The following is a 51,839-nucleotide window of genomic DNA, read 5'->3' as shown; positions in this document are numbered from 1 at the left end:
CCGTACGGGATCCCGTACGGCGGCCGCCCTCGTTCGCGTCAGGCCCCGTGCGCGGCCGCGGTCGCCAGCCGGTGCAGCCCCTGGATCGCCAGCGGGTAGCCCTCGACGCCGAACCCGACGACGATCCCCGCGGCGGCGGGCGACAGGTACGAGTGGTGCCGGAACGCCTCCCGCGCGTGCACGTTCGAGATGTGCAGCTCGATCATCCGCAGCCCCGCCCCCTTCACGGCGTCGTGCAACGCGACCGACGTGTGCGTGTACGCCCCCGCGTTCAGCACGGCCCCGATCAGCCGCCCCGCCGCCTGCTCCCGCCCCGCCCACTGCACCCAGTCGACCAGCTCCCCCTCGTGGTTCGACTGCCGGCAGTCCGCGCTCAGCCCCAGCTCCGCGGCGGTCTCCCGGCACATGTTCTCTACGTCTGCGAGCGTGTGCGCCCCATAGACCTCAGGCTCCCGCGTCCCGAGCAGGTTGAGATTGGGCCCGTTGAGCACGAGCACGACGGGCGAGGGTGACGACGACGTGAGTGACATACCCCCAGTATCGACCGCGGCACACCTTCTCTCCCGACCCGCCCCTTCCCGAAACCGGGGCTCTGCCCCTTCGCCCGCGGCCCGTTCCCGCGGCCGGAGGCCGCCCGGGGGTCCGGGGCGCAGCCCCGGTTCGGGGAAGGGGCGGGTAAGGGGAGAACACCGCCGATCGTCGGTACCCACCGTTCGCAATTGCTGAACGGTGCAGGCGTGTCCGTACGCCGGGAGCGATACCGTGCCGCCATGAGCGCACGCACCGAGTGGGACATCAAGAAGCTGCACATCCTGCGGACGCTCAGCGAGCGGGGGACGGTGACGGCGACGGCGGAGGCGTTGCTGATGACGCCGTCGGCGGTGTCGCAGCAGCTCAGCAACCTGGCCAAGCAGCTCGGCGTGCCGCTCCTGGAGGCGCACGGGCGCCGGGTGCGGCTCACCGACGCCGCGCACCTGGTGCTGCGCCACGCGGACGCCGTCTTCGCGCAGCTGGAGCGCGCGGAGGCGGAGCTGGACGCGTACGCGCACGGGGAGGCGGGCGAGGTGCGGGTCGGCGCGTTCTCGACCGCCGTCCCCGCCCTGGTCGTCCCCGCGGTCCGCGCGCTGCGGGGCCCGCACCCGGGCGTCGAGGTGCGGATCCGCGAGGCGGAGGCGGGCGAGGCGTACGCCCTGCTCGCCGCGGGCGACGTCGACCTCGCGCTGTCCCTCGCCGCGCACGCCCCGACCGCCCGCGACCCCCGCTTCGGCGTCGTCCCCCTGCTCGCCGACCCGCTCGACGTCGCCCTCCCGACCGCCCACCCCCTCGCCGACGCCCCCGGCCTGCGCCTCGCGGACCTGGCGCGCGAACGCTGGATCTACGGCAACAGCGGCCCCTGGTCGGAGATCACCGCGGCCGCCTGCGAGGCCGCCGGCTTCGTGCCGGAGCAGGCGCACAGCGCCGCCGGCTGGTCGGCGATCATGGCCATGGTCGAGGCGGGGATGGGCGTCGCCCTCGTCCCCCGGATGGCCGCCGCCGAGCGCCGGGCCGGGGTCGTGATGCGGGTGCTCAGCGCGGACCAGCCCCGGCGGCACGTGATCGCCGCCGTGCGCCGGGGCGCGGAGGACCGCGGCGCGGTGGCGCGCGTCCTGGAGGCGCTGCGGGACGTGGCACGCGGCCGAGCAAATGTTCAGCTGAACTGAACGACACGTGCGCAAAGTTTCGATGGACGCGGCCCGTCCGCGGCTGCCAAGGTCGGGACATGACCTCCGAGACCACGCCCCCGCAGCCCACCGACGCCCCCGACCCGCACGCCCACGACGCCGCACCCTACGGCGGCGGCGACCCGTACGCCGACTACCGCCGCTTCGGCGCGTTCGGCTTCACCGAGCTGGTCGACCTCGCCGACCGCCGGCTCGGCGGCGGCGTGATCGCCGCGAACGACGAGTTCTTCGCCGAGCGCGAGAACCTCCTCGTCCGCGAGCGCGCCGTGTTCGACCCCGAGCACTTCGGTCACAAGGGCAAGATCATGGACGGCTGGGAGACCCGCCGCCGCCGCGGCGCGTCCGGCGACGAGCCGTTCCCCACCCCCGAGGACCACGACTGGGCCGTCGTCCGGCTCGGCGCGCCCGGCGTGATCCGCGGGATCGTCGTCGACACCGCCCACTTCCGCGGGAACTACCCGCAGCAGGTGTCCCTCCAGGCCGCCTCCGTCGACGGCTTCGCGCCGGACGGCGACACGAAGTGGGTGGAGCTGGTCGCCCCCACCCAGATGCGCGGGCACGCCGCGAACGGCATCGCCGTCGACGACGACCGCCGCTGGACGCACGTCCGCCTCTGCCAGCACCCCGACGGCGGTGTGGCGCGGCTGCGGGTGCACGGCGAGGTGCTGCCCGACCCCGACTGGTTCGCGCTGCTCGGCGTCGTCGACCTGGTCGCGGCCGTGAACGGCGGCAGCTGCGAGGACGCCTCGGACCGCTTCTACTCCTCGCCGACGCAGGTCATCCTGCCCGGCACCTCCCGGAAGATGGACGACGGCTGGGAGAACCGCCGCCGCCGGGTCCGCGGCACGAACGACTGGGTGCGGTTCAGGCTGGCCGCGCAGGGCGAGATCCGCGCGGTGGAGATCGACACCGCCTACCTCAAGGGCAACGCGGCCGGCTGGATCGCGCTCAGCGGGCGCGACGGTGAGAGCGGCGAGTGGTTCGAGATCATCCCGCGCACCCGTCTGGAGCCCGACACCCTGCACCGCTTCCCGCTCGCCGGCCGGGCCGTCGCCACCGAGGTGCGGCTCGACACCTTCCCCGACGGCGGCGTCGCGCGCATGCGCCTGCACGGCTCGCTGACGGCGGCCGGCGACGCGGACCTCCGCGCCCGGTACGAGGCCGCCCGCCCCTGACGCCCCCCAACTCGACGCCTCCACACGCCGGTCGGACCGCATCACGGTCCGGCCGGCGTTTTGCCGTGCCCGTGCGCGAACCGTTGACAAACCACGGACCCCCCATGACTCTGTCACCGCAGTGTCCGCAAAAAATCAACAAGGCAACTCAAAAACTGCAATCAACGCGTGCAAGTTCTGGTTTGCCCTCCCCGCTCCGTCTGTTGCTCAGCCCCCCATGGAACAGAGGACCCCCTCATGAGATGGAAGCACCTCGGCTGGCGGATGATCACCGGCCTGATCATCGCCGGCCTGGTCACCGTCGGGCTGCTGCCCGTCACCGCCGCGGCGGCCGGCGGGCCCAACCTGGCCCTCGGCAGACCCGCCACGGCCAGCGGCTCCAACGGCCCCTACGGCGCCGGGAACATCACCGACGGCAGCCAGGCGTCGTACTGGGAGAGCCCCAACAACAGCTTCCCGCAGTGGGTCCAGGTGGACCTCGGGAGCAGCGTGGCGATCGACCAGGTGGCGCTGAAGCTGCCCACCGGTTGGGAGGCGCGCACCCAGACGCTCAGCGTGCAGGGCAGCACCAACGGCACCTCCTTCACGCCGCTGGTCGCCTCCGGGGCCCGCGCGTTCAACCCCGCGCAGGCCAACACCGTCACCCTGGACTTCACCTCCGCCACCGTCCGGTACGTCCGCGTGAACGTGACCGCGAACACCGGCTGGCCGGCCGCGCAGCTCTCCGAGCTGTCGGTCTTCGGCACGGCGGGCACCGACCCGGGCGGCCCCGTCGATCCCCCGCCGGCCGGCACCAACCTCGCCCGCGGCAAGGCGATCGAGGCGTCGTCGACCGCGCAGAACTACGTCGCGACCAACGCCAACGACGACAGCACCTCCACCTACTGGGAGGGCGGCAGCAACCCGTCCACGCTGACGGTGAAGCTGGGCGCCGCCGCCGACCTCTCCGGCGTGGTCCTCAAGCTCAACCCCGACCCGGTCTGGGGCACCCGCACCCAGTCGATCGAGGTCCTGGGCCGCACCCAGACGGGCACCTCCTTCACCTCGCTGAAGGCCCGCGCGGACTACACCTTCAACCCTGGCTCGAACCAGAACACGGTCAACATCGCGGTCTCCGGCCGGTACGCGGACGTCCAGGTGAAGATCTTCAGCAACACCGGGGCGCCCGCCGGGCAGGTCGCCGAGTTCCAGGTCGTCGGCACCGCGGCCCCGAACCCGGACCTGACCGTCACCGGCCTCGACTGGACGCCGTCGGCCCCCTCCGAGAGCGACACCGTCACCGTCAACGCGACCGTCCGCAACGCCGGGAACGCGGCCTCGCCCGCGACCACCGTGAACGTCAGCGTCGAGGGCACCGTCGCGGGCAGCGCGTCCGTCGGCGCGCTCGCCGCCGGCGCCTCGGCGACCGTCCCGGTCAGCATCGGCAAGCGGCCGCAGGGCAGCTACACCGTCTCCGCCGTCGTCGACCCGACCAACACGGTCGTCGAGCAGGACGACACCAACAACAGCCGCACCGCCACGGCCAAGCTGGCCGTCTCCCAGAGCCCCGGCCCCGACCTCCAGGTCACCGGGATCACCAGCAGCCCGGCGAACCCCGCCGTCGGCTCGCCCGTCAGCTTCACCGTCGCCGTCAACAACCGCGGCACCAGCGCGGTCGCCGCCGGCAGCACCACCCGCCTCGTCGCGGGCACCACCACGCTCAACGGCACCACCCCCACGGTCCCGGCCGGCGGCACGGTCAACGTGGCCGTCTCCGGCACCTGGACGGCCACCAGCGGCGGGGCCACCCTGACCGCGACGGCCGACGCGACCGGCACCGTCACCGAGACCAACGAGAACAACAACACCTTCGCCCGGTCCATCGTGGTCGGCCGGGGCGCCGCGGTGCCCTACGTCGAGTACGAGGCGGAGAGCGGCCGGTACAACGGCACGCTGCTGAAGACCGACGCCAAGCGCACCTTCGGGCACACCAACTACGGCACGGAGTCCTCCGGCCGCGAGTCCGTGCGGCTCGACTCCACCGGCCAGTTCGTCGAGTTCACCTCGACCAGCCCGGCCAACTCCATCGTGGTCCGCAACTCCATCCCCGACGCCCCCGGCGGCGGCGGACGCGAGGCGACCATCAGCCTCTACGCGAACGACACCTTCGTCCGCAAGATCACCCTCAGCTCCAAGCACAGCTGGCTGTACGGCAACACCGACCAGCCCGAGGGCCTGACCAACACCCCCGGCGGCGACGCCCGCCGCCTGTTCGACGAGTCCAACGCGCTGCTCACCCAGACGTATCCGCAGGGCACGAAGTTCAAGCTCCAGCGGGACGCCGGCGACAGCGCCGCGTTCTACGTCATCGACCTGATCAACCTGGAGCAGGTCGCCGCGCCCGCCGCCCAGCCGGCCGGCTGCGTCTCCATCACCACCTACGGCGCCGTCCCCAACGACGGCCTCGACGACTACGCGGCGATCCAGCGTGCGGTGACCGCCGACCAGAACGGCGACATCCCCTGCGTCTGGATCCCCGCCGGGCAGTGGCGCCAGGAGCAGAAGATCCTCACCGACGACCCGCTGAACCGCGGGCAGTACAACCAGGTCGGCATCAAGAACGTCACCATCCGCGGCGCCGGCATGTGGCACTCCCAGCTCTACACGCTCACCCCGCCGCACGCCGCCGGCGGCATCAACCACCCGCACGAGGGCAACTTCGGCTTCGACATCGACGACAACACCAAGATCTCCGACATCGCCATCTTCGGCTCCGGCACGATCCGCGGCGGCGACGGCAACCAGGAGGGCGGCGTCGGCCTCACCGGACGCTTCGGCAAGAACACGAAGATCGAGAACGTCTGGATCGAGCACGCGAACGTCGGCGCGTGGGTCGGCCGCGACTACGACAACATCCAGGAGCTGTGGGGCCCCGGTGACGGCCTCGAGTTCTCCGGCATGCGCATCCGCAACACCTACGCCGACGGCATCAACTTCGCCAACGGCACCCGCAACTCCACCGTCTTCAACTCGTCCTTCCGCAACAACGGCGACGACGCGCTCGCCGTCTGGGCCAGCAAGTACGTCAAGGACCCGTCCGTCGACATCGGCCACAGCAACAGCTTCCGCAACAACACCATCCAGCTGCCCTGGCGCGCCAACGGCATCGCGATCTACGGCGGTTACGGCAACAAGATCGAGAACAACATCATCGCCGACACCATGAACTACCCCGGCATCATGCTGGCGACCGACCACGACCCGCTGCCCTTCTCCGGGCAGACGCTCATCGCCAACAACGGGCTCTACCGCACCGGCGGGGCGTTCTGGAACGAGGACCAGGAGTTCGGCGCGATCACCCTGTTCCCGCAGAACCTGCCGATCCCCGGCGTCACCATCCGCGACACCGACATCATCGACTCCACCTACGACGGGATCCAGTTCAAGACCGGCGGCGGTCTCATGGCCGACGTCAAGATCCAGAACGTCCGCATCGACAAGTCCAACAACGGGTCCGGCATCCTCGCGATGGGCGGGGCGAGGGGCAACGCGACCCTCACCGACGTCACCGTCACCAACTCCGCCGAGGGCTCCGTCCTCATCGAACCCGGCTCCCAGTTCACCATCTCCGGCACCCCCTCCGGTGCCCCCGCCGCCCGCTCCAGCCTGGAAGGATCCGCCCGCCTCAGGTAACCCGCCCCCGAGCCCCGGCCCGGCCCGAGAGCCCCGCGCTCCCGGCCCGGGCCGGCCCCATGACCGGACCCCGGACGAGCGAGTCCCCGAAGCCCGCACCAGCCTGCGGAACCGGGGGCGGGCGGGGGGTGGGCGGACTACTCGGCCGCGGCCGAATCGGCCGCGCGGGCGCGGAGGGCGCGCTCGATGCCGGCGCGGGACTCGGTGACCATGCGGCGCAGGCCCGCCGGGTGGTCGGCGGACGCCAGCCACGCGTCGGTCGCGGCGAGGGTGTCCTCGGAGACCTGGTACGCGGGGTACAGGCCGAGGACGATCTGCTGGACGATCTCGTGGCTACGGGAGGCCGCGACGTCGGCGATCGCGGCGAAGTACCGGTCCGCGTACGGCGCGAGCAGCTCCCGCTGGTCGGACTGGACGAAGCCGCCGATGACGGCCTCCTGCACCGCGTTGGTGAGCTCCGTCGACTCCACGACGGAGGCCCACGCCTCCTCCTTCGCCGCCTGCGTCGGCCGCGCGGCCCGCGCCGTCGCGGCGTGCCGCTCGCCCGCAGCCGTCCGGTCGCGGGTCAGCTCGGCCGCGATCTCCTCCTCGTCGTAGCGCCCGACCGCCGCGAGCCGCTGCACGAACGCCCAGCGCAGCTCGGTGTCGACGGCGAGCCCGTCGACGGACGACGACCCCTCCAGGAGACCGACGAGGACGTCGAGCTGCGCGGGCGTCCGCGCCGTCGCCGCGAACGCGCGCGCCCAGGCGAGCTGGTGGTCGCTGCCGGGCTCGGCGGACCGCAGGTGGGCGAGGGTGGCGTCGGTCCACCGGGTCAGCCCCGCCTCGCGCCACGACGGCGCCGCGTAGAGGTCGATGGCGAGCTTCACCTGGCGGTGCAGGGACTGCACGACGCCGATGTCGGTCTCCTTGCCGATCCCGGAGAGCACCAGCTCCAGGTAGTCGCGCGTGGCGAGCTCCCCGTCCCGCGTCATGTCCCACGCGGAGGCCCAGCTCAGCGCGCGCGGAAGGGACTCGGTGAAGTCGCCGAGGTGCTCGGTGACGACCCGCAGCGAGTCCTCGTCGAGCCGGACCTTCGCGTACGACAGGTCGTCGTCGTTCAGCAGGATCACGGCGGGCCGCTGCCGCCCGACGAGCGCCTCGACGGGGGTGAGGTCGCCGTCGACGTCCAGCTCGATCCGGTCGGTCCGCTCCAGCCTGCCCTCGGAGGACAGCTCGTAGAGGCCGATCGCGATGCGGTGCGGGCGGAGCGTCGGCTCGCCCTTCGCGCCGGCGGGCAGCGCGGGGGCCTCCTGCTTGACGGCGAAGGAGGTGACGACACCGGAGGAGTCGACGTCGACGACGGGCCGCAGCACGTTGATGCCGGCCGTCTCCAGCCACGCCTTCGACCACGCCTTCAGGTCGCGCCCGGAGGTCTCCTCCAGCGCGCCGAGCAGGTCGCTCAGGCGCGTGTTCCCGAAGGCGTGCGCCTTGAAGTACGCCTGCACGCCCCGGAAGAACTCGTCCTTGCCGACGTACGCGACGAGCTGCTTGAGGACGGACGCGCCCTTCGCGTACGTGATCCCGTCGAAGTTGACGAGCACGTCGTCCAGGTCGCGGATGTCCGCCATGATCGGGTGCGTGGACGGCAGCTGGTCCTGCCGGTACGCCCAGGTCTTCATCGAGTTGGCGAACGACGTCCACGCGTGCGGCCACTTCGAGCCCGGCGCGTCCGCCTGGCAGGCGATCGAGGTGTACGTGGCGAACGACTCGTTCAGCCACAGGTCATTCCACCACTCCATGGTGACCAGGTCGCCGAACCACATGTGCGCCAGCTCGTGCAGGATCGTCTCCGCGCGCGTCTCGTACGCCGCGTCGGTCACCTTCGAGCGGAAGACGTACTGGTCGCGGATGGTGACCGCACCCGCGTTCTCCATCGCGCCCGCGTTGAACTCCGGCACGAAGAGCTGGTCGTACTTGGCGAAGGGGTAGGCGTAGTCGAACTTCTCCTGGAACCAGGCGAAGCCCTGCCGGGTCACGTCGAAGATCGCGTCCGCGTCGAGGTACTCGGCGAGCGAGGGCCGGCAGTAGATGCCGAGCGGCACGGACTGCCCGTCCGGGCCCTCGTAGGTGGAGTGCACCGCGTGGTACGGGCCGGCGATCAGCGCGGTGATGTACGTGGAGATCCGCGGCGTCGGCTCGAAGACCCAGAGGTCGTCCTTCGGGGCCTCGGGTGTCGGGGAGTTGGAGATGACCGTCCAGCCGGCGGGGGCCTTCACGGTGAACGCGAAGGTCGCCTTCAGGTCGGGCTGCTCGAAGTTCGGGAAGACGCGGCGGGCGTCGGGGACCTCGAACTGGGTGTAGAGGTAGGCCTGTTCGTCGACCGGGTCGACGAACCGGTGCAGCCCCTCACCGGTGTTGGTGTACGCGCAGTCCGCGACGACCCGCAGCTCGTTGTCGCCCTCGGCGAGGTCCGCGAGCGCGATCCGCGAGTCCGCGAACACGGCGGCGGGGTCGAGCGCGGTCCCGTTCAGCACGACCTCGTGCACCGTCGGCGCCACCAGGTCGATGAACGTCGAAGCGCCGCCCTCGGCGGACGCGAAGCGCACGGTGGTGACCGAGCGGTACGTCCCGCCCTCCTGCGCCCCGCTGAGATCGAGCTCGATCTCGTACGCGTCCACGGTCAGCAGACGGGCCCGCTCCCGGGCCTCCTCGCGGGTCAGATTCGTGCCAGGCACCTGGGCAACTCCTCGGTTCGTGACGTTTCCGCCCATCCTTCCACGCGCCCCCGCACCGGAGCAGGCGAGTATCCGCGCGCCCCGTCAGCCGACCGCGAACCGCCGCCCGAGCGGCGTATTACGTTCTGCGATACGCTGGTCGCATGGGCACCCTCAACGTCCGCACGGACGAATCCATGGAGACCGCCATAAGAGCGCTGGCGGACGAGTTCGGCTCGCGCACCGAGGCCGTGCGCTACGCCCTGCTGCGCACCTACAAGGAGCGGCTGATCGAGCAGGCCGCCGCGGACGCCGAGCGGCTGGCGGACGACCCGCATGACCAGGCGGAGATGCTCGCCATCCAGCGCTTCATGGGTGTCGAGTGATCTTCCGCGGTGCGATCCACGTGATCAAGGCGCTGCCCGGCGCGCAGGGGCACGAACAGCAGGGGCAGCGCTACTGCGTCGTCATTCAGTCCGACCGGTTCACCACCAGTACGGTCACGGTGGCTCTCACGTCGACCGGCGTGGGACCCGCCGTCTACCGCCCGGAGATCGAGCTGGACGGGAAGGCCACCCGCATCCTCACGGACCAGATCTACACCGTCGCCCCGTCCCGCCTGGGCGACTTCAAGGGCGCGCTCGACGGCGACGAGCTGGCCGACCTCGACCGCGCCCTGATGCTGAAGCTCGGGCTCTTCTGACATGAGGGGGCGGTACCCGTCCCCGGGTGCCGCCCCCTCGTGTGCCGCAAAGGTCAGGCGGAGAGCTCCGCCGCCACCAGCTCCGCGATCTGCACCGCGTTCAGGGCCGCGCCCTTGCGCAGGTTGTCGCCGGAGAGGAAGAGCGCGAGGCCGTTCTCCGCGGTCTCGTCCGCGCGGATGCGGCCGACGTAGGAGACGTCGCCGCCGGCCGCCTGGAGCGGGGTGGGGATGTCGGTGAGCGCGACGCCGGGGGCGTCGGCGAGCAGCTCCGTAGCGCGGTCGGGGCTCAGCGGGCGGGCGAAGCGCGCGTTGACCTGGAGCGAGTGGCCGGTGAAGACGGGCACGCGCACGCAGGTGCCGGAGACCTTCAGGTCGGGGATCTCCAGGATCTTGCGGGACTCGTTGCGGAGCTTCTGCTCCTCGTCGGTCTCGTTCAGGCCGTCGTCGACGATCGAGCCGGCCAGCGGGACCACGTTGAACGCGATGGGCCGCTGGTAGACCTGCGGCTCGGGGAAGTCGACCGCGCCGCCGTCGTGCACCAGCGCGTCCGCGCCGGCGACGGTCTTCTGCACCTGGCCGTGCAGCTCGCTGACGCCCGCGAGGCCCGAGCCGGAGACGGCCTGGTAGGTGGTGGCGACCATGGCGGTGAGGCCGGCCTCGGCGTGCAGCGCCTTGAGGACGGGCATCGCGGCCATCGTGGTGCAGTTCGGGTTGGCGATGATGCCCTTGGGGCGGTTTGCGACCGCGTGCGGGTTGACCTCGGACACGACGAGGGGCACCTCGGGGTGGCCGCGCCAGGCGGAGGAGTTGTCGATCACCACGGCGCCCTGGGAGGCGACCTTCTCGGCCAGCGCACGGGAGGTCGCGCCGCCGGCGGAGAACAGGACGACGTCGAGGCCCGAGTAGTCCGCCTCGGCGGCGTCCTCGACGGTGACGCCGTCCAGGGTGCTGCCGGCCGAGCGGGCGGAGGCGAAGAGGCGCAGCTCGGTGACCGGGAACGCGCGCTCCTTGAGGATCCTGCGCATGACCGTGCCGACCTGACCGGTGGCTCCGACGATTCCAACCCTCACGGTGTTCCTCCACTTGTTCCGCGTACGACCCGGGCCTGCGGGTACGGCAGGCCCGACCATCATGCTTCTCACCGGTGCGTGCGTGTCCAATCGATTGTCCACGGGACGGACGGTGTGAGAAGTCGAACGTTTCCGCCCGCCCGTGCGTCTCAGGGCGGACGCACGACGAAAGGGGGGCGGGGGAGTGCCGTGGAGACGGACCCGCGAGGACGCGGGGGGTGCCGACGATCCGCTGGACGCGGCCCAGGTCGACCGGGTGAGAGCGGTGCTCTCGCTCGGCGGGGTGCCGTACGCCGACCTGCAGGACGGGGTCCAGCAGGTCCGGCTGCGGCTGCTTGAGCGACGGGCGCGCGGGGACGAGCCGCCACGGGACGTCTCCGCGTGGGCGGCCGTCGTCGCCTCCAACCTCGCGGTCGACTGGCACCGCGCCCGCAGCCGCCAGGAGCGGCTCGGCGAGCGGCTCACCGCGCTGGTCCCGACCGGCCGGGAGCCCGCCGAGCCGGCCGGCGAGGAGTCCCGCGTGCTCTCGCTCGCGGTCGCCGAGGGGCTGGAGCGGCTGCCCGACAGCCAGCGCCAGGTCCTGGTCCTGCGCTTCTACGCGGACCTGACGGTGGCCGGCATCGCCGAGCAGCTCGGCGTCCCCGAGGGAACCGTCAAGAGCAGGCTGTACGGAGCCGTCCGCGCGCTGCGCGCGCGGCTGCACGAGGACGAGGTGGTGTGAGCCGTGACCGACCACGAGAACGATCCGCTGTACCTCGCCCTCTTCGGCGACCCCGACGACGCCACCGCGTCCACCCCCGCCTACCGGGCGGCCGAGGCCGACATCACCGCCCTGCGCAGCCAGATCCGCCGCCTCGGCGACGTCCTCGCGATCAGCGCGGACCCGGTGCCGGTCCCGGCGACGGACACGCCGGACGGCCCCGACGCGCGCCCGGACCCGGCGGCCCCGCCGGGCGCTGACCGCGGCCCCGGCGACGCGGCGGGCGAGGCGGCCGAGGCGGGCCAGGCGGACGCGGCGGTGGGCGGCCGCGGGCCCGCCACCCGCCCTGTCCCGCTCCGGCCGCTGCCGCCCCCGCGCCGCCGCCGCTGGCAGCGGTACGTGCTCGCCGTGTGCGTGGCGGGGGCGGTCGGGCTCGGCGGGGTGGGGCTCGGGCAGCTCGTCGCCACGGGGGGCGCGGGCCTGAACTCCACCGCGTCGGACGCGGGCGGCGACCAGAAGTCCGCGGGAAGGCAGGAGACGGACCGCGAGGCCGCGTCCGAGGCCGCGCCCGACGCCTCGAAGCACGCCCCCACCGCGCTCTTCGCGTGCGCGGAGAGCATCGCGCTGGGCACGGTCACCGATGTCCGCGGAGACCGCGTGACGATGGACGTCGACCGCTGGTTCAAGCCCGCCGCCGGCGGCTCGGGGCTCACCTTCGACGGGTCGAGGGTGAAACCGGGGATGAGGGGCTTGTACGCGCCGGGATCCCGACTGCTCGTGATCGTCTCCGCCGACCCGGACGAGCCCGTGCTGTCCTACGGCGCGGACTCGATGCCCGGCGTGATCCGGTGGGTCGAGCGGCATCTCCCGGACGCGGTCGGGGAGCCCTGCCGGCCGCCCGCCGACTGAGCGCGGTTCCGCCGCGGGGCGCCGACCGGGGCGGGCGCACACGACGCTGCGCTGGGCACTGCAGGCACAGCAAGGTGAGCGGCACCGACCGGACTCAGCCCGGCGAGGGGGTACCCGTGCTCGAGCGAAGCCGAGAGCTCGGGGGAGATCGAGGCCGCCGGGCGGAGCCCGGTATCCGCGGCGGAGCCGCGAAGAAGGGGCGCCGGCCGGGGACCGTCCTCCCCGGCCGGCGGTCTGTGGGGCCCGGGACTCAGCCCCGGGCGATGCGGGCGAGGCGCCGGGCCTCGTCCCTGGTGGAGCGGGCGATCGCGTCCTCGTCGGCGTGGAGGAGCCGCCCGTCCTCGACGACGGGCCGCCCGTTCACGAGCGAGAGCGTCACCGGAGCCGCCGCTCCGAAGACGAGCGCGGTCACCGGGTCCGCGATCGACGCGTGCGCGAGCGTGTCGAGCCTCCACAGCACGAGGTCGGCGACCTTGCCCACCTCGAGGGAGCCCAACTCGGCAGCCCGACCGAGCACTTGCGCACCGCCGTACGTCCCCAGCCGCAACGCCTGCCGCGCATTGAGCGCGGCCTCGCGGTGCGCCCCGAGCCGGTTGACGAGCAGCGCGTTCCGCAGCTCCGTGTGCAGCTCCCCCGACTCGTTGCTCGCGGTCCCGTCGACGCCGAGCCCGACGGGCACGCCCGCCGCCAGCATGTCCGGCACCCGCGCGATCCCCGCGGCGAGCCGCGCGTTGGACGACGGGCAGTGCGCGACGCCCGTGCCCGTCCGCGCGAACGCGGCGATGTCGGAGTCGTTCATGTGGACGCAGTGCGCCATCCACACGTCCTCGCCGAGCCATCCGGTGGACTCGAAGTAGTCGGTCGGCCCCATCCCGAACAGCTCCTTGCAGAACTGCTCCTCCTCGACCGTCTCGCTCCCGTGGGTGTGCAGCCGCACCCCCTTGGAGCGGGCCAACTCCGCGCCCTGCTTCATGAGTTCGGTGGAGACCGAGAACGGCGAGCACGGCGCGACGGCGACCTGCGTCATCGCCCCGAACGACGCGTCGTGGTGCAGGTCGACGGTCTCGGCGGTCGCGGCGAGCGCGGCGTCGAGCGTCTCGACGGCGAAGTCCGGCGGCAGCCCGCCGTCCTTCTCGCTGCGGTCCATGGACCCGCGGGCGAGGGTGAACCGCACGCCCATGTCCCGCGCGGCGCCGATGATGGCGCCGGAGAGGTCGCCGGAGCCGCGGGGGAAGACGTAGTGGTGGTCCATCGCGGTGGTGACCCCGCCGCGGGCCATCATCGCGAGCGAGCCCTGCGCCGCGGCGCGGACCATCGGCTCGTCGATGCGCGCCCACGTCGGGTAGAGCGCGACCAGCCAGTTGAAGAGGTTGTGGTCGGTGGCCAGGCCCCGGGTGATCCACTGGTAGAAGTGGTGGTGGGTGTTGACGAGGCCGGGCGTGACCAGGTGCCCGGTGCCGTCGACCCGCCGGACCACGTTCCGGAGGCCCTCGGGCGCGGGCCCCGCGCCGACGGACTCGATGACGTTGCCAGCGACGACGACGTGCCCGGAGGCGTACTCGGTGTCCTGGGCGTCGACCGTCGCGATCGCGCAGTTCTCGATGACGACGCGCTCTGCCGGTGCTGCTGCCATGGTGCTGCTTCCTTCTTCGGTGGATGGTCGGGGCACGGCAGGACCCTAGGAGGATTTGAGTGCCGGGACCGCCGTCGTGGCCCGGGTGCCGAGATGGTGGAAGAACAGGTTCAGCAGGACGGCGGTGAGCGCGCCGGCGCTGATGCCCGAGCCGAGCACGGTCTGCGCCCAGGCGGGGAAGCCGGCGTAGAAGGAGGGCGCGGCGAGCGGGATGATGCCCGCGCCGAGCGCGACCGCGACCAGGATGATGTTGGAGCTGTCGTCGAGGCCGGCCTCGGACAGCGTGCGGATGCCGCTGACGGCGATGGAGCCGAAGAGCACGATGCCCGCCCCGCCGAGGACCGGCATCGGCACCAGGGAGACGACGGCGCCGAGCACGGGGAACGCGCCGAGGACGAGCAGCGCCCCGCCGGCCGCGGCGACGACGTACCGGCTGCGGACCCGGGTGAGCGAGACGACGCCGACGTTCTGGGCGAACGCGCTGGTCGGGAAGGAGCCGAAGACCGGGCCGAGGAGGGTGGCGATGCCGTCGGTGCGCAGGCCGCGGGTGATGGTGCGGCCGTCGCAGTCGCGCTCGCAGATCTCGCCGAGGGCGAGCATGCCGGCGCTGGACTCGGTCATCAGGACCAGCATCACGATGCACAGCGAGAGGATCGCGGCGGGCTGGAACTCCGGTGCGCCGAAGGCGAACGGGGTCGGCAGCGCGGCGAGCGGGGCCTCGCGCAGGGCGCCGAAGTCGGCCATCCCGAACGGGATCGCGACCAGGGTGCCGGCGAACATGCCGGCCAGGAGCGCGACCTGCTTGAGGAAGCCGCGCCCGAAGCGCTGGACGAGCAGGATGACGCCGAGGGTGAACGCGGCGAGCGCGAGGTACTTCATCGCGCCGAAGTCGGCGGCCTCGGCGTCGCCGCCGCGGGCCCAGGTGACCGGCACGGGCATCAGCGTCACCCCGATGAGGGTGATGACGACCCCGGTGACCAGCGGCGGGAAGAAGCGGAGCAGCCGGCCGAAGAACGGCCCGACGGCGAGGCAGAAGACGCCCGCGACCATCACCGCCCCGTAGATCGCCGGGAGTCGGCTGCCCGGCGCGTTGGTCTCGGCGATGGCGAGCATGGGGGCGATGCCGGCGGAGGAGGCGGCGTTGACGAAGGGGAGCCGGTTGCCGGCGAAGCCGCGCAGGCCGAGGGTCTGCAGGAGGGTGGCGAGTCCGGCGACCAGCAGGCTCGCGGCGATCAGCCGGGTCTGGCCCGCGGTGTCGAGGCCGACGGCCTGGCCGATGATGAGCGGAGGCGTGACGACGCCGGCGTACATGGCGGCGATGTGCTGGAGCGCCGCGGGCACCAGGCGGGGCGCGGGGAGTTTCTCGTCGACCGGGTGCACGGGGTCGGGTGCCGCTGGTCGTGCGGGCGTTGCCATGGCATTCCTCCGTGTGGACACGCGCCCGGGCGGCGTTGCGCGGGGGCGTTTCTCAACTCACGTCCGTGTGCCGGACGTCGGCTGCCTCAGAGGTGGGACGGGCCTTCGAGGGAGGGGGGCCGCCTCCCCGGCCGCGAGGGGCCGGGGAGCGCCTGGACCGGTCAGAGGTTGGTGTGGTCGACCGGGATGCGCGGCTCGACGCCGTCCCGCAGGACGGTCGCCTCGATCAGCCCGTAGGGGCGGTCGGCCGCGAAGTACACCTCGTTGTCGTTCTTGAGCCCGAACGGCTCCAGGTCGACGAGGAAGTGGTGGTTGTTCGGCAGCGAGAAGCGGATCTCGTCGATCTCGCCGCGGTGGTTGATCACCCGCGAACCCATCTGGTAGAGGGTCTGCTGGAGGGAGAGCGAGTAGGTCTCGGCGAAGGCCTGCAGGATGTGCTTCTTGGCCTGCGCGTACGACCGCTCCCAGTTCGGCATCCGCTCGTCGTCCGACGTCCAGTTGTAGCGCCAGGCGGCGGAGACGTCGGTGCACAGGATGCGGTCGTACGCCTCCTTCAGCGTCGTGTACCTGTCCTTCACGTAGCCCCAGAACTCCGAGTTGGTGGAGTTCATGACGGTGAGGTCCTTGAGGCCGGAGACGACCTCCCAGCTCTCGCCGTCGTAGGTGATCTGCGCGGTGCGCAGCTCCTGGCCCGTGCGGGCGAAGGAGTGGTTGACCTCGTCGGAGCCGATGAACCTGGAGTTGGAGTCCGAGGTCGCGATCCGCTCCCAGGAGTACTCCTCGATGCGGATGCGCGCCCGGTGGATCGGCTCCTGGGAGGTGACGAAGTGCCGGGCGAGGTGGATGCCGAACTGCTCGGCGGACTCGATGCCGTACTCCTTGGCGAACGCGTACACCGTGTTCTTGGTGGTGTCGGTCGGCAGGACGTTGGCGTTGGAGCCGGAGTAGTGGACGTCCTCCATGTCGCCGGAGAGGGCGACGGAGACGTTCAGGTCCTTGATGTGGTGGGTGTCGCCGTCGCGGGTGATCCTCACGACGCGGTTCTCGGCCTTGCCGTACTGGTTCTGGCCCAGGACGACCGGACGGGACGGGCGGGAAACGGCTGTCATGTCGGTGCTAGCTCCCTCGGTATACGGAGTAGCCGAACGGGTTGAGCAGCAGCGGTACGTGGTAGTGCTCGCCCGGCTGCACGGCGAACGTGATCGCCACCTCCGGGAAGAACACTCCGCTGTCCCGGGTAGCGGGGACCTCCTGCCGAGCCGCGGCCTTGCTGTCATTCTCTCGGGTGGCGAAGTAGGCCTCGGTCGCGAAGTCGAGGCGTACGTGGGTGGTGCCCTCCGGCAGGACGGGCAGGTCCTTGACCCGCCCGTCACCGTCGGTGCGGGACGCCCCGTGGGCGCTCCAGCCGCCGGCGCCGGCGCGGACCGACAGCTCGACGGCGACGGACGCGGCGGGACGGCCGGTGCTGGTGTCCAGGATGTGCGTGGACACCGAGGTCTCGGTGGCGCCTTCGGTGCTCATACGGTGGCCTCCTGTGCGAGCCGGGTCAGCCGGATGCGGTTGATCTTGCCCAGTTCGGTGCGGACGATCTCCCGCTCCTGCTCGGGCGAGTGACCGCTGCGGGCCTTGACGGCGTCGCGCATCTGCTCGGCGGTGAGGCCGGTGGCGCAGATCAGGAAGACGTGGCCGAACCGGTCCTGGTAGTCCAGGTTCAGGGCGAGCATCTCCGCCTTGAGTTCCTCGGAGGCGCCGGCCATCCCCCGCTGTTCGCGGGCGGAGGTCGGGTCCCCGGGCGTCGGGCGGCCGATCGGCGGGTGCCCGGCCATCGCCTCGGCCAGGTCGTCGGCGGTCAGCTCGGCCATGGCGGCGTCGCTGGCGGCGAACAGGGCGTCGGTGGTGGCGTAAGGGCGGTGGACGAGCAGGGCGCTCCCCCACGCCGAACTGGCGCACACCTCGTGGAGTGCGGCGCGGGCCGCGCTCTCCTCGAGCGTGTTGAACCGGGCGAGGCCCGGCGTCTCGGTCGTAGTCACGGGAGCCTCCGTGGCGGTGCTTTGCGGGCTGCGCACAGCTAACGCGCTCCGCAACACGGCGTCAACACTTTGTTGAAAACTTCCTGTTACGAAGCCGCCGCGCCTACGCCACCTGGAGGCATCCCGAGGTCAGCGCCCGCTCACTGCCGGTTCAGGTAGTTGTAGACGGTGAAGCGCGAGACACCCAGCGCCCCCGCCACCGTCTCCACCCCGTGCCGTACCGCGAACGCCCCGCGCGCCTCCAGGCTGCGGACGACGGCCTGCTTCTCCTTGCGCTCCAGCTCCGCCAGCGGCCGGCCGTGCCGGCGCTCCAGCGCGGCGAGGATGTGGTCGAGGGAGTCGGAGAGCTGCGGCAGCCGGACGGCGACGACGTCCTCGCCCTCCCAGCTCAGGACGACGTCCTCGCTCCCGGCGAGGGCGGGCGCCACCATCTCGCCGCCCATCGCGTCGACGAGCGGCTTCACCGCGGCGACGAGCGGGTGGTCTCCCGGTCCGGTCACTGCTCCCGCCCCCCGCCGGCCTCGTCGATCACGCTGACCTGGAGGGAGACCCGGGTCGCCCCGGCCGCGACGGTCCGGCGCAGCAGCGCCTCCACCGCGCCGATGACGTCGTCCGGCGAGCCCTCGGCGGAGTTGCCGAACGGGCCGACGTCGACCGCGTCGAGGGCGGCGTCCTGGATGACCTCCCGGGCCACCACCGCGTGGGCGGGGGCCTCGTCGAGGTCGAACGGTTCGGTCGTGAATTCCACTCGCAGTCGCACGCGCTCAAGGTAGCCGCCCGATCGGGTTTTCGGGCGGGAGCTCTTGACAGGCGACGAAACAGCCGGGCAGTCTTCCGTTAAGCAGAAAGTTACTTCCGCAATACGGAAGGAGCGCAGATGAGCTTCACGGAGCAGCGCTTCGATGTGAACCTGTCGATCCTCTTCACGGAACTCCCGCTCCTGGAGCGCCCCGCGGCCGCCGCGGCGGCCGGCTTCGACGCGGTCGAGCTGTGGTGGCCCTGGATCGAGACCCCCACCCCGCCGCAGGCCGAGCTCGACGCGCTGAAGAAGGCGCTGACCGACGCCGGCACGCGGCTGGTGGGCCTGAACTTCTACGCCGGCGAGCTGCCGGGCCCCGACCGCGGCGCACTGTCCGTGCCGGGCGAGGAGTCCGAGCGGTTCCGCGCCAACATCGACGTGGCGGCGGACTTCGCGCAGTCGGTCGGCTGCACGGCGCTGAACGCGCTGTACGGCAACCGCCTGCCGGGCGCCGACCCGGCCGCGCAGGACGCGCTGGCCCTGGAGAACCTCGTCCTGGCCGCCCGTGCGGCCGACCGGATCGGCGCGATCCTGCTGATCGAGGCGCTGAACGCGCCGGAGTCGCCGCGCTACCCGCTGGTGAGCGCGCCCGCCGCGATCGAGGTCGTCGACAAGGTCAACGAGGCGACCGGGCTCGGCAACGCGAAGTTCCTCCTGGACCTCTACCACCTGTCGATGAACGGCGAGGACCTGCCGGCGGTGATCGACGCCTACGCGGCGAAGACCGGCCATGTGCAGATCGCCGACAACCCGGGCCGCGGCGCGCCGGGCACGGGCGACCTGCCGCTGGCGGACCTGCTCGCCCGGCTGGCGAAGGCGGGCTACACGGGCCACGTCGGCCTGGAGTACAAGCCCGGCGAACGGCCGAGCGCCGAGGCCTTCGGCTGGCTGAACTGACCTTCCTTACCTGTGTGTTGAAAGAGGCATCACGATGAGCAACTCCACCCCGCTCCCCCAGGTCGCCTGGATCGGCCTCGGCATCATGGGCTCCCCCATGGCCGAGAACCTGATCAAGGCCGGCTACCCCGTCACCGGCTTCACCCTGGAGCAGGACAAGCTGGACCGCCTGGCCGCGGCCGGCGGGAAGGCCGCGGGCTCGATCGCCGAGGCGGTCGCCGACGCGGACGTCGTGATCACGATGGTGCCCGCGTCCCCGCAGGTCGAGGCGGTCGCCTACGGTCCCGACGGCATCCTGGAGAACGTGAAGGCCGGGGCGCTGATCGTCGACATGTCGTCGATCACCCCGCAGACCTCCGTCGACCTCGCGAAGGCCGCGGCGGCGGCGGACAAGGGCCTGCGGGTCCTGGACGCGCCGGTGTCCGGCGGCGAGGCGGGCGCGATCGAGGCCGTCCTCTCCATCATGGTCGGCGGCGAGCAGGCCGCGTTCGACGAGGCCCGCCCGCTGCTCGACGCGCTCGGCAAGACGATCGTGCTGTGCGGCCCGCACGGCTCGGGGCAGACGGTGAAGGCCGCGAACCAGCTGATCGTCGCGGTCAACATCCAGGCGTGCGCCGAGGCCGTGGTCTTCTTGGAGAAGTCGGGCGTCGACCTGTCGGCCGCGCTCGACGTCCTGAACGGCGGTCTCGCCGGCTCGACCGTGCTGACCCGCAAGCGGGACAACTTCCTGAACCGGGACTTCAAGCCCGGCTTCCGGATCGACCTGCACCACAAGGACATGGGCATCGTCACGGACGCCGCGCGCAACGTCGGCGCGGCGCTCCCGGTCGGCGCGGTCGTCGCCCAACTCGTCGCCTCCCTGCGCGCCCAGGGCGACGGCGGCCTGGACCACTCCGCCCTCCTCCGCTCGGTCGAGCGCCTGTCCGGCGACACGGCGGCCTGACCGCCGGGGCCCGCGGAACGCGGCCCCCTCTCCGCTTCCGGACCGCGGCGGCGCTGACACCTGTCCTGTCGCGCCCAGGTGCCGCCGCGGTCCGGAACATCTCCGTCCGGTCGGCCGGACCCCGCCCCACCTCGAACTTCAACAAACTGTTGACGCGGGCGCGGAGGCGTACCTACGCTCCCGACACCGCCTCCACCCAGCAGCTCCCGTACGGAAGGTCACTCCCGCACCATGTCGCAGCGCGTGCTTACGACCGAGAGCGGCGCCCCGGTCGCCGACAACCAGAACTCCGCCACCGCCGGTGTCGGCGGCCCCCTGCTCGTCCAGGACCAGCAGCTCCTGGAGAAGCTCGCCCGCTTCAACCGTGAGCGGATCCCGGAGCGCGTCGTGCACGCCCGCGGCTCGGGCGCGTACGGCTACTTCGAGGTGACGGACGACGTCACCGGCTTCACCCGCGCCCGCTTCCTGGACACCGTCGGCAAGCGCACCGAGCTGTTCGCGCGGTTCTCGACCGTGGCCGACTCGCTCGGCGGGGCGGACGCGGTCCGCGACCCCCGCGGCTTCGCGCTGAAGTTCTACACCGAGGACGGGAACTACGACCTCGTCGGGAACAACACGCCGATCTTCTTCATCAAGGACCCCATCAAGTTCCCCGACTTCATCCACTCGCAGAAGCGCGACCCGTTCACGGGCCGCCAGGAGCCGGACAACGTCTGGGACTTCTGGGCGCACGCCCCCGAGGCCACCCACCAGGTCACCTACCTGATGGGCGACCGCGGCATCCCCGCCTCCTACCGGCACATGAACGGCTACGGCTCGCACACCTACCAGTGGACGAACGAGGCCGGCGAGGCCTTCTTCGTGAAGTACCACTTCAAGACCAACCAGGGCGTGCGCTCGCTCTCCGCCGAGCAGGGCGCGGAGCTCGCCGGGCAGGACGCGAACTCGCACCAGACGGACCTGCTGCAGGCCATCGAGCGCGGCGTGAACCCGTCCTGGACGCTGTACGTGCAGGTGATGCCCGCCGCCGAGGCCGCGGACTACCGCTTCAACCCGTTCGACCTGACGAAGGTCTGGCCGCACGCGGACTACCCCCTGCAGCGGGTGGGCCGGATGGTCCTGGACCGCAACCCCGACAACGTCTTCGCCGAGGTCGAGCAGGCGGCGTTCTCGCCGAACAACTTCGTGCCCGGCATCGGCCCCTCGCCGGACAAGATGCTCCAGGGCAGGCTGTTCGCCTACGCGGACGCGCAGCGCTACCGGGTGGGCGTCAACCACACCCAGCTGCCGGTCAACGCCCCGCGCAACACCGTCGCCGACAACTACGGCCGCGACGGCGCGATGGCGACCCGTTACGGCTCGCGCCACGACAAGAACTACGAGCCCAACTCCTACGCGGGCCCCGCCCAGACCGACGCCGCGCTCTCCGCGCCGCTGGCCGTCCAGGGCTGGACCGGCACCCACGCCGCGCCCGCGCACGTCAAGGACGACGACTTCTTCCAGGCCGGTGAGCTCTACCGGCTGATGTCGGCCGACGAGCAGCGCCGGCTGGTGGCGAACATCGCCGGCGGCCTCTCCCAGGTCTCCCGCGACGACGTCATCGAGAAGAACCTCGCCCACTTCCACGCCGCCGACGCCGAGTACGGTCGGCGCGTGGAGGAGGCGGTCCGCGCCCTGCGCGAGGACTGACCCCCGGACCGCGTACGGCGGCCGGCCTCTCCGAGGCCGCGCCCCGTGCGCCGTCCGCACCGCGGCCCGCCCGGATGAGGGGTGGCCGGCCGCGGTGCGGACCGACCGGAACCGCGGCGGCGTCGGACGCCAGTGCGGTGGTGAAAGCCCGGCCGCGCCCGCTGACCTGAAGCGGCGCGACCCCGGGCCTGTCCACGCCGCCGCGGGGCCCGGCCGTCCGCGAGTTCCCCCCGAGCCCCGTCCGGCGGCGCGAATGTCCTGTCGCGCCCAGCCTCGCGCCGTCGGACGGCACCAACTCCGCTGCTGTGAGGGCCGTTCGGCCGACACAGGCACCGGATGACCCGAGCGCCGCGTACGGACGGTTCCCGTACGCGGCGCTCAGGTGTGTGCGCTGAGGCCCGTCAGGCGGTGGGCAGCGGCTTGATCGAGGGCTTGGACGGCGTCGGCGAGGGCTCGTCGGACGAGGCCGGCACCGGCTCGTCGTCCTTGAGCGCCTTCCACAGCTCCTTCGCCTCGGGCTCGTCGGCGATCACCCGGTTGCGGTTCCAGGGCGCCTGCACGACGGGCATCATCACCGTCGTGACGTCCTCCGGCGCCAGGCCCTCCAACGACGACGCCAGGCCGCGCAGTTCGCCGAGCGAGTCGAGTCCGGTGTCGGTGGTGAGGCTCTCGGTGAGCGCGTCGGCGATCGAGTAGAGCTTGACCGGGTCGCTCAGCAGCTCCGTGTTCCGCACCTGCCCCACCAGCGCCTTCACCAGCTGCTGCTGGAGGCCTATCCGGCCGAGGTCGCTCTCGTCGCCGATGCCGTGCCGGGTGCGGGCGAAGGCGAGCGCCTGCTCGCCGTCGAGCGTGTGGGTGCCCGCGTCGAGGCGCAGCCGGCTCTTCTCGTCGTCGATGTCCTCGGTGGTCGTCACCGTGACCCCGCCGATCGCGTCGACGAGGTCCGCGAAGCCGGCGAAGTCGACCTCGACGTAGTGGTCCATACGGATGTCGGTGAGCTTCTCGACGGTCTTGATCGCGCAGGCCGGACCGCCCAGCGCGAACGCGGAGTTGAACATCGCGTTCTGCGCCGGCGACGTCTTCCCGCCGTCCTCCTCGGGGCAGGACGGGCGGTCGACGAGCGTGTCGCGCGGGATGCTGACGACGGTCGCCTCGGTGTGCGCCGCGTTCAGGTGCACGATCATCGCGGTGTCCGAGCGCGCGCCCCCCTCGGCGCCGCCGCCCAGCTCCTTGTTCTCCTTGCCGGTGCGGCTGTCGGACCCCAGAACCAGCAGGTTCAGCGGACCGGACGGGCCCTCGTCGATCGGCGCCGTGACGGCGGCGCGCGGCACCGGCCGGTCGGTGCCGAGGGCGCGGTCGATGTCGACGCCCTCGATGTTGTGGTCGAGCCGCCAGTACGCGTATCCCCCCGCGCCCGCGCCGAGCAGCAGCACGCATCCCGCGGCGATCCCCGCGATGACGAGCGTGCGGCGCCGGTCGCGCACACGAGTGCCGCCGGGCTCCCCACCCGGCGGCACCTTCTGTTCCTGATCCATGTCTACGAACATACGTCCGTGACCAGGCCGTGTAGAACAGATGAACGTTGCTTCTTGGACAATTCTCAGTTTCCTCCGGTCGTACGACCGAGGGCGGTCGCGGCGGGGGCGTCCCGCGCCGGGACGGGTACCCCGCCGCGGCCGCGTCAGCCCACCGAGAGCGGGCGGATCGCCGTCGGGGCGTGGCCGGGCTCGGTCGCCAGCTCCTCCCACTCGTTGACCGACGCGATGTCGCTGCCGCTCATCGAGATGTTGGTGACCCGCTCCAGGATGGCCTCGACGACCACCGGCACCCGGTACTCCGCCGCGAGCTTCTTGGCCTCCTCGAAGGCCGGAAGCAGCTGGTCGGGCTCGGTGACCCGGATCGCCTTGCAGCCGAGCCCCTCGACGACCTTGACGTGGTCGACGCCGTAGACGCCGAGCTCGGGCGAGTTGATGTTCTCGAACTCCAGGTTGACCTGGAAGTTGATGTCGAGGTTGCGCTGGGCCTGCCGGATGAGGCCGAGGTAGGCGTTGTTCACCAGCACGTGGACGTAGGGGATGCGGTGCTGCGCGCCCACGGCCAGCTCCTCCAGCATGAACTGGAAGTCGTAGTCGCCGGAGAGGGCGACGACGGTGTCCTCGGGCGCGGCGGTCGCGACGCCGAGCGCGGCCGGGATCGTCCAGCCGAGCGGGCCGGCCTGGCCGCAGTTGATCCAGTGGCGCGGCTTGTAGACGTGCAGCATCTGCGCGCCGGCGATCTGGGACAGGCCGATGGTGGTGACGTACCGAGTATCGGGGCCGAAGGCGCGGTTCATCTCCTCGTAGACGCGCTGCGGCTTCATCGGCACGTCGTCGAAGTGGGTGCGGCGCTGGAGGGTCGCCTTGCGCTCCTGCGCCGAGGCGGCCCAGGCGCTGCGGTCGGGCAGCCGGCCGGCCGCCTTCAGCTCGCGGGCGACCTCGACGAACAGCTCCAGGGCGATCTTCGCGTCGGAGGCGATCCCGTAGTCCGGGGCGAAGATCTTGCCGAGCTGGGTGGGCTCGATGTCGACGTGCACGAACGTGCGGCCCGCGGTGTAGACGTCCAGCTTGCCGGTGTGGCGGTTGGCCCAGCGGTTGCCGACGCCGAGGACGAAGTCGGACTCCAGGAACGTCGCGTTGCCGTAGCGGTGCGAGGTCTGCAGGCCGACCATGCCCGCGTTCAGCTCGTGGTCGTCGGGGACGATGCCCCAGCCCATCAGGGTGGGCACGACCGGTGTGCCGGTCAGCTCGGCGAACTCAAGGAGCAGCGCGGAGGCGTCGGCGTTGATGACGCCGCCGCCGGCCACGATGAGCGGCCGCTCGGAGGCGTTGAGCATCGCCACGGCCTTCTCGACCTGCGCCCGTGAGGCGGCGGGGCGGTAGACCGGGAGCGGCTGGTACGTCTCGGGGTCGAACTCGATCTCGGTCAGCTGGACGTCGATCGGCAGGTCGATGAGGACCGGTCCGGGCCGGCCCGAGCGCATGAGGTGGAAGGCCTGCTGGAAGACGCCGGGGACCTGGGCCGCCTCCAGGACGGTGGTCGCCGCCTTGGTGACCGGCTTCGCGATCGAGGCGATGTCGACCGCCTGGAAGTCCTCCTTGTGGATCACCGCGGTCGGCGCCTGGCCGGTGATGCACAGGATCGGGATCGAGTCGCCGATCGCCGAGTACAAGCCGGTGATCATGTCGGTGCCGGCCGGGCCCGAGGTGCCGATGCAGACCCCGATGTTGCCCGGGTGCGCCCGGGTGTAGCCCTCGGCCATGTGCGAGGCGCCCTCGACGTGCCGGGCGAGCGTGTGGTCGATCCCGCCCCCCGCCTTGAGCGCCGCGTAGAAGGGGTTGATCGCCGCGCCGGGCACGCCGAACGCCTGCGAGACGCCCTCGCGCTTGAGGATCTCGACTGCCGCGCGGGCAGCGGTCATACGGGCCATTGCGTACTCCTGCTCCTGCCTCGTGCCCCGTCCGGGCCACTTCCGCATGATGGAAAACTTGTTCTGCTATATGGAAGGAATGTAAGTGCGGTCGCGCACGCCGTCAAGGGCGGCCGGCGACGACTGCCGTCAACTCCCTGCCGCCGCGGGCCCCGTTGCGGGACGATGGGAGCGCACCCGCGCACTCGCGGGGACAACTGCTGTGGGGTGGCGGCATGACTTCGAGCGTCCCGGTCCGGTGCCCGGCCTGCCGGCGCGAGCACGCGTACGTCCCGCCGGCCTTCCCCTGCGCCTGCGGCGCCCCCGTCGTCCCGCCGCTCGACGCCGACGGCACCGTCACCCCGCTCACCCAGCGCACCTGGGCCGGCGACTGGGTCACCGTCCGCTGCGGGGCCTGCGGGCGCCACGACGACTGGCCGCAGCCGGAGTTCGGCTGCGCCTGCGGGACGGTCCTGCGGGTGCCTGTCGTCTCCGCGCTCCCGGCCGCGGACGGGCCGGAGCGGCGGTTGCCGGAGCCGGCGCGCCCCGCGGGTACCGCCGCGCCGCGGCCCGCCTTCCGCCCGGTGACCATCCGCACCGCCGCCGACGCGGCCGCGACCGTCGCGCTCTACCTGCGCTGGCTCGGCCGCAGCGAGATCCGCCGGCCGCGGACGTCCGCGGACTCCGTCTCCGTCCTCGACGCCGAGGGCCTCACCGCGCGCGTCGACCCCACCACCCGGCCCGTCTCCGTCCGCGACGTCGAGTGCCTGTGGCTGGCCGGGCTCGCCGCGTCCGCCCTCGGCGTCTCCTTCGCCCTCGCCGGCTACGGCGAGGACGCCCGAGCCCGCGCGGACGAGCTCGGGGTCCCGCTCTTCGCCCTCGACCTCACGGGGACGCCGCAGCCGGTGAACGCGGCGGCGGAGGAGCTGGTGGCCGCCGGGGGCCCGAACCCGGTCGAGAACGATGACGCCTTCGGGGCATGATCCCCCGCATGCGCATCCGTCCCGCCGAGCCCGCCGACCTCCCCGCCCTGCAGTCCCTCGAACGCGCCGCCGGTGCCGCGTTCCGGTCCCTCGGGATGGACCGCGTCGCCGACGACGACCCGCCCTCGCTCGCCACCCTCTCCGCGTACCGTTCGGCGGGCGGCCTGTGGGTCACCGCCGACGGCTCCGGCCCCGCGGCCTACGTCCTCCACGAGCCCCTCGACGGCGCCATCCACGTCGAACAGCTCTCCGTCCACCCCTCCCACGCCCGCCAGGGACTCGGCCGCGCCCTGCTCTCCTGGGTGGCCACCCGCACCGGCCTCCCGCTCACCCTGACCACCTTCACCGACGTCCCCTGGAACGCGCCCTACTACGCGCGCATCGGCTTCCGCACCCTCGCCGACGCCGAACTCACCCCGGGGCTGCGGCGCGCCCGCGCGCACGAGGCGTCCCTCGGCCTCGACGCATGGCCACGGGTGTGCATGCGGCGGGACCCCTGAGCCGCTACGGAGCGGGCGCACCGAGAAATTCAGCCCGGCGAGGGTGCCCCCCTGGTCCTCAAGACCGTGGGGGGTTTGGGGCCACCGGGCGGGGCCCGGTACGCGCCGCAGGCGGACGGGGCGTCAACTCGCCTTGCGGGTCGACTTCTTCGCGGTCTTCTTGGCCGGCGCGGACTTCTTCGCCGTGCCCGAGCGGCCCGAAGCCTTCTTCGCCGGGGCCTTCTTGGCCGCCGCCTTCTTCGCCGGCTTCCGCGCACCGCCGCCCGACGCGGAGTCGGAACCCTCCGCGCCCTGGTCCCGCGCCGCGATCGACGCCTTGAGCGCCGACACCAGATCGATCACGTTGTCCGGCTGCTCCTCGTCGCCGCCCGCGTCGGACGCCGGCTCCGTCCCCTCCAACCGCGCCACGACGAGCCGATCGAGCGCGGAGGCGTAGTCGTCGTGCAGCGCGTCGAGGTCGAAGCCCTCGGACAGCGTGTCCATGAGCGACCCCGCCATCTTCAGCTCCTGCGGCCGCACCTTCGCGGAGTCCGACGGCGCGAGCCCGTCGTCGGAGCGGATCTCGTCCGGCCAGTGCATGGTGTGCAGCACCAGCACCTCCCCCCGCACCCGCAGCAGCGCCAGCGACTCCCGGCTCCGGAGCGCGATCTTGGCCACCGCCGCCTTCCCCGACTCGCTGAGCGCCTCCCGCAGCAGCACGTACGGCTTCGCCGCCCCCGCCTTCTCCGCCGCCCCGACGTAGTACGCCTTGTCGAGGGCGAGCGGATCGATGTCCGCGACGTCGACGAACGCGAGCACGTCGATCAGCTTCTTCGACGGCAGCGGCAGCTCGGCGAGGTCGTCGTCGGTGAGCACCGCCGTCCGCCCGTCCCCCGCCTCGTACCCCTTCGCGATCTCCGCGTACGGCACCTCCTCGCCGTCCTTCTCGCAGACGCGCTTGTACCGCACCCGGCCGCCGTCCTTCTGGTGCACCTGGTGCAGCGGCACCTTGTGCTCGTCCGTCGTGCCGTAGAGGCGCACGGGGATGGAGACGAGGCCGAAGCCGATGGTGCCGGTCCATATCGAGCGCATGGGTCGCCTCCAGACGGGGTGGACGCGGTCAGTTTATGCGGGTTTGTCCGAACGGACAGCGCGGAAGGGCCCCTCCCGGGTCCCGCCGGGCCACCGGCCGCTGCTTGGCCGACGGCGGATCGTGGCATACGTCCCCCCATGGCCGACGAACCCGTCCCCTCCTCCTCCGCCCGGCAGACCGTCGACGTGGCCGGGCACCGCGTCACGCTCACCCACCTCGACAAGGTCGTCTTCGCCTCCACCGGCACGACGAAGGCCGAGCTGCTCTCGTACTACGCCGACCTCGCGCCGCACCTGGTCGCGCACACCGCCGGCCGCCCGGCCTCGTTCGTCCGCGCCCCCGACGGCCCCGACGGGCAGCGCTGGTTCGCCAAGCACCCGCCGCCGGGGACGCCGGACTGGGTGCCGCTGGTGCAGGTGGCCGGGAGGTCGGGCCCGAGCGACTACATCGAGGTCGACAGCCCAGCGGTGCTGCTCCAGATGGCGAACCTCGGCGGCTGGGAGGTGCACGTCCCGCAGTGGACCGTCCCCGCGAAGCCGGACGACCCGCCGCTGCACGACCGCCTCGTCCTCGACCTCGACCCCGGGCCCGGCTGCGACCTCACCACCTGCGCCGTCGTCGCCCTGCGCGCCCGCCAGCTCCTCGCCGACGACGGCCTGGCCTCCCTCCCCGTCGTCTCCGGCTCCAAGGGGCTGCACCTGTACGCCCCGCTCGCCCCCACCGGCGGCGAGCACACCACCGCGTACGCGAAGGCCCTCGCCCAGCGCCTCCAGGACGAGCACCCCCGCCTGGTCACCGCGGTCATGGCCCGTGCGGAACGGCCGAACAAGGTCTTCATCGACTGGTCGCAGAACACCACCGCCAAGACCACCGCCGCGCCGTACACCCTCCGCGTCCGCGAGCGCCCGGGCATCGCCACCCCGGTGACCTGGGACGAGCTGGAGGCCGCCGGAAGTCCGGCGGACCTCGCCTTCACGATGGACGAGGTACGGGAACGGGTCGCGGACCGGGGCGACCTCCTGAAGCCGCTCCTCGCGACGAAGGGCAAGCGGCCCCGGCTGCCGGAGGACGACTGACGGCGGGCCGCCCGCGGTCTCAGCGGTACGTCGCCGGCAGCCGCGCCAGATGCCGCCCCGCGGCCTCCAGCGGGACCGCGGGGCGCCCCACCTGCGCCGCGAGCTCCGCCCCCTCCAGCGTCGCGATCACCGTGTGCGCCAGCTCCGCCGCGTCCTCCCGCGCGAAGCCCGCCTCGACCAGCCACCGCTCCACCACTGCGCGCCACCGCGCGAACGCCGGCCGCGAAGATCTCCGGCGCGCCCACGGCCGTTCCGACCGCGGCGGACGCGACGGGGCAGCCGTCGAGCCAGTCGGACTCCCGCAGCCAGTTCATCGACTTCCACACCCCGCGGATCGAGGCCGGGGAGCACGGCGGGGACGCCGAGCGGATCTCGATGGCGGTGGCGAGCCTGGAGCACGTCGTGCACACCGCCCGCGATTCCGGCGTGGACCCGGGCCTGCCCGCCGCGGTCCTCGCCGCCTTCCGGCGCGCGGCGGACGCGGGCCACGCGGAGGACAGCCTGACGCGGCGGGGCGAGGTGCTCGGCAGGCCTCAGGGATCTTCACAGGCGGGGGGAATCGGATCGCCGTCGACGGGGTTGGGGGGTAACGAGTCGTCGCTGGAGGGGTAATGCGAGCGATACAGGTGTACGAGGTGGGCGGGCCCGAGGTGCTGCGGGAGGCCGAGGTGGAGCAGCCGCGGCCGGGTCCCGGCGAGGCGGTCGTGGCGGTCGCCGCGTCCGGGGTGAACTTCCTCGACGTCTACCACCGCGAAGGCCGGTACGGCCTTCCGCTGCCCTTCACCCCGGGTTCCGAGGGCGCCGGCACGGTCGTCGACGTCGGCCCCGGCGTCACCGGCGTCGGGGTCGGGGACCGGGTCGGCTGGGTGGAGATCCCCGGCACGTACGCCGAGCGGGCCGTCGTCGACGCCTCCCGGCTGGTGCCACTGCCCGACGACGTCGACTTCGAGACGGCCGCCGCCGTGCTCCTCCAGGGCATGACCGCGCACTACCTCGTCAAGGACGCCTACCCGGTCCAGGAGGGCGACACGGTCCTCGTGCACGCGGCCGCCGGTGGCATGGGGCTGCTGCTGACCCAGATCGTCACCCGTCTCGGCGGCCGGGTGATCGGCACGACGTCGACCCCGGCGAAGGCCGAACTGGCGAAGCGTGCGGGGGCCGCCGAGGTGGTGCTCTCCACCGCGGTCGACGACCTCGCGGCCGAGGTGAGGCGGCTCAACGGCGGTCAGGGGCTGCCGGTCGTCTACGACGGCGTCGGCGCGCACACCTTCGACGCGAGCCTCGCCTCCCTGCGCGCCCGCGGCCGTCTCGTGCTCTTCGGCGCGGCGAGCGGCGCCGTGCCGCCGTTCGACCCGATGCGGCTCGCCCGCGGCGGTTCGCTGAGCCTGATCCGGCCCAGCCTCGGGGACTACATCGCCGATCGGTCCGAGCTGCTCCGGCGGGCCGCCGACGTGTTCGAGTGGGTGCGCTCCAAGGCGATCGAGGTCACGGTGACGGGCCGCTACGCCTTGTCCGAGGCCGCCGACGCCCACAGCGACCTGGAGGCCCGGCGTACCACCGGCAAGCTCCTCGTCCTGCCCGGTGCGGCCGCTGCCGGACACCGCGAGGAGACGCGGAGCTGATCGCGGGGGCCGAGGTGGGGGACGGCTCACCCGTCCCCCACCTCCCGAACGCAGCGGCTAGGGCGCCGCGCCGGGGCCCGCCGGCCGCTCCGTGCGGGGCCGCACCCCGTCGAGCTTGTCGGGGTTGACCTGGAAGCGCAGGTGCTTGATGCGGCCGCCGGCGATGTCGTAGGTGATGGTGCCGTAGACCTGGCCGTCCGGCAGGGTGACGAGGAGGCCGAGCTCGCCGTTGAGCTGCACCCGGTCGACCGTCCCCAGGGACGCGCCGGGCTTGCTGAGGACGCCGACGAGCCAGCGGCCGGCGTGGTCCGCGCCGTGCAGCGGGCGGCGGGCGGCGGTGACCTTGCCGCCGCCGTCGGTCCAGACGGTGACGTCGGGGGCGAGCACCTCGAGGACCGCGGCGAGGTCGCCGCCCGCGCACGCGGCGAGGAAGCGGGTGGTGACCTCGGCGCGCTGGGCGGCGTCGGTGTCGAAGCGCGGCCTGCGGGCGTCGACGTGCGTGCGGGCGCGGTGGGCGATCTGGCGGACGGTCGGCTCGGGGCGGTCGAGCGTCGCGGCGATCTCGGCGTGGCCGTAGCCGAACACCTCGCGCAGCACGAACACCGCGCGCTCGACGGGGCTGAGCGATTCGAGGACCACGAGCATCGCGGTGGAGACGGAGTCGCCCAGCTCGGCCTCCTCCGCCACGTCCGGCGCGGTGAGCAGCGGTTCGGGCAGCCACGGCCCGACGTACGTCTCGCGCCTGGCCCGGGCGGAGGTGAGCCGGTTGAGCGAGAGGTTGGTGACCGTGCGGACGAGGTACGCCTTCGGGTTGCGGACGTCCTCGCGGTCGGCCTTCGACCAGGCCAGCCAGGCGTCCTGCAGGACGTCCTCGGCGTCGGCGACGCTGCCGAGCATGCGGTAGGCGGTGGCGAAGAGGAGCCGGCGGTGCGTGACGAAGGGGGCCTCGGGAGCCTCAGGGGTCTCGGGAGCTCGGACGGCTTCGGAAGCGCCAAGGGCTTCGGGGGCGGCTTCGGCGCCGGGGGTTCGCGTCACCTCCGCATGCTCGCCATCGCGTGCGCGGATACGCAAGTGGATTGCTGACCCGCTTCGTTGCGGCCTTCAGAGCCGCGTCACTCCGGCATCAGCCGCCCGAACCCGATGTCGTACGGCTCCGGCGCCTGCAGCGTCCGCAGGGTCCGTTCCCCCTCCGCGGAGAGCGCGTCCCGCTCCCGGGCCGTCAGCTTCGTGAACGGCTCGATGACGAGCCTCGATCCGTCGCGCTCCTCCGTCAGCTTCCACACCCCGGACAGCATGCCGTCGTGCAGGTAGACGCAGTAGGCCACGTTGCCCGCCCAGTTGCGGTGCCGGGTGGCCGGCGGAACGAAGCGGGAGCGGTCGGCGTGCGAGAGCAGCAGGTTGTCGAACTCGGGGAGGAAGCGGGGCGGCGCGGGCACGTCGGGGCCGGGGCGGGGCGCGTCCGGCAGGTCGAACAGCTCCACGCCGGTCGTCGCGTCGCGGAAGGTCAGCAGGCGGGGGCGGAGCCGCTGGAAGACCTCCTTCATGCGGGTGATCCCGGCCCACTGCTGCATGTCCTTGACGGACGCCGGCCCGAACGCGGCCAGGTAGCGGAGCACGACGGAGTCGGCCGTCGACGGGTCCGGATCGGTGCCGGGCCGCCCGAGCCAGTGCTCGGCGGTCGTCAGCGCCACCTGGCCGCTGCGCCGCCACAACCCGCGCGGGGTGACCTGCACCAGCGGCAGCATGCACCGCGCCGCCACCCCCAGCGCCTGCGGATCGGCCGCCGGCCACTCCACGGTCAGCAGCTCCCGGATCTCCTTGAGCGTCCGCGGCTCCTCCTCGACGAACCCGCGCGCCAGGCCGGCGAGCCGGTCGAGGTCCACCCCCGGCATCCGCTTCAGGAACATCCGCAACTCCCGCTCCCGCGCGGGCTGCACGAACGGCCGCAACGTCAGGCAGTCCTCCGCCGTGTGCGTGTGGATCGTCGACCGCATCGTCACGATGCGCACGATCGACCGGTCCGCCATCCCGCGCGACAGCTCCTCCGGCTCGAACCCGTCGAGCCGCGCGGCCAGCGCGACGTACGGCGGCCGCACGTTCTGCGCCTGCAGCCCGAGCAGGTGCGTGACGGCGTCGGCCGCCGTCATCTCGCGTCGTTGCAACAGGAGTTGGCGCGCCAGCGTGGCGCGGTTGAGGGCGCGGATGTCGAGCTCGGGTGCGGTCGTCATGGGGCGACGGTAGCGGGACTCGCGGACACGTTCGGTCCGCAACACCGGATCCGTCCGCCCCGGCGGGCGTCCGAGGCGCGTCGGGCGAAGCCCCGCACCGCCCCCGCGCCGCGGCGCCGACCGCACACGCCCCCTCGTTATGCTGCCCACACCCGCGGTGACCACCGCAGCCGCCCCGCACCGGGAGGTGACCCCGCACCATGGCCGACCGCCACCGCACCCCGCGCCCCACCAGACGGCCGTCCTGGCTCCGCCACTCCCCCACCCCGCCGGGCGGCGACTCCCCCGCCGGCCCTCCGGGCGCCCCCGACGCCGGACCGGGCGCGACGATCATCGAGTCCGCGCTCTACCGCAACGGCGTCCGCACCGCCTCGCCCTCCTACCTCGCCGAGACCTTCCACCAGTTGCGCGAGCACGAGGACTCCGTCGCCTGGATCGGCCTCTACCGCCCCAGCGACACCGAACTCCACACCCTGGCAGCCGAGTTCGACCTCCACCCGCTCGCCATCGAGGACGCCCGCGAGGCCCACCAGCGCCCGAAGCTGGAGCGCTACGGCGACACCCTGTTCGTGGTCCTGCGCGCCGCCCGCTACCTCGACGACTCCGAGGAGATCGAGTTCGGCGAACTGCACGTGTTCGTCGGCCCCGACTTCCTCGTCACCGTCCGCCACGGCGCCGCGCCCGACCTCTCCGCGGTCCGCGAACGCATGGAGCGGACACCGGAGTTGCTCGCCCTCGGCCCCGAGGCGATCCTCTACGCCATCCTCGACGCGGTCGTCGACGGCTACGTCCCCGTCGTCACCGGCGTGCAGAACGACATCGACGAGATCGAGACCGAGGTCTTCCGCGGCGACCCCGCCGTCTCCCGCCGCATCTACGAACTCTCCCGCGAGATGGTCGAGTTCCAGCGCGCCACCCGCCCGCTCGTCAGCATGCTCCACGGGCTGATGGCCGGCTTCACCAAGTACGAGACCGACGACGAGCTCCAGCGCTACCTCCGCGACGTCGCCGACCACGTCACCCACACCAGCGAACGCGTCGACGGCTTCCGCCAGGCCCTCACCGAGATCCTCACCGTCAACGCGACCCTCGTCACCCAGCAGCAGAACGCGGAGATGCGCGCGCTGGCCGAAGCCGGCTTCCAACAGAACGAGGAGATCAAGAAGATCTCCTCCTGGGCCGCCATCCTCTTCGCCCCCACCCTCGTCGGCACCATCTACGGCATGAACTTCACCCACATGCCCGAACTCACCTGGCCCCTCGGCTACCCCTTCGCCGTCCTCCTGATGGCCGCGGTCTGCACCACCCTCTACTTCGTCTTCAAACACCGCGACTGGCTGTAGCGCGCGGGTCCGGTGCGCCGGCCGATCGCCGGAGCGCGGCTATGCCTCCGTGCCCCGGAGCTCCCGCAGTTCCAGGTCGATGAAGGCGGTGATCATGGCGCGCCAGACCGCTTCGGCGACGTCCGGGGAGAGGCCGGCGGTGAGGGCGCGGGTGCGGGTGGAGGTGAGGACGGCGGTGACGCGGTCGGGGGCGTGGACAGCGGCCTCGGTGGGCTTGAAGTGGGCCGCGGCGCGGACGAGTCGTTCGCGTTCGGCGAGGAGGTCGATCAGGCGGCCGTCGAGGGCGTCGATGCGGGCGCGGACCTCGGCGAGGGAGCGCGGGGGCTCGGGGGACGTCATGGGGACATCATCGCGGTGCGGCCGACGCCGGACCCACCGGCGTCGGCACCACGGTCAGCCCGGGAACGGCGGGGCCGCCCCGCTGTCGTCGAAGGCGGGGTACATGATCCTGGAGTCGATGCACTTCAGGATCTGCGAGCCTTCCATCTGGCACAGCTGGACGTAGGCGTAGTCGATCCACCCGCCGGGGTTCGCGTAGGTCAACCACGCGTTGTAGGTGCCGGCGCCGGTCGAGACCCGGCGGATCGGGAAGTAGTGGCGCCCGGCGTCCCCGTAGGTGACGAGGCGGATCCCGACGCTGTGGCCGTCGGCGAGCTTGTCCTTGACCTCCAGGTAGACGGGGTCGAGGCGGTAGGGGTTCAGCCTCCACTGGGTCTTGGCGTAGGCGTATCCCCAGTTCTGCGAGACGGAGGTGTCCGTGACGGTGCTGGCGGAGGCGGGGCCGACGCCCAGGGTGACGGTGAGGAGGGCGGCGGCCGCCGCCCCCAGGCCGACGGTGAATCTGCGACGCATGAAAGCTCCAGACGAAGATCGATCGAACGCGCCGCACCTTAACGCCAGTTCGAACACCCAAGCCAACCGGAGCGGCGGGTTCAGTGGGCGTGGCCGTCACTCTGCGGGGCCTTCGGGGAGGTTTCCGCACCCGGGTCGGCCGCACTGTCCGCGCGCACGGTGAACGCCGCCGTACGGACCTTCCCCTCGTGGCGGAAGTCGAGGAACAGGCGGTAGGAGCCGGTGCTCGGGGCGGTCGCGGTGAAGGAGACCTCGGACCCGGGTTCCGAAGTGCCCTCACCTGGACCCCCGTTGGGGTGCACATGGAGGTACGCGAGGTCACCGGAGCGCAGGGCGACGAGGTGGCCGTACGCACCGAGATAGGGCTGCAGGTCGGTGACGGGCCGGCCCGCCCTGGTGACGGTGAAGCCCAACTCCCCTTCGACGCCCGGACGTAGCGTTCCCGACAGCCGCACCCGGTAGCCGTCGACGACGGCGGTGCGGGAGGCCGGCGCCAGCGGGGCGGGATCCGCCGGGCCGGCGACGGCGAGGTCCGCGCCGAGGGTGACGCCCTCCGCCTTCGCGGGCCTGAAGTCGGCGAGGGCGCGGTAGCCACCCGCCTCCGGGAGCGTGGTACGGACGCTCCAGGTCCCGTCGGCCGCGCGCGACGGGTGCAGGTGGCGGTACACGGCCAGATCGCGGGAGGCGACGATGAAGTGCAGCTCCTTTCCGTGCTCCGTGTCGTACGCGGTCACCTTGCGGCCGCGCGCGTCGAGGACGGAGAACCGCAGCTCGCTGCGGGCGCCGGCGCGGACGCGCGGGGTGTCGAGAGCGAGCGTGTAGCCGCCCTCGGAGACCGCGAGTCCGCCCGCCGCGTCGTCCCGGCCGCCCCCCTCCGGCGCACGCCCCCCGCCCTCGTCCGGCTCGCGATGCCCGTCGGACGCCGGATCGTGCGCGCCCTCCCCCGCGGCCCGGCTGTCCGCCGCGACCGGGTCCATTGCCCCGCCCACCCCGTACGCCGTCCCGAACACCGCCGCGAGTGCGGCGGTGAACGCGGTGATCCTGAGTGCGTTGTCCATGGTGTGGCCTCGTTCCGGGTCGTCTGCGGCGGTGGACGCATGTCAACATACCCCCAGGGGGTACTCTGTCAACCCGAAGCCGCCCCCGGGAAGAAGATCGGCCCACGGCTTGTTCTGCATACCGGGCGGGGGTATAAACGAAAACGCCACCATGGTACCCCTAGGGGGTACGACGCCACCACTCCGAGGAGCCCCGGATGCCCGCCACAGCGACCAGCCCGACCGGCACGCCCGCCGCCGAGGTCGAACTCGCCATCGGCGGCATGACCTGCGCCTCCTGCGCCGCGCGCATCGAGAAGAAGCTCAACCGGATGGACGGCGTCGAGGCGACGGTCAACTACGCCACCGAGAAGGCGAAGGTCAGCTACGGGAACGGCGTCGCCGTCGGCGATCTGATCGCGACGGTCGAGGCCACGGGCTACACGGCCCGCGAACCGGCGCCGCCGCGCCCCGCCCCCGGAAGCACGACCGGCGGGCCCGGCCCCGACGCGACCGCCGGCACCGACGCCCTGGCACCCGAGCCCGACCCGCTGGCCTCCCTGCGTCAGCGCCTGCTCACCGCCGTCGTCCTCGCCGTCCCCGTGATCGCGATGGCGATGATCCCGGCCCTCCAGTTCGAGTACTGGCAGTGGCTCTCCCTCACCCTCGCCGCACCCGTCGTCACCTACGCCGCCTGGCCGTTCCACAAGGCCGCCTTCGTCAACGCCCGGCACGGCGCGGCGACCATGGACACGCTGATCTCGCTCGGCACGTCGGCCGCGTTCCTGTGGTCGCTGTGGGCGCTCTTCCTCGGCACGGCCGGCACGCCCGGCATGACGCACCCCTTCGAGTTCACCATCGGCCGCGGGGACGGCGCCGGGACCATCTACCTGGAGGTCGCGGCCGGCGTGACCGCGTTCATCCTGGCGGGCCGCTACTTCGAGGCGCGCAGCAAGCGCCGGGCGGGGGCGGCGCTGCGGGCACTGCTCGAACTGGGCGCGAAGGACGTCACCCTGCTGCAAGACGGCCGCGAGGTCACCGTCCCCACCGACCGGTTGACCGTCGGAGACCGGTTCGTCGTCCGGCCCGGCGAGAAGATCGCCACCGACGGGACCGTCGTCGAGGGCTCCTCGGCCGTCGACGCCTCGATGCTGACAGGCGAGTCGCTGCCGGTGGAGGTCGGTGTCGGCGACGGGGTGACCGGGGCGACGCTCAACGCGGGCGGCCGGCTGGTCGTCGAGGCGAGCCGGGTCGGCGCGGACACCCAGTTGGCGCGGATGGCGAAGCTGGTCGAGGACGCGCAGAACGGCAAGGCGGCCGCCCAGCGGCTCGCGGACCGGATCTCGGCGGTGTTCGTGCCCGTCGTGATCGCCCTCGCACTCGGCACGCTCGGCTTCTGGCTGGGCAACGGCGCCGGCGCGACCTCGGCGTTCACCGCCGCGGTGGCCGTCCTGATCATCGCCTGCCCGTGCGCGCTCGGCCTGGCCACGCCCACCGCGCTGATGGTCGGCACCGGCCGCGGGGCGCAGCTCGGCATCCTCATCAAGGGCCCCGAGGTGCTCGAGTCGACCCGCCGCGTCGACACCGTCGTGCTCGACAAGACCGGTACCGTCACGACCGGCACGATGACCCTGCACACCGTGCACACCGCGGCCGGCACCGACGAGAAGGCCGTGCTGCGGCTCGCCGGAGCCCTGGAGCACGCCTCGGAGCACCCGATCGCGCAGGCCGTCGCCCGCGGCGCGGCCGAGCGGGTCGGCGACCTGCCCGCCCCCGAGGACTTCGTGAACGCCCCCGGGCTCGGCGTCCAGGGCGTGGTCGAGGGCCACGCGGTGCTCGTGGGCCGGCCGAAGCTGCTCGCGGAGTGGTCGATCGCCCTGCCCGAGGTGCTGGAGCGGGCGCGCGCGGCGGCCGAGGCGGCCGGGCGGACCGCGATCGCGGTGGCCTGGGACGGCGAGGCGCGGGCGGTCCTGGAGGTCGCCGACGCGGTGAAGCCGACCAGCGCGGAGGCGGTCCGGCGGCTGCGGGCCCTGGGCCTCACGCCGGTCCTGCTGACCGGCGACAACCAGGCCGTCGCCGAGACGGTCGCGGCCGAGGTCGGGATCGACGCCGCGCAGGTGATCGCCGAGGTCATGCCGCAGGACAAGGTCGACGTCGTCAAGCGGCTGCAGGCCGAGGGGCGGTCGGTCGCGATGGTCGGCGACGGAGTCAACGACGCGGCCGCGCTCGCCCAGGCCGACCTGGGCCTGGCCATGGGCACGGGCACGGACGCGGCGATCGAGGCGAGCGACCTCACCCTCGTCCGCGGCGACCTGCGCGCCGCCGCCGACGCGATCCGGCTGGCCCGCCGCACGCTCGGCACGATCCGCACCAACCTCTTCTGGGCCTTCGCCTACAACGTCGCCGCGCTGCCGCTCGCCGCGGCCGGTCTGCTCAACCCGATGATCGCGGGCGCCGCGATGGCGTTCTCGTCGGTGTTCGTGGTCGGCAACAGCCTGCGGCTGCGGGGCTTCAAGGCCCACGCGTAGGACGCGCGGGCACGACGGACGGAGGACGGCGGCGAGCCGTCCCCCGCGCGCGCCGTGCGCGCTCAGCTCTCCTCCGCGTCCCGCAGCCGGTCGAGGCGGGTGACGACGGGGCCTGCTGTGAGGCCGTGCAGGACGACGGAGGCGAGCACGGTGAAGGCGACGACGGCCCACAACTCGTCGTCGGGGACGGGGAATCCGGTCTGGCCGAGGGCGTAGGCGAGGTAGTAGAGGGAGCCGATGCCGCGGATGCCGTACGCGGCGATCACCCAGCGCTCGCGGCGGCCCGGCTCGCCCCGCAGCAGGCCGAGCCAGGCGGTCGCGGGGCGGATGACCAGGAGCAGGACGAGGCCGGTGACGGCGCCCTGCCAGGTCAGCGGGGCCAGCCCGCCGAGCGCGACGAACGCGCCGAGCAGGAAGAGCAGCAGCGCGGTGAACAGCCGCTCGATCTGCTCGACGAAGTCGTGCAGGTCGTTCTGGTACCCGCTGGTGCGCTCGGCGGCGCGGATGGTGCAGGCGGTGACGAAGACGGCGAGGAAGCCGTAGCCGCCGATCATCTCCGTCGCCCCGTAGGCGAGGAAGGTGGCGGCGAGGCCGACGAAGCCCTCGCGGTGCTGGGACAGGCGCAGGGTGGAGGAGCGGGCGCGGAAGAACAGGTAGCCGAGCAGCCGGCCGATGAGGAGCCCGCCGAGGACGCCGACGACGCACTTGTAGAGCACGTCGACGAGCACCCACTCGCCGATCCAGTCCGTCGACGTGCCGCTGCCGGCGTGGACCGCCAGCGCGACGGCGGCGTAGGTGAGCGGGAAGGCCAGCCCGTCGTTGAGCCCGGCCTCGCTGGTGAGGGCGAAGCGCACCTCGTCCTCGTCGTGCTCGTCGTCGGTCGGCTCGCCGACGCGGACCTCGGAGGCGAGGACGGGGTCGGTGGGGGCCATGACCGCGGCGAGGAGCAGCGCGGCGGCGGGCGGCCAGTCGAGCAGCCACCACGCGACGGCCCCGGTGGCGACGACGGTCAGCGGCATGGTGATGCCGAGCAGCCGCCAGGTGGTCGCCCAACGCCTGAGCCCCGGCGGGCGGTTGAGGGCGAGTCCCGCACCCATCAGCGAGATGATCACGCACGCCTCGGTGAGGTGCTCGGTGATCTTGGGGTACTCGATCGGGTCGACGTCCGGCAGCTCCAGCGGGGTGGCCCCCGCGATCAGGTACACGCCGAGTCCGCAGAGCAGGAAGACGAAGGGGAGCGACACCGGCCGCTTGCCGTTCACCACCCGCGGCAGCACGCCCGCGAGCAGTGCGCCCACCCCGCACCACAGGAACACGCCGTCCGAAAGCGTCACCGCCACGCACCCTTCGCTCACCCGCCACGCGCCGGCCCCAGCGTCCGCCCGGCATTGTCACCGACCGGGTACCCCGATTCCCGCAGGCCACGGATCAGCCGGACCAGGCGTCCCAGGAACACCGGGCAGAGCAGTCATCGGCACCGCGAGCCGGTCGCGGACCGGAGGCGCGGGGGCCACGCGGGGCCGCACGCGCGCCGAGCCCGCCGACGGCGAAGCCGCGGACGACAGTCCGCGGCTTCTTCGTGGGGTGGGTGCGGGTCCGGGGAGGACGCGCACGGGGGGTCAGCGGTGACCGCGACGGGTGTGCGCGAGCGCACCGCCGACGTGGAGGGCGAGGAACGTGAGGCCGAGGAACAGCAGGCTCGTGGGGCCGAAGATGGGCTCCGTGGAGACCTCGGCGGCGTGGAGGATGAACGCGATACCGAACAGTGCGGCGGCTACGAAGGCGAGCATCGGTGTCTCCTGGTGTCGGGCGGGTCTCGGGGGCGAGCTCCGCTGACGGGCAGGTGCCCCGGCTTCCTCGCGACACTCCTGTTCGACACAATCCCGTTATCAGACCGGGCGTCGGGACGGCGTAAGGACGGTATCGGCCCGTCCGAGTCAGGGCGGACGGGCCGATCGTCTGATTACTGCTCCGTTCGGACCCCGGCTACACGGATCCGCGCGGAGTCACAGCGAGTGGTACGTCCCGTCGTGGAACAGCAGCGGGCCGCGGCCCGCCTCCACGTGCGCCTCCTCGACGCGGGCGATGACGAGGCGGTGGTCGCCGGCGGGCACCAACTGCTCGATCCCCACCCGCAGCCACCCCGCGGAGCCGCGCAGCACGGGCTCGCCGTCCGGGAGCCGCGCCCAGTCGGTGGGGGCGGCGAAGCGGTCGATGCCGCTGGTCGCGAAGGTCCGCGCCACGGACTCCTGGTCGTCGGCGAGGAAGTTGACGACGGCCGTCGCGGCCCGTTGCACGTGCGGCCACGAGGACGAGGTGGTGGCGATGCCGAACGAGACCAGGGGCGGGGTGAGCGAGAGCGAGGTCAGCGAGGTCGCGGTGAACCCGACCGGTCCGCCGCCCACGTCCGCGGTGATCACGACGACCCCGGCGGGGTGCCGGCGGAACGCCTGCCGGAAGCGGTCGGGGGCTATGCCGGCGGTGGGACGGGCGGTGACGGCGGAGGTCATCTTCTCTCCTGCGGGAGCAGCGGGCGGGGTCCTGTCGGGCGTGGGCCGGCGTGGCACGCTCGTCGGCGGGATGGGGGCGCCGCCCTGGTCGCGCACGTACGGGGCGTGCGGCGACGGGGCCGGTCAACAGGGTTGCGCACAAGGGGACTTCAGGCCTCGACGGCCGGAGGGAGAGGTGCGCGGGCGCCGGGGACTCAGGCGCTCGGACAGGCGGCGGAGCACACGCGCTTGAGATCGATGTGATCTCTCGTCGTCAGGTGTGCGGATCGCTGCATACCCGGCAAGGTAGCCGGGGCAGCGTGAACAGGTCAAACAAGCGCCGCATCGCGGACACGGCACCGCCGGGCGGCCCGCGGCCGTTACCTGGGGTAACGTCGGTCGCCACCCTGCCGTTCCGAGGAGGCGCCCGTGCCGTCCGCGCATCGATCCGCCCTCGCGCTCGCCGCGCTGCTCGGGGGCGCGGGCGTGTCCCATCTCCTCGCCCCGTCGGCCTTCGACCCGCTCGTCCCCCGCCCGCTCCCCGGCCCTCCGCGCGCCTGGACCTACGGCAGCGGTCTCGTCGAACTCGCGCTCGCAGCAGGGCTGTTGGTTCCACCCACCCGCCGGCCCGCCGCGTCCGCGGCGGCGGCGTTCTTCGTCGGCGTCCTGCCGGGGAACGTGCAGATGGCCTACGACTGGCGCCGGCGGCCGGCGGCGTACCGGGTGGCCGCGGTGGCGCGGCTGCCGCTGCAGGTGCCCCTGGTGCTGTGGGCGCGGTCGGTCGCGCGGACCGCGCCCACCCCCGCCCGGTGAACACCCCCGCCCGGTGAACGCCCCCGCCTCCCTGCGAAGGCCGCCGCGTCGCCGTGCGCCGCGTCAGGCGAGGGTCCTCGTCGCCGAGTCGGAGACCGTCGACAGGAAGAACGTGCCGACGCTCGCGCCGATCGCCGCGGTGACGAGGACGTCGTGGCCGGCGCGGGTGGTGGGGCCGGCGAGGCGGGCCGCGCGGGCGGTGAAGGTGTGGGGGGTGCCGTCGCAGACCGCGGTGGTGAGCGCGCGGTACTGTCCGCCGCCGACGGTGTCGGTGACGGTCACCCGCAGGGTGTCGGTGAGCCCGAGCGCCGGGCAGGTGTAGTCGACGCGGACGGCGACGGTGTCCGCGGCGGACGCCGTGACCGCCCCTACGGCGACGGTGGACCCGGTCAGCGGTACCGCCTGCGCCGACGGCGCGGCCAGCAGCAGCGCCGCGCACGCCACCGCCCCCGCACCCAGGCCCCGGCGGGACACGACAGCTCGGCGCACTCGGTTCATGGGATCGCTCTCCTCGCGTAGGGGGCGGGCCGCTCCGGCCACACCGGCGAGTCTGGGCAACCCCCCGCTCCCCCGCCACGCAAGCGCCCCCGGCCGGGCGACCCGGGCCGGGGGCGCGCGGCGCCGGAGCGGCTACCGCACCGGCCGCAGCAGCGTGATCCGCGACGCGCCCAGCTCGGTGACGTACAGGTTGCCGTTCGCGGTGTCCTCGGCGACGTCCAGCGGTTGCTGGAAGCCGGTGAACCCGGTGGTGCCGACCACGGGCGCGGACAGCCGGCCCTGCGGGTCGACGCCGAACACCTCGATGTCCTGCCCGCTGCTGTAGCGGACGACGAGCAGCCTGCCCTTCAGCGCCCCGCCGAAGGTGTCGCTGCGGTACTCCACCGCCCCGTTCGCCGACGCGTGCAGCCCGGCGTCGTACATCCCGGCGAGGTCGAGGTTGCGGTCGGGCAGGGGTAGACGGGGTAGTCGGTGGCCTGGAACGGGTCCGTGCCGGCCGTCGGGTTGCCCCCGGCGAGCACCCACGCGACCGGGCTGACCGTCAACCGGCCGTCGGTGACGGTGGGATGGACCGTCCGGCTCTGGTAGCGGGTGGTGCCGGTGGGGACGAAGCCGTCGACCGCGTTCTGGTCCTCGACCTGGATCGCGTGGGTGCTGTCGGTGTTGCTGCGGTCGCCGACGGACACGGTGACGGAGTAGGTGCCGTTCGGGACGGCGATCTCCCAGCGGCCCGGCGTCCGCACGCCCGCCGAACCGGCCGGGAGCTGCAGGTGCACGAGGGTGGCGAGCAGCCGGTCGGGTTCCGCGGCGCCGCGGTCGCGGCCGTTGCCGGTCAGGTCGAGCGGGGTGGAGTCCGCGAGGTCCACCCAGCCGTAGCTGAGGCCGGAGCCCTGGTGGGGGCCGGTGCGGGCGCCGTAGGGCTGCCCGTGGTCGAGGACGTTGCCGGTGACCGGGACGGTGGTCGCGGTGCCGAAGTCGACGTCCGCGGAGAAGGTCGGTTCGGCGGCCCGGGCGGGGGTGGCGAGGGCGAGCGCGGGTCAGGGCGAGGGCGAGGAGCAGCCGGGCGCCGCGCGGGGTGCGCGCGGGGGCGGGTATGTGCACGGGCACGGCGCTGCGGCGGCGTGCGCGTCTTCGGAGCGGGTGTGCGGTCACGGAGGTCTCCCACCTGGGATCGAGCGTCCATGCCCGCCGCGCGACCCGCGGCCGGAGGGGACCTCCTGGCACCTGCGCCACGCCGGTCTCCCCCGCCAACCGGCGTCGCACGTATGGGCGTTGCCGCGTGCGTCACTACCCCACCGGCACCCGCGGCAAGCGGATCGCGCGGGACCGGTGGGGTAGGGCATGCGGAGGCCAGGACTCCGCCGGGCCGAGCACCGGCTCGGTCAGGTCGTCGAGTCCGGGAGGGGTGGGTCCAGGAAGCCGAAGTAGGGGTCGTCGACGACGAACAGGCAGTCCGTGTAACTGTAGTTGGGCTCGATCCGGGTGCCGGAGGCGTGGTCGCGGACGTCCACCGCGCCCGTGCGCCGGTAGAGGAAGTGGTACTCCCCCGCCGGGAGGCGCAGGGTCTTGCGGCCGTAGTCGCGAGCCGAGCTCTTGCACGCGGTGGCGCGTCCTGCGGATTCCGTGGAGTAGGAGCCGCAGCCGGAGCAGCCCTTGATCTTGAGGGTGCCGGTGACCGGGCCGGTGTAGAGCACCTCGACGGTCTGGGGGCCGTCGTTGGTCAGCGCGATCTCCATGCGCGGGCCGCCGGGCGGCTTCTCCCGCGGCAGCTTGCCGCCCGCCTCGGCGCGGACTTCGGCGATCTGCGCGGCGATGAGGATCTGGCCGGCGCGGGCCTTGCGCGAACTCTTGGGATACGTCTTCCGGAACTCGTTCAGGGCGGTGACGGCCTCGGCGAACTTCTCGTCGGCGAAGTGGTCGAGCCCGCAGGCCCAGGCGCCGTCCTCGACGGCGCGGTCCGCCAGATCGTCGACGCCGCCGACGCGGGCCTGCGGAAGCTGGGCGGCGACGCCGTCGATGAGGCGCAACTCCGGGGTGAGGGAGCAGGCTTCACCCAGGTCGAACTTCGCGGTCCGGGACTTCACCGCCTCCTCGAACGCGGGCCGGACCCGGTCGGCCTCCGCGGAGTCGGGGAACGTGTCCAGCAGGACGCCGAGCTCGCCGCCGCCGCTCGTCGACGTCGCGCCGAGGCGGGAGACGCCGCAGGCGTAGAGGGAGGCGGCGAGAGGCTTGTCCTGGCGGTCGTCGAGGCCTCCGAGTACGTCCGCGTCGAACTTCTCCGGCGGTACCGTCCGCAGGTGGGTCAGCGGGCGCACGGCGCCGCAGTGGTCCTGGGCCCGGTACGGCGCGGACACCGCGTCGTAGTACTCGCCGAGCCGCTCGGGGACGAGACCGGCGGCGCGGGAGCCGGAGTGGTCCTCCAGGAGGGCCGCGTACCGCTCCAGCGCCCCGGTGTACTGCGCCTCCGCCGCGTCGAACGGCTTCTGCGAGGCCGCCTCCACCGTCCGGTCGATCCCCGCGAGCCGGTCGAGCAGCATCCGCTCGACCGCCTCCTTCCGCGCCGACTCGTACGCCACCGCCCCGCCCGCCGGCACGGCGAGCAGCGCCAGCCCGAGCAGCACGGCGAGCACGGGCCTCACCGGCAGCGCGACGGGGGTGCGCAGCCCGCGCCGGAAGCCGTCGGCCGCGGCGAGCAGCAGGAACCCGACGTACGCGACGACACCGGCCGTCGGCAGCCCGTCCGGGTCGGCGGGCAGGAAGAGGTACACGAACAGGGCCGTCACGGCGAGGCACCCGACGGCCCCGGCCCAGCGTCGCAGCAGCAGGTAGCCGATCCCGAGCCCGCTCAGGTTGAGCGCCCCGACGGCGAACGCCCGCGCCCGGTCCGCGGGTTGACTCGGCCGCACCGGGCGCGGGGAGAATCCCCCAGGGATCGTCTCCCACCCACCGGGGGCGTGCGGGGGCGTGCCCCCGGGCCCGTCGGCCGCGTCGTCCCGGAAGACGTCCCCCCTGCCTCCGGTCCCCGGGATCGGCTCCCGCCGACCGGGCGGGTACGGAGGAGGCGGCGGCGCGGCGGCGGAGCCGGGCGGGGGCCGGTCCTCGGGCTCGGGGGCGGTGCGTTCGTCCCCCGTGCCCGGTGCGCCGCTGCGTCTGCTGTCGTACTCCTCGTGCTGACGATCCGTCATATCCGCTCCCCCGGGGCAGAGTCAGGCCGTGCGTCCGGTACGGGGCATGATGCCCACGCCGCCCCGCGGCGAAGCCGTCCCGGCCGTCCGGAACGCCTGTTTCAGCGGGCTTCCTGGACGTCGCCGGTGACGAGGCCGAAGACGCCGTGCCCGGCGAAGTCGTCGGGCGAGACCGTCGTACGGCCGCCGCCGGCGCGGGCGGGCCCGCCCGGCGCGGGCGGGTCGCCGAGGGAGAGGCGGGAGACCATCCGGTAGCGGTCGCCGCGGTAGAGGCTGTGCACGTACTCGACGGGGCGGCCGGTCCGGTCGGTGGTCAGGCGCTCGATACGCAGCGCGGCGGAGAGGACGGGGACGGCGAGGACCTCGGCCTCCTCCTCGTCGACCACGGTCGGCTCGATCGACTGCACGGCCTCCTGGACGTGCACGCCGTGGTGCTCGCGCAGGTGGTCGTAGAGCTCGCCGGCCTCCAGCTCCTCGTGGGTGAGGCCGGGGACGAGGTCCGCGGGGATGTGCAGGTGCTCGATCGCCATCGGCTCGCCGTCGACGTACCGGGCGCGGGCGATGTACTTGACCGACGCGGCCGGCGACAGCCGCAGCTTGCGGCCGATGCGGGCGCCGGCGTGGATGACCTGGAGCTCCAGGATGCGGCTCGTCCAGAGCCCGGAGGCGCGCGGGACGGCCTGCGCGGCGTCGTCGGAGACGAGCTCCTGGGTGATTTTCGCCGGGGCGATGAACATGCCGCGCCCGTGCTGCCGGACCAACTGGCCAGTTCGCACCAGCTCGTCGACGGCCGCGCGGACCGTCGGCCGGGAGACGCCGAGCGCAGCGCTGAGGACCCGCTCCGAGGGCACCGCCTCCCCCGGCCTGCCTGCCTCGATGAGGCCGAGGAGGTGGCCGCTCACCCGGTCCCGCTTGGGCATGGCCGCCGTGCCGTGACTGTCTTTCCCCACGCCCGCCCCTTCTCCGGTCCGCCGACTGGTCAATTGTGCACGCGCACGGGCCGCCGAGGCCAGTGATCGCGGTCGCGCGGCCGCCCGGCCCGCCGGCGCACCGCATCCGTTGACACCTTCAGTGGTCCATGCCACTTTACGTCCAGCCACTGGTCACCTGACCACTGGTAAACACCAGTTCCGTGGGGGAACCATGAAGTCCCGCACCCTCGTCCGCAGCGCCACCGCACTGGTGGCGGCCGTCGCCCTGCTCACCGCCTGCTCGTCCGGATCTGACCCGGACGCGAAGGCCGCCGGGGACGGACCGGAGACCCTGACCGTCTGGATCATGAAGGACAGCGTGTCCGCGGAGTTCCTCGCCCGGTTCTCCGACGGCTTCGAGCAGCAGCACAAGGACCTGAAGCTGGACATCCAGATCCAGGAGTGGGACGGCATCGGCGAGAAGGTCACCGCCGCGCTGGCCAGCACGGACGCGCCGGACGTCATCGAGGTCGGCAACACCCAGGTCGCCCAGTACGCGGCGAGCGGCGGGCTCACCGACCTCACGGACAGGACCGGTGACCTGAGCGGGGACGACTGGCTCCCGGGGCTCGCCGAGCCCGGGAAGATCGACGGCAAGCAGTTCGGCATCCCGTGGTACGCGGCGAACCGGGTGGTGATCTACCACAAGGAGCTCTTCGAGAAGGCCAGGATCACCGCGCCGCCGAAGACCCGCGCGGAGTGGATCGACGCCACGGAGAAGCTCGACAAGGGCAAGACGCAGGGCATCTACCTGCCCGGGCAGAACTGGTACACCCTCGCCGGCTTCATCTGGGACGAGGGCGGGGACCTCGCCGTCGAGGACGGCGGCACGTGGAAGGGTGCGCTCGACACGCCCGAGGCGCTGGCGGGCATGGAGTTCTACGGGCAGCTGCAGGCGCTCGGCAAGGGCCCGAAGGACTCCGACGAGGCGAAGCCCCCGCAGGCGGAGGTCTTCGCCAAGGGCGACGTCGCGCAGGTGATCTCCGTGCCGGGCGGCGCGAAGATCATCGAGGAGCAGAACCCGCAGCTCGCGGGCAAGCTCGGCTTCTTCCCGATCCCCGGCAAGACCGCCGACAAGCCCGGCTCCGTCTTCACCGGCGGCTCCGACCTGATCATCCCGGCCGCCTCCGCGCACCAGAAGGGCGCCTACGAGGTGGTCAAGGCGCTCGCCGGCGAGAAGTGGCAGACGGACATGGCGAAGACCATGAGCTACGTCCCCAACCAGACCTCCCTCGCCGGGGCGCTCAGCGGCGACGAGGGATCGGCGGCGATGGCCGCGGGCGCGGCGCAGGGCCGGGCCACCCCCAACACCCCCAACTGGGCGGCGGTCGAGGCCACCAACCCCGTCAAGCAGTTCATGACGGCCGTCCTCACCGGCACCGACCCCAAGACGGCCGGCGTTAAGGCGTCCGCCTCGATCACCAAGACGCTCGGTTCCTGACGGGGGGCGGGAGCCCCCGGGCGCCCCGCCGCCCGCACGGAACGACCGCACGGAACGACCGCACGACGACGAAGGAGACGGTGTGTCCTCACCCAGCCGTACCGGGGCGAGCCCGGAACCCGGGGCCCGGGGAGGTGCGCGGCCGCCCGGCGGGGCGCTCGGCACCGGCGTGCCGGGGGGCAGGCCGGCGCCCGGAGCGGCCGCCGGCCCGCAGGGGCCCGTTCCGGGGCCCCGGGAGCCCGGCGCCGGCTCCGCGCTCGCGCGGGGGTCGGGCAGCCGTCGCGCCGGGCGGGGCCGGCGGGCCGCCCCGAACACCCACCCGGCCCGCGTCGCGCGGCGGATCGCCGGCCTGTGGCCGTACCTGCTCATCGCGCCGACCGTCGTCGGGTGCGTGTTCCTGCTGGCGTATCCGCTGGTGCGGAATCTGCTGATCTCGTTCCAGGGCTACGGGATGGGCGAGTTGATCCGCGGCGGGGCGGCGTTCGTCGGGTGGGACAACTACCGGGAGATCCTCGGTGACGGGACGTTCTGGGCGGTGACGCGGCGGACCTTCCTGTGGACGACGGTCAACGTCGTCCTGATCATGCTGATCTCGACACTCGTCGCGCTGATGATGCTGCGGCTGCGCAAGCGGATGCGGCTGCTGGTGATGACGGGCCTGGTGCTCGCCTGGGCGAGCCCGGTGATCGCGACGACGACCGTGTTCCAGTGGCTGTTCTCGTCGCGGCTCGGAGTGGTCAACTGGGCGCTCGTGCAGCTGGGGTTCGAGCAGTTCCGCGACTACGCGTGGTTCGCGGACGGCCCGGCGACGTTCACCATCCTCGTGCTGCTGATCGTCTGGCAGTCCGTGCCGTTCGCCGCGATCACCCTGCACTCCGCGCTGCTGACCGTGCCGGCCGAGCTCTACGAGTCGGCGCGGATCGACGGGGCGAGCGGGTGGCAGGTGTTCAGCTGGATCACGCTGCCGGTGCTGCGGCCGATCTTCGGGCTCGTGCTGTGCCTGGAGGTCATCTGGGTGTTCCGCTGCTTCGCCCAGATCTGGGCGATCAGCCGGGGCGGGCCCGACGGGGCGACCACCACGCTGCCCGTCTACGCCTACCAGGTCGCCCAGTCCCTGCACCGCTACGACCTCGGCGCGGCCGCCTCCACCCTCACGGTGCTGCTGCTCGTGACCGTGCTCGTCGCGTACTTCCGTCAGATGTTCCAGCAGGAGGCCGACCGGTGAATGTCAGGGCCCTGCGGCGGCTGCCGCTCAACACCGCGGCGCTCGTCGTCTTCGCGGTGTCGGTGTTCCCCGTCTACTGGATGATCCTGACGGCGTTCAAACCGACCGACGCCATCCAGGCGGAGACGCCCGTCTTCCTGCCCGTCGAGCTGACCTTGGAGCACTTCGGGACGGCGGTGGCGTCGGACGGCTTCTGGTCGTTCTGGCGCAACAGCCTGCTGGTGACCGCGAGTTGCGTGCTGCTCGCCCTGCTGGTCGCGCTCGGCGCCGCGTTCGCGGTGGCGCGGCTGCGGTGGAGGGGGCGGCGCGGTTTCATCCTGATGGTGTTCGTCGCGCAGGTCGCCCCCTGGGAGGCGCTGCTGATCCCGATGTACATCATCTCCCGGGACACCGGCATGCTCGACCGGCTGCCGATGCTGACCCTCGTCTACTTCATGATCACGCTGCCGTTCACGATCGTCACCCTGCGGTCGTTCCTCGCCGGCATCCCCGTCGAGCTGGAGGAGGCCGCGCAGGTCGACGGGTGCACGCGGGCGACCGCGTTCCGCAAGGTCACCCTGCCGCTGCTCGCGCCGGGGCTGCTCGCGACCTCGCTGTTCGGGTTCATCACCGCGTGGAACGAGTTCGCCTTCGCCAACATGCTGATCATCAAGAACCAGGACGACCGCACCCTGCCCGTGTGGCTGTCCTCGTTCTCCAACGTCTTCGGCACGGACTGGGGGGCGACGATGGCCGCGTCCACCCTGTTCGCCCTTCCGGTGCTCGTCCTGTTCGTCGTGCTCCAGGGCCGGGTCGCGGCCGGGATGACCGGTGGCGCGGTGAAGGGCTGAGGATGGGCCACGACGACCGCGCGGCGGGGCGTGCCCGGGAGCCGCCCCGCCGGGCACGCCTGTCGGACCGTCCCACCCACCCCACCCGCACGTCCCACGACCGGAAGGTCTCCGCATGCCCTCGTCCCGCTCGGACTTCGACCTCGTCCCGCTGCCGGACCGCGTCCACGCCCTGCCCGGCCGCTTCCCGCTCAGGGACGGCACCGGCCTGCGGGTCGGGCCCGGCGCCGAGCCGGCCGCCGCACTGCTCGCGGCGGTCACCGGCCTGCGGCTGCCGGCCGCGAAGGACGGCCCGTTCGTGCTCGCCCTCGACCCGGCGCTCAGCGGCCTGGGCGAGGAGGGCTACGGGCTGACGGTCGGCCCCGACGGCGCGGCCCTGCGCGCGGGCCGGCTCGCGGGCCTGCTGCGGGGGGTGCAGACCGTACGCCAACTCCTGGACGAGGAGGGCCACTTGCCCGGCACACAGATCACCGACATCCCGCGGTACGCCTGGCGCGGGGCGATGCTCGACGTGGCGCGGCACTTCCAGCCGGTGGAGTACCTCAAGCGGTACGTCGACCTGCTCGCGTTCCACAAGATGAACGTCTTCCACCTCCACCTGACGGACGACCAGGGGTGGCGGATGCCGGTCCCGGCGTACCCGCTGCTGACCGAGGTGGGCGGGTGGCGCACGGAGTCGGCCGGGGACGGGCGGCCGCACGGCGGGGCGTACACGAAGGCCGAACTCCTCGACCTGGTGGAGTTCGCGCGGGCGCGCGGCGTCACCGTGGTGCCCGAGATCGAGATGCCCGGCCACATGCGGTCCGCGCTCGCCGCGTACCCGGAGCTGGGCAACCGGCCCGAGGTCCGCCTCGACACGTGGACGGAGTGGGGCGTCTGCGAGAACATCCTCGGCGTCCAGGAGGAGACGCTGGAGTTCTGCCGCGTCGTCCTCGACGAGGTCATGGACGTCTTCCCGTCGCCGTACATCCACATCGGGGGCGACGAGTGCCCGATCGTGGAGTGGCAGGAGAGCCCGCGGGCCCGGGAGCGGGCGGCCGCACTGGGTCTCGACGGGCCCGAGGCGCTGCACGGCTGGTTCATGGGAGAGATGGCGGCGCACCTCACCGCGCGGGGGCGGAAGCCGCTGGGCTGGACGGAGACGGGGCACGACCTGCCCGGCGCGTTCACCGTCGCCGCGTGGCGGGACGCCGCGCACGGGCTCGCGGCGGCCCGGCGCGGGCAGGACGTGGTGATGACCCCGCACCTGTCCACGTACCTGGACTACCGGCAGTCCGACCACCCCGAGGAGCCGGCCGGCCAGCCCGGGCCCGTCGTCGACCTGCGCGCGGTGTACGAGACGGAGGCCGTCCCCTCCGACTGGGAGCCGGAGGCGGCGGCCCGACTCCTCGGCGCGCAGGCGCAGTTGTGGACCGAGTACGCGCCCACCGCCGCGCACATCGAGTACCTCGCCTTCCCCCGCATGAGCGCTCTCGCCGAGGCCACCTGGTCCACACACCGCGACTTCGCCGCGTTCAGCCGGCGCATGCGCCACCACCGGACGCGCCTGACGGCGCTCGGCGTCACCGGGCGGCGGCCGGCGAGGGAGACGAGCGGGGCCTGACCGGCCGCCCGGCCCGCTCCCGCGCCGGACGGCGGGGAGCGGGCC

At 73.0% G+C, this 51,839-nt stretch carries 49 protein-coding genes; 22 read left to right on the top strand and 27 right to left on the bottom strand.

The window, feature by feature from the left end:
* Positions 1–38: 38 nt before the first annotated feature.
* Entirely contained in the window at positions 39–530 is a 492-nt protein-coding gene (gene aroQ, locus ACFWEG_RS09830; protein WP_387211442.1) for a type II 3-dehydroquinate dehydratase, read from the bottom strand.
* A gap of 240 nt (positions 531–770) precedes the next feature.
* Here aroQ and ACFWEG_RS09825 point away from each other — a divergent pair, with 240 nt between their 5' ends.
* From ACFWEG_RS09825 to ACFWEG_RS09815, 3 genes are all read left to right on the top strand, one after another.
* Positions 771–1,700: a LysR family transcriptional regulator gene (locus ACFWEG_RS09825; protein ID WP_387211439.1), complete on the top strand. Its 930-nt coding sequence runs from the start codon at positions 771–773 to the stop codon at positions 1,698–1,700.
* A 59-nt stretch (positions 1,701–1,759) separates the two neighbouring features.
* Entirely contained in the window at positions 1,760–2,896 is a 1,137-nt protein-coding gene (alc, locus tag ACFWEG_RS09820) for an allantoicase (RefSeq protein ID WP_387211436.1), read from the top strand.
* A gap of 237 nt (positions 2,897–3,133) precedes the next feature.
* Entirely contained in the window at positions 3,134–6,568 is a 3,435-nt protein-coding gene (locus tag ACFWEG_RS09815; protein ID WP_387211434.1) for a CARDB domain-containing protein, read from the top strand.
* A gap of 137 nt (positions 6,569–6,705) precedes the next feature.
* On the opposite strand, the gene pepN is transcribed toward ACFWEG_RS09815, so the two are convergent.
* Positions 6,706–9,285 (bottom strand): aminopeptidase N, encoded by a 2,580-nt coding sequence (pepN, locus tag ACFWEG_RS09810; RefSeq protein ID WP_387211431.1) that lies wholly within the window; start codon positions 9,283–9,285, stop codon positions 6,706–6,708.
* Between the two features lie 143 nt (positions 9,286–9,428).
* Between pepN and ACFWEG_RS09805 the strand changes: the two genes are divergently transcribed.
* A complete protein-coding gene (locus ACFWEG_RS09805) occupies positions 9,429–9,650 on the top strand; it encodes a hypothetical protein (protein ID WP_387211428.1) in 222 nt (73 codons plus the stop codon).
* Positions 9,647–9,967, top strand: a complete 321-nt coding sequence (locus ACFWEG_RS09800; protein WP_387211426.1) for a type II toxin-antitoxin system PemK/MazF family toxin — start codon at positions 9,647–9,649, stop codon at positions 9,965–9,967. The genes ACFWEG_RS09805 and ACFWEG_RS09800 overlap by 4 nt, the downstream gene beginning before the upstream one ends.
* A 53-nt stretch (positions 9,968–10,020) precedes the next feature.
* Here the strand turns inward: ACFWEG_RS09800 and ACFWEG_RS09795 are convergent, their stop codons facing one another.
* On the bottom strand, positions 10,021–11,037 hold the full coding sequence (locus tag ACFWEG_RS09795) for an aspartate-semialdehyde dehydrogenase (protein WP_387211423.1): 1,017 nt from the start codon (positions 11,035–11,037) through the stop codon (positions 10,021–10,023).
* 184 nt (positions 11,038–11,221) lie between these two features.
* Between ACFWEG_RS09795 and ACFWEG_RS09790 the strand changes: the two genes are divergently transcribed.
* Positions 11,222–11,758: an RNA polymerase sigma factor gene (locus ACFWEG_RS09790; RefSeq protein WP_387211420.1), complete on the top strand. Its 537-nt coding sequence runs from the start codon at positions 11,222–11,224 to the stop codon at positions 11,756–11,758.
* A gap of 3 nt (positions 11,759–11,761) precedes the next feature.
* Positions 11,762–12,646 carry a hypothetical protein gene (locus ACFWEG_RS09785; protein ID WP_387211417.1) on the top strand — a complete coding sequence of 295 codons (885 nt, stop codon included), beginning with the start codon at positions 11,762–11,764 and terminating at the stop codon, positions 12,644–12,646.
* Positions 12,647–12,896: 250 nt separating this feature from the next.
* Here the strand turns inward: ACFWEG_RS09785 and ACFWEG_RS09780 are convergent, their stop codons facing one another.
* The 7 genes from ACFWEG_RS09780 to ACFWEG_RS09750 all read right to left on the bottom strand — a co-directional run bounded on the left by ACFWEG_RS09780 (position 12,897) and on the right by ACFWEG_RS09750 (position 18,485).
* Complete coding sequence (locus tag ACFWEG_RS09780; RefSeq protein WP_387211414.1) at positions 12,897–14,279, bottom strand: 8-oxoguanine deaminase; 1,383 nt, start codon at positions 14,277–14,279, stop codon at positions 12,897–12,899.
* A gap of 45 nt (positions 14,280–14,324) precedes the next feature.
* A complete protein-coding gene (locus ACFWEG_RS09775) occupies positions 14,325–15,695 on the bottom strand; it encodes a nucleobase:cation symporter-2 family protein (RefSeq protein ID WP_387211411.1) in 1,371 nt (456 codons plus the stop codon).
* Between the two features lie 161 nt (positions 15,696–15,856).
* Entirely contained in the window at positions 15,857–16,804 is a 948-nt protein-coding gene (gene pucL / locus ACFWEG_RS09770; RefSeq protein WP_387211408.1) for a factor-independent urate hydroxylase, read from the bottom strand.
* Positions 16,805–16,811: 7 nt separating this feature from the next.
* Positions 16,812–17,216 (bottom strand): hydroxyisourate hydrolase, encoded by a 405-nt coding sequence (gene uraH, locus ACFWEG_RS09765; protein ID WP_387211405.1) that lies wholly within the window; start codon positions 17,214–17,216, stop codon positions 16,812–16,814.
* A complete protein-coding gene (uraD, locus tag ACFWEG_RS09760; RefSeq protein WP_387211402.1) occupies positions 17,213–17,725 on the bottom strand; it encodes a 2-oxo-4-hydroxy-4-carboxy-5-ureidoimidazoline decarboxylase in 513 nt (170 codons plus the stop codon). The genes uraH and uraD overlap by 4 nt, the downstream gene beginning before the upstream one ends.
* Before the next feature lie 140 nt (positions 17,726–17,865).
* Entirely contained in the window at positions 17,866–18,225 is a 360-nt protein-coding gene (locus ACFWEG_RS09755) for a helix-turn-helix domain-containing protein (RefSeq protein ID WP_387211399.1), read from the bottom strand.
* Entirely contained in the window at positions 18,222–18,485 is a 264-nt protein-coding gene (locus ACFWEG_RS09750) for a hypothetical protein (RefSeq protein ID WP_387211396.1), read from the bottom strand. Before ACFWEG_RS09750 ends, ACFWEG_RS09755 begins: the two co-directional genes overlap by 4 nt.
* A gap of 117 nt (positions 18,486–18,602) precedes the next feature.
* Here ACFWEG_RS09750 and ACFWEG_RS09745 point away from each other — a divergent pair, with 117 nt between their 5' ends.
* The 3 genes from ACFWEG_RS09745 to ACFWEG_RS09735 all read left to right on the top strand — a co-directional run bounded on the left by ACFWEG_RS09745 (position 18,603) and on the right by ACFWEG_RS09735 (position 22,053).
* Positions 18,603–19,421 carry a TIM barrel protein gene (locus ACFWEG_RS09745; protein ID WP_387211393.1) on the top strand — a complete coding sequence of 273 codons (819 nt, stop codon included), beginning with the start codon at positions 18,603–18,605 and terminating at the stop codon, positions 19,419–19,421.
* A 34-nt stretch (positions 19,422–19,455) separates the two neighbouring features.
* Entirely contained in the window at positions 19,456–20,364 is a 909-nt protein-coding gene (locus ACFWEG_RS09740; protein WP_387211390.1) for a 2-hydroxy-3-oxopropionate reductase, read from the top strand.
* Positions 20,365–20,595: 231 nt separating this feature from the next.
* Positions 20,596–22,053, top strand: a complete 1,458-nt coding sequence (locus ACFWEG_RS09735) for a catalase (RefSeq protein ID WP_387211387.1) — start codon at positions 20,596–20,598, stop codon at positions 22,051–22,053.
* Between the two features lie 401 nt (positions 22,054–22,454).
* Here the strand turns inward: ACFWEG_RS09735 and ACFWEG_RS09730 are convergent, their stop codons facing one another.
* Both ACFWEG_RS09730 and gcl read right to left on the bottom strand, forming a co-directional pair.
* Positions 22,455–23,588 (bottom strand): LCP family protein, encoded by a 1,134-nt coding sequence (locus ACFWEG_RS09730; RefSeq protein WP_387211384.1) that lies wholly within the window; start codon positions 23,586–23,588, stop codon positions 22,455–22,457.
* 146 nt (positions 23,589–23,734) lie between these two features.
* On the bottom strand, positions 23,735–25,519 hold the full coding sequence (gene gcl, locus ACFWEG_RS09725) for a glyoxylate carboligase (RefSeq protein ID WP_387211381.1): 1,785 nt from the start codon (positions 25,517–25,519) through the stop codon (positions 23,735–23,737).
* 215 nt (positions 25,520–25,734) lie between these two features.
* On the opposite strand from gcl, the gene ACFWEG_RS09720 reads away from it, so the two are divergent.
* Positions 25,735–26,481, top strand: coding sequence for a hypothetical protein (locus tag ACFWEG_RS09720; RefSeq protein WP_387211378.1), 747 nt, complete (start codon positions 25,735–25,737; stop codon positions 26,479–26,481).
* Positions 26,482–26,489: 8 nt separating this feature from the next.
* Positions 26,490–26,981, top strand: coding sequence for a GNAT family N-acetyltransferase (locus tag ACFWEG_RS09715; RefSeq protein ID WP_387211375.1), 492 nt, complete (start codon positions 26,490–26,492; stop codon positions 26,979–26,981).
* A 123-nt stretch (positions 26,982–27,104) separates the two neighbouring features.
* Here ACFWEG_RS09715 and ACFWEG_RS09710 read toward each other — a convergent pair whose 3' ends face one another.
* Positions 27,105–28,052: a Ku protein gene (locus tag ACFWEG_RS09710; protein WP_387211372.1), complete on the bottom strand. Its 948-nt coding sequence runs from the start codon at positions 28,050–28,052 to the stop codon at positions 27,105–27,107.
* Between the two features lie 138 nt (positions 28,053–28,190).
* Here ACFWEG_RS09710 and ligD point away from each other — a divergent pair, with 138 nt between their 5' ends.
* Complete coding sequence (gene ligD / locus ACFWEG_RS09705) at positions 28,191–29,129, top strand: non-homologous end-joining DNA ligase (protein ID WP_387211369.1); 939 nt, start codon at positions 28,191–28,193, stop codon at positions 29,127–29,129.
* A 19-nt stretch (positions 29,130–29,148) separates the two neighbouring features.
* On the opposite strand, the gene ACFWEG_RS09700 is transcribed toward ligD, so the two are convergent.
* On the bottom strand, positions 29,149–29,325 hold the full coding sequence (locus tag ACFWEG_RS09700; protein WP_387211366.1) for a hypothetical protein: 177 nt from the start codon (positions 29,323–29,325) through the stop codon (positions 29,149–29,151).
* Between ACFWEG_RS09700 and ACFWEG_RS09695 the strand changes: the two genes are divergently transcribed.
* The gene (locus ACFWEG_RS09695) at positions 29,325–29,741 is read left to right on the top strand and encodes a hypothetical protein (RefSeq protein WP_387211453.1); all 417 of its coding nucleotides are present in this window, start codon (positions 29,325–29,327) and stop codon (positions 29,739–29,741) included. The two genes, ACFWEG_RS09700 and ACFWEG_RS09695, sit on opposite strands and share 1 nt — an antisense overlap.
* Positions 29,741–30,751 (top strand): quinone oxidoreductase family protein, encoded by a 1,011-nt coding sequence (locus tag ACFWEG_RS09690; protein ID WP_387211363.1) that lies wholly within the window; start codon positions 29,741–29,743, stop codon positions 30,749–30,751. The genes ACFWEG_RS09695 and ACFWEG_RS09690 overlap by 1 nt, the downstream gene beginning before the upstream one ends.
* A gap of 57 nt (positions 30,752–30,808) precedes the next feature.
* Here the strand turns inward: ACFWEG_RS09690 and sigJ are convergent, their stop codons facing one another.
* Positions 30,809–31,648 carry an RNA polymerase sigma factor SigJ gene (gene sigJ, locus ACFWEG_RS09685; protein ID WP_387211450.1) on the bottom strand — a complete coding sequence of 280 codons (840 nt, stop codon included), beginning with the start codon at positions 31,646–31,648 and terminating at the stop codon, positions 30,809–30,811.
* Positions 31,649–31,863: 215 nt separating this feature from the next.
* Complete coding sequence (locus ACFWEG_RS09680) at positions 31,864–32,979, bottom strand: winged helix DNA-binding domain-containing protein (protein ID WP_387211360.1); 1,116 nt, start codon at positions 32,977–32,979, stop codon at positions 31,864–31,866.
* Between the two features lie 200 nt (positions 32,980–33,179).
* Here ACFWEG_RS09680 and ACFWEG_RS09675 point away from each other — a divergent pair, with 200 nt between their 5' ends.
* The gene (locus ACFWEG_RS09675) at positions 33,180–34,322 is read left to right on the top strand and encodes a magnesium and cobalt transport protein CorA (protein WP_387211357.1); all 1,143 of its coding nucleotides are present in this window, start codon (positions 33,180–33,182) and stop codon (positions 34,320–34,322) included.
* 39 nt (positions 34,323–34,361) lie between these two features.
* On the opposite strand, the gene ACFWEG_RS09670 is transcribed toward ACFWEG_RS09675, so the two are convergent.
* From ACFWEG_RS09670 to ACFWEG_RS09660, 3 genes are all read right to left on the bottom strand, one after another.
* Positions 34,362–34,661 carry a chorismate mutase gene (locus ACFWEG_RS09670; RefSeq protein ID WP_387211354.1) on the bottom strand — a complete coding sequence of 100 codons (300 nt, stop codon included), beginning with the start codon at positions 34,659–34,661 and terminating at the stop codon, positions 34,362–34,364.
* Between the two features lie 54 nt (positions 34,662–34,715).
* Positions 34,716–35,174, bottom strand: a complete 459-nt coding sequence (locus ACFWEG_RS09665) for a hypothetical protein (RefSeq protein WP_387211351.1) — start codon at positions 35,172–35,174, stop codon at positions 34,716–34,718.
* An 80-nt stretch (positions 35,175–35,254) separates the two neighbouring features.
* Entirely contained in the window at positions 35,255–36,232 is a 978-nt protein-coding gene (locus tag ACFWEG_RS09660; protein ID WP_387211348.1) for a hypothetical protein, read from the bottom strand.
* Between the two features lie 197 nt (positions 36,233–36,429).
* Between ACFWEG_RS09660 and ACFWEG_RS09655 the strand changes: the two genes are divergently transcribed.
* A complete protein-coding gene (locus tag ACFWEG_RS09655) occupies positions 36,430–38,739 on the top strand; it encodes a heavy metal translocating P-type ATPase (RefSeq protein WP_387211345.1) in 2,310 nt (769 codons plus the stop codon).
* 62 nt (positions 38,740–38,801) lie between these two features.
* On the opposite strand, the gene ACFWEG_RS09650 is transcribed toward ACFWEG_RS09655, so the two are convergent.
* The 3 genes from ACFWEG_RS09650 to ACFWEG_RS09640 form a co-directional block, all read right to left on the bottom strand.
* On the bottom strand, positions 38,802–40,073 hold the full coding sequence (locus tag ACFWEG_RS09650) for a cation:proton antiporter (protein ID WP_387211342.1): 1,272 nt from the start codon (positions 40,071–40,073) through the stop codon (positions 38,802–38,804).
* A 285-nt stretch (positions 40,074–40,358) separates the two neighbouring features.
* Positions 40,359–40,529, bottom strand: a complete 171-nt coding sequence (locus ACFWEG_RS09645; protein ID WP_387211339.1) for a hypothetical protein — start codon at positions 40,527–40,529, stop codon at positions 40,359–40,361.
* Positions 40,530–40,745: 216 nt separating this feature from the next.
* Positions 40,746–41,249, bottom strand: coding sequence for a flavin reductase family protein (locus tag ACFWEG_RS09640; RefSeq protein WP_387211336.1), 504 nt, complete (start codon positions 41,247–41,249; stop codon positions 40,746–40,748).
* 408 nt (positions 41,250–41,657) lie between these two features.
* Between ACFWEG_RS09640 and ACFWEG_RS09635 the strand changes: the two genes are divergently transcribed.
* Positions 41,658–42,041 (top strand): hypothetical protein, encoded by a 384-nt coding sequence (locus ACFWEG_RS09635; RefSeq protein WP_387211333.1) that lies wholly within the window; start codon positions 41,658–41,660, stop codon positions 42,039–42,041.
* A gap of 63 nt (positions 42,042–42,104) precedes the next feature.
* Here the strand turns inward: ACFWEG_RS09635 and ACFWEG_RS09630 are convergent, their stop codons facing one another.
* The 5 genes from ACFWEG_RS09630 to ACFWEG_RS09610 form a co-directional block, all read right to left on the bottom strand.
* On the bottom strand, positions 42,105–42,539 hold the full coding sequence (locus tag ACFWEG_RS09630) for a hypothetical protein (RefSeq protein ID WP_387211330.1): 435 nt from the start codon (positions 42,537–42,539) through the stop codon (positions 42,105–42,107).
* A 132-nt stretch (positions 42,540–42,671) separates the two neighbouring features.
* Complete coding sequence (locus ACFWEG_RS09625) at positions 42,672–42,923, bottom strand: hypothetical protein (RefSeq protein WP_387211327.1); 252 nt, start codon at positions 42,921–42,923, stop codon at positions 42,672–42,674.
* The gene (locus ACFWEG_RS09620; RefSeq protein ID WP_387211324.1) at positions 42,887–43,405 is read right to left on the bottom strand and encodes a hypothetical protein; all 519 of its coding nucleotides are present in this window, start codon (positions 43,403–43,405) and stop codon (positions 42,887–42,889) included. Before ACFWEG_RS09620 ends, ACFWEG_RS09625 begins: the two co-directional genes overlap by 37 nt.
* 516 nt (positions 43,406–43,921) lie before the next feature.
* Positions 43,922–45,724, bottom strand: a complete 1,803-nt coding sequence (locus tag ACFWEG_RS09615) for a hypothetical protein (protein WP_387211321.1) — start codon at positions 45,722–45,724, stop codon at positions 43,922–43,924.
* Positions 45,725–45,825: 101 nt separating this feature from the next.
* Positions 45,826–46,644, bottom strand: a complete 819-nt coding sequence (locus tag ACFWEG_RS09610) for a GntR family transcriptional regulator (RefSeq protein WP_387211447.1) — start codon at positions 46,642–46,644, stop codon at positions 45,826–45,828.
* Positions 46,645–46,867: 223 nt separating this feature from the next.
* Between ACFWEG_RS09610 and ACFWEG_RS09605 the strand changes: the two genes are divergently transcribed.
* From ACFWEG_RS09605 to ACFWEG_RS09590, 4 genes are all read left to right on the top strand, one after another.
* Complete coding sequence (locus ACFWEG_RS09605) at positions 46,868–48,136, top strand: extracellular solute-binding protein (protein WP_387211318.1); 1,269 nt, start codon at positions 46,868–46,870, stop codon at positions 48,134–48,136.
* Positions 48,137–48,485: 349 nt separating this feature from the next.
* The gene (locus ACFWEG_RS09600; protein WP_387211444.1) at positions 48,486–49,361 is read left to right on the top strand and encodes a carbohydrate ABC transporter permease; all 876 of its coding nucleotides are present in this window, start codon (positions 48,486–48,488) and stop codon (positions 49,359–49,361) included.
* Positions 49,358–50,191: a carbohydrate ABC transporter permease gene (locus tag ACFWEG_RS09595; RefSeq protein WP_387211315.1), complete on the top strand. Its 834-nt coding sequence runs from the start codon at positions 49,358–49,360 to the stop codon at positions 50,189–50,191. Before ACFWEG_RS09600 ends, ACFWEG_RS09595 begins: the two co-directional genes overlap by 4 nt.
* A 115-nt stretch (positions 50,192–50,306) precedes the next feature.
* Positions 50,307–51,794 (top strand): beta-N-acetylhexosaminidase, encoded by a 1,488-nt coding sequence (locus ACFWEG_RS09590; RefSeq protein ID WP_387211312.1) that lies wholly within the window; start codon positions 50,307–50,309, stop codon positions 51,792–51,794.
* Positions 51,795–51,839: the final 45 nt, after the last annotated feature.

The organism is Streptomyces sp. NPDC060194 (genome assembly GCF_042728285.1).
GTDB lineage: Bacteria > Actinomycetota > Actinomycetes > Streptomycetales > Streptomycetaceae > Streptomyces.
This window is presented reverse-complemented; position numbering and strand designations above follow the sequence as displayed.

Coding starts and splice junctions, on each gene's coding strand:
- aroQ (WP_387211442.1), bottom strand. CDS start 530: ATGTCACTCACGTCGTCGTCACCCTCGCCCGTCGTGCTCGTGCTCAAC.
- ACFWEG_RS09825 (WP_387211439.1), top strand. CDS start 771: ATGAGCGCACGCACCGAGTGGGACATCAAGAAGCTGCACATCCTGCGG.
- alc (WP_387211436.1), top strand. CDS start 1,760: ATGACCTCCGAGACCACGCCCCCGCAGCCCACCGACGCCCCCGACCCG.
- ACFWEG_RS09815 (WP_387211434.1), top strand. CDS start 3,134: ATGAGATGGAAGCACCTCGGCTGGCGGATGATCACCGGCCTGATCATC.
- ACFWEG_RS09805 (WP_387211428.1), top strand. CDS start 9,429: ATGGGCACCCTCAACGTCCGCACGGACGAATCCATGGAGACCGCCATA.
- ACFWEG_RS09780 (WP_387211414.1), bottom strand. CDS start 14,279: ATGGCAGCAGCACCGGCAGAGCGCGTCGTCATCGAGAACTGCGCGATC.
- ACFWEG_RS09775 (WP_387211411.1), bottom strand. CDS start 15,695: ATGGCAACGCCCGCACGACCAGCGGCACCCGACCCCGTGCACCCGGTC.
- pucL (WP_387211408.1), bottom strand. CDS start 16,804: ATGACAGCCGTTTCCCGCCCGTCCCGTCCGGTCGTCCTGGGCCAGAAC.
- uraH (WP_387211405.1), bottom strand. CDS start 17,216: ATGAGCACCGAAGGCGCCACCGAGACCTCGGTGTCCACGCACATCCTG.
- ACFWEG_RS09745 (WP_387211393.1), top strand. CDS start 18,603: ATGAGCTTCACGGAGCAGCGCTTCGATGTGAACCTGTCGATCCTCTTC.
- ACFWEG_RS09740 (WP_387211390.1), top strand. CDS start 19,456: ATGAGCAACTCCACCCCGCTCCCCCAGGTCGCCTGGATCGGCCTCGGC.
- ACFWEG_RS09735 (WP_387211387.1), top strand. CDS start 20,596: ATGTCGCAGCGCGTGCTTACGACCGAGAGCGGCGCCCCGGTCGCCGAC.
- ACFWEG_RS09730 (WP_387211384.1), bottom strand. CDS start 23,588: ATGGATCAGGAACAGAAGGTGCCGCCGGGTGGGGAGCCCGGCGGCACT.
- gcl (WP_387211381.1), bottom strand. CDS start 25,519: ATGGCCCGTATGACCGCTGCCCGCGCGGCAGTCGAGATCCTCAAGCGC.
- ACFWEG_RS09720 (WP_387211378.1), top strand. CDS start 25,735: ATGACTTCGAGCGTCCCGGTCCGGTGCCCGGCCTGCCGGCGCGAGCAC.
- ACFWEG_RS09715 (WP_387211375.1), top strand. CDS start 26,490: ATGCGCATCCGTCCCGCCGAGCCCGCCGACCTCCCCGCCCTGCAGTCC.
- ACFWEG_RS09710 (WP_387211372.1), bottom strand. CDS start 28,052: ATGCGCTCGATATGGACCGGCACCATCGGCTTCGGCCTCGTCTCCATC.
- ligD (WP_387211369.1), top strand. CDS start 28,191: ATGGCCGACGAACCCGTCCCCTCCTCCTCCGCCCGGCAGACCGTCGAC.
- ACFWEG_RS09690 (WP_387211363.1), top strand. CDS start 29,741: ATGCGAGCGATACAGGTGTACGAGGTGGGCGGGCCCGAGGTGCTGCGG.
- sigJ (WP_387211450.1), bottom strand. CDS start 31,648: ATGCTCGGCAGCGTCGCCGACGCCGAGGACGTCCTGCAGGACGCCTGG.
- ACFWEG_RS09680 (WP_387211360.1), bottom strand. CDS start 32,979: ATGACGACCGCACCCGAGCTCGACATCCGCGCCCTCAACCGCGCCACG.
- ACFWEG_RS09675 (WP_387211357.1), top strand. CDS start 33,180: ATGGCCGACCGCCACCGCACCCCGCGCCCCACCAGACGGCCGTCCTGG.
- ACFWEG_RS09670 (WP_387211354.1), bottom strand. CDS start 34,661: ATGACGTCCCCCGAGCCCCCGCGCTCCCTCGCCGAGGTCCGCGCCCGC.
- ACFWEG_RS09665 (WP_387211351.1), bottom strand. CDS start 35,174: ATGCGTCGCAGATTCACCGTCGGCCTGGGGGCGGCGGCCGCCGCCCTC.
- ACFWEG_RS09660 (WP_387211348.1), bottom strand. CDS start 36,232: ATGGACAACGCACTCAGGATCACCGCGTTCACCGCCGCACTCGCGGCG.
- ACFWEG_RS09655 (WP_387211345.1), top strand. CDS start 36,430: ATGCCCGCCACAGCGACCAGCCCGACCGGCACGCCCGCCGCCGAGGTC.
- ACFWEG_RS09645 (WP_387211339.1), bottom strand. CDS start 40,529: ATGCTCGCCTTCGTAGCCGCCGCACTGTTCGGTATCGCGTTCATCCTC.
- ACFWEG_RS09640 (WP_387211336.1), bottom strand. CDS start 41,249: ATGACCTCCGCCGTCACCGCCCGTCCCACCGCCGGCATAGCCCCCGAC.
- ACFWEG_RS09630 (WP_387211330.1), bottom strand. CDS start 42,539: ATGAACCGAGTGCGCCGAGCTGTCGTGTCCCGCCGGGGCCTGGGTGCG.
- ACFWEG_RS09615 (WP_387211321.1), bottom strand. CDS start 45,724: ATGACGGATCGTCAGCACGAGGAGTACGACAGCAGACGCAGCGGCGCA.
- ACFWEG_RS09610 (WP_387211447.1), bottom strand. CDS start 46,644: ATGCCCAAGCGGGACCGGGTGAGCGGCCACCTCCTCGGCCTCATCGAG.
- ACFWEG_RS09605 (WP_387211318.1), top strand. CDS start 46,868: ATGAAGTCCCGCACCCTCGTCCGCAGCGCCACCGCACTGGTGGCGGCC.
- ACFWEG_RS09590 (WP_387211312.1), top strand. CDS start 50,307: ATGCCCTCGTCCCGCTCGGACTTCGACCTCGTCCCGCTGCCGGACCGC.